Below are 44,728 nucleotides of genomic sequence, written 5' to 3'. Positions count from 1 at the left end.
GGGGGGGGGGGGGGGGGGGGGGGGGGGGGGGGGGGGGGGCACTCCTACGCTCCCGGTCATGGATGTGCAGGGTCCAGGGGAAAGCGTCGAGCGGATCCCTTGCCGCCCCATTCCCGCTCACCCGCTTGCGATCCCGCCGGTACCGGGATCCGAGGGCGCCTGGCAGGTCCGCCGGCACAAAGCCGTCCCGCTCGGGTATGTCCTGGTGAGCGGAGCTGGGCCTCGTGAATTGTGCTGGGGAGGCTGGTTGTCCGCTGTTTGCCTCATGAGCGGGTCGTTCGTCGCTCGCGTAATTCTCACACCCGAAGCGCGTCAGATGAGTTGCATTTTGTCCCGAGAGCGAACGTCGAGAATGGTTGATAGAACCGAAACCGGCCACACTCGGCCGAGGTCGGAGGCGGAGTCAGTACGTCCGGAATATATCCCGACGAGGCGCCACGGGATCTCGTCTGCGGCGGCAGCGCCCTCCTCGGATGACCGGGGGACGATGCAAGGCGAACCAGATTGGCCTTCCCTGGTGCGAGCATCGATAAGGAAGCATGCATCTCCCTCGAAGCCTGCCCAAGGCTCGGACGCCACAGTTCCGCGAACCCAAATGGCTGATCGCGCGCCCGCAGTCAGTCCGAAAGGAAACCCCACGACGCTGATGTCTTGCGCTGGCTCGAGGTCAGACACAGGCACGCTGTCTGCCATCGAGTAGGGGATAAGCGTTGGTACTTGCGGGGTGAGTCGCTGCTTATGGAGTCCGCTAAGGGGTATAGCGACGACGTCCGTGCGGCGTCCGAACCTAGGATCGACGAGCCAGAGCGACCGATCTTTCTCGTCGTAGAGGGGTATGTTCTGTGTTCGAGTGCCAATTGGCGACGAACCAGTCTCGCCTAGCGGAACCCCCGAGATAGGAAACGTTGCCTCTAAAAAGTCAGGCAGAGCCGGCAACCCGAGGTAGTTGTCAGTCAGCCGGTGCCTACCCGTCACTATGTGACCGTTCGTAACGAGGTACATGTCGTCTTCGTGACTGACTAGGAAGCCGGTACCCGCAATCACGCACTTATGCCCCCCCGTGGGGAGAGTTCGGATTGCGCTGATCTGGACTGACATGAAGGACGGCATCGCCATTTCAGAATCCTGTCAGGATCACCATGGAGTCACCACCTTTCGAGGTTTGGTCTGCGGTGACTGGGTGCGAGTCTAGAGGACTGAACAACCCACCATTGATATAAGTAGCTTAGTTACATACAGCTAGTATTGCTATATGGATACCGGCTGTAGAAGCGGTTCCGACAGAAATGTGTCTGGATACCGAGGGTGCTTACCGGACGCTAGCGCGGGCGAGATTCCGGACCTCGAGCAAGATTCATTGCAAGTCAGCGTGCGGATCGCCGAGGAGACCGATGCGCTCGTCGACGAGCGCGTGCTGATCAGCCATCGGACCGGTGCGCGTGGCGAATGTGGCGGAGGCCCGCGGAGAGCGCCTCGTTTTCGGACCGCTTGCCAGTCAGCAGATTGCGGATGAGTTCCACGAGAACTTGATCTCGAAGCGCCAGGTTGTTATCGAGCCCCGAAGTGCCGACCGCCTTTCGGAACGCCCGCTCGCACCGCATGGCACTGGAAACGCGTTGCAACTCCAGCAAAGAGAAAATCAAGTCCGGCAGGCAGAGGCCAGTCTCAAAGAAGCTCTGGCCCGCCAACGCAGTCTCGAGCAAACGCACCAACCGCGCGATGTCCTCCTCGCGGGCCTGTCAGAGCGCCTCGAAGCGACCCTCAAGGCATTTGGCTATCCCAAGGTCGAGCAACTAAGACTTCAGAAGAACCTAGTTCCAGTGGTTCGCAACCGCCGATACGACCTCGTCGGCTCTTCTGGAGCTATGACCTTGATCGCATTGGCATGGCAGCTGACCATTTTTGAGATGTCTGTCGAGACAGGCGAGGGACACCCCGGTTTTCTTCTAATCGATAGTCCGCAAAAAAATCTACGACCTGTAAGCGTCACTCGTGCGCTGAACGACGATGAATCGGCGTGGATCTTGGCCGACCACGAGAGCATTGTCGAGCGGATCTACGGTCACATGCAGAAATGGCTTGACGAACATCCGACCGCGCAAATCATTGTTGTCGACAACGAACCGCCCGAACTCGTTTCTACCGACATCGTCGTGACGTATTCCGCCGATCCCTTGAGTCCGCCATACGGACTGATCCACAACGCAGATGGCAGCAAGGGGACGGCGGCGTCGACAGCAGCCGAAAACGAAGCGACTTCGTAAATTGCAGGAACAGAGGGTGTGTCTCAAAAATCTCAGTTTTTCGAGACGTCTCACCTGCCCACCAATGGTCGGTGAGGGTCGACGCCACTCCCCCGCATCTGACCCGAAACGTCGGACCGCGCCATTGTCTCGCAATGCTGTCTCACCACTTTTCGTCGTGTCGACCTGTATCTAGGGGTTTCTGAGACATGATGGCCGGATGAGGCTTCTCGGCTACACCCGGATCAGCACCACCAACCAGGACCCGCAACTTCAGATCGATTCGCTCCTCTCTATAGGGGTCGAAAAACGGGACATCTTTTCCGACGTCACATCGGGCCGAAAGAACGCTGCCGACCGGCCCGGGATGCGGCAGCTGCTCGAGCACGCCACCGACGGAGACACCCTCGTGGTCTGGCGGATCGACCGGCTCGGCCGCTCCCTGCTCGACGTCCTCAACACTGTCTCGGGACTTCGCGATCGAGGCATCCAGGTGCGCTCCATCTCTGACGGGATCGACCCAGCCACAGCGACCGGCCGGCTCATGCTGAACATGCTCGCCACCCTCGCCGAGTACGAACGCGAGCTCATCGTTGAACGAGTCCGAGCTGGCGTCGCCGTCGCTCAAGAAGCGGGTACCCAGTTCGGCCGACCCAAGATTGACCCGGCCGTGGTCGCCGAGAAACTCGCAATTGTGGCCGCAGCTCGAGCCGAAGGAAAGACCGCCGAGAAAGCCGCCAGCCTCGTGGGGTGGAGCCGACCGACGCTCTACCGACACCAGAACGCTCATGCCGCCCGGACTGGACCCGCACCTGCGGCGACAATCCCATAACCGTCGACCGCAACAAGATTCGGCCGACGGCATTCGGCACATGGTTGCGGGACACGAGAGGCCCCGATGTAGCGCGGTCGGGAAGTCGGCCGGTGGGACGGATCAGAACCGTAGGGATACGAGACACAAAACCTCGGTCGGTTTTACTACCTTGCGCGACCGCGTCTAAGGACGCTAATACAACAGAAGGGACAGAAACTAGCCTTATCGCGTTGCTGCCTCCCCACGAGAGGGACACCACGCCAGCGGGGGCACTTATGCCTTTCTGGCCCATTTAAGTCGCGCTTTGGAGACCTCGTTGGATACTGTCTCCCCTATCTCGCCATGTTCGAAGTGGCGCCTTACTTGGGGGAAAGCCATGCGGTTCAGTCCGTCTATTCGTCGCGCGCCGAAATGGTGGGCAGTTGTTGCTCTCACTGTTTCAGCCGTGCTCATCAGCTCGAATTTTGTTTCTACTGCCGATCCTGCTCAAGCAGCTAGCGAAACAGGTACGGGAGGCCAGTTTGTCCCGAGCCAGGGTCGCGTTTTCGGTACGAAGCTCAGCGCCAACACCTGGACTTCCGTTCAGATCACCGGGAAGGGAAACATCCCTACGGACGAAGTATCTGCCGTTTCTCTCATGGCTACGGTTGCGAACCCGTCGGCGCAGGGTGTCCTTAGCGGTCGCCCGTCTGCTGATGAGGCAGCCACCCAAATGCTGATCTACGGCGGCGGGGGGCTCGGCAACACATCAAACACAGCCATTCTCGCCGTGGCCTCAGACGGCACAGTGCAGATCAAATCAGCGACCGCAGAAACCGTTTACCTCGATCTTCAAGGCTACTTCACATCCGATGATTCGGGCATTGCGCCGGGTGGTTTCGTACCGGTCGACGCGAAACGCATCCTCGACACCGCCACCGGGGTGGGAGTGACCAAAGCCAGGCTGGCGCCCGGGGACACAATCGCCTTTCAAGTAGGCGGAACTGCTTCTGTGCCAATCGACGCGTCGGCGGTCGCCATTAACATCACCGTGACAAACCGCGGAAGCAATGCGGGTTACGTAACACCCTTCCCAACGGGAGGATCTCGTCCGAACACGTCCCTGAACTACCCCGGTGGAAACGGTATTCAGACTGGCATCGGAGCCCAAGTCGCCCTGAGTGCTGACGGCCAAATGTCAATTTCCAACCCAGCCGCAGCCTCGTCCACTATCGACCTTTGGGTCGACATACAGGGATTCTTCACAGCCAGTGAAGAAGGAGGAATTTTTACTCCTGGAACAGGTCGCGTTCTCGACACCCGCGTAAGCCCGAACACGGCTATAGCAGGCGGCGACACCCTGGCAGTGCAAGTGGCCGGTGTCCGAGGCGTCCCCGTCAGCGGATCTGGTGTCAGCGCAGTCGTCCTAAGCATCACAGCGTTGCGGCCGCAACTGACGGCAGGCGGCTACGCGCGGGTTTGGGCAGACGGAGACACGGAGCCTGCAACAACCTCGATTAACTACGCCCCGAACTCCATTCGAACCAACACAATTACCGTCCCCCTAGGAGACAACGGAAAAGTTGTCATCCGAAATAAAACGACAGATGCAGTCAACTTTGTTCTCGACGTGCAGGGCTGGTACCAAGACATTCCATTGCCCAAAATCAGCTGCAACAGTCCCGCGACCGACGGTTACTGGTCACTAGCACCGATCACTACCACGACCGCATGCCAAGTCGTCGCCCCGCCAGTCTCCATGGGTGATGGGGTTCTCTCCCTCGTTGTCGACGGTGAAGACCAAGACGACGTGCTGCTCTCGGACCAGGTCACAACCACGAAAAATATAAGCATTGCCGCCGGACCTGGCGCCCATCACATCACGGCGAGTGTCCGCAGTGATTCTCTAGATCGAACGCGAGAGGCTGATTACGACTTTGGTTCCGGCGACTGGTCCAAAGCGAACATCATTCCAAGCTTGCCCAACGGAGCGAACTCAAATTCACTCACGCCAACCCTAACCATTGGCACAGACGCGGCACCTTTTGCCGAGAATGTGAAAGCCAAATTTAGCCTTTCAGGCAACCCCGATGGCAGCGCCCCCATCCTGACTACCGACTCAACCTTCGACCCCTTTGCCATTCCGAGTGGACTGCTCAATGCAGGCAGCACCTACTACTGGCACGCGGACATAAGTGGACCCAACAACACCAAAACCGCAACAGCCAACGTGAGCACCCCCTGGTGGTCGTTTACGGCAACGGTTGACCCTGATGCCGCCGCGGTATCTTCAAATTCGACAAGTTCAACCAGGGCACGTAAGCCGGTTGTTAGCACGAAGGGGATCACCGGACCCGAGTGCGGGCTTGCCACTCTCATCATCGTCAGAGGGTCCAATGAAGGAAAGGGCAGCAAGACACTGACCGCCGATGGATACGCCTACGCGAGCGGTGGCTACGGCCGGCTAGGCGTTCTCGTCACGCAATTCCTTCGTGACCCGACTTTCTACATCTACGCCGAATCGTTGAAGTATCCGGCGAACATTGCCCCATCACTGTCTTCGCTTGGCTACGCGGACAGTCTCAACTACGGGACCAGCAACCTGGTCGGCGCTTTGAAAGCTCTGGCCAAAAGGTGCCCACATTCGAACATTCTTCTTGCGGGTTACTCGCAAGGCGCCCAGGTGATCGGCCGCGTTTTGAGCAGTCCGACGTCATCCATTCTCGGAAAGTCTGTGACGGACAAGATTGCAGCCGTTGTCCTCGAGGGTGACCCGACGTACTACAGAGACGAGGCAATCGACGCTGCGGGCAGTGGAACTGGCCAGGGCCTGCTGAACATCATGCGGAAGAGGGGAAGCATGGACGGCTGGAAAGGAACCAGGGCGGGAGCTGGGCTAAGCACGACGAAGCTCTACCAATCCGTTCGTTCTTACTGTTACGCAGGTGACTATTTCTGCCAAACGAACCTCACCAGCAAGGGATCAACAATCCACGGCTCTTACGGCACACAGGCCCAAGGGAAGAGGATGCACGACTACATCGTCTCCTTCCTCTACGGGTGATTGAAAGAAGCAAATGGACGGACTCGTGAAAGACAACTCAGCACTCGACGGAAAACCGCCCGCTCCGGGAATCAGCTTTAGCAGATTCGTGGGGGCTTGCGTTCTGCAGCTTTTCGTCTCAGTGGTTTGCGCCTACGAACTCGTCACTAGTTCGTTCGCCTTTACTGGATGCGGTCCTGGATCCGGTACCGGCAAGCAATGCGACTATTCGGTAGTGGACAAAACCAATGTAATTTTTATTTCGGCTTTAATATTCTGTACTTTGTTTACGGTGGTTGGTTCATTGATTCTTCAGGTACGACGATCAAGCAAGACCTGGGTACCGCTTGCGTCTTCAGGAGTGCTTGTAGTCGTCACTGTCCTCTGCGTGGTTTGGATAAACGCGGCTGCATCGATTTAGAACAGGTCTGCACTCGCGAGACTGCAGCTCCACTTATGAATCTCGGTCCCGTCATGGGTCCGCCGAGACTGAAGCCGATTTTTTAAACATAACCTCGTCCAAGTCCGCAAGAAGGCGGCAGGAGCCTAGGGCTACTGCCGCCTTTGTCATGCCCGAAGCATGCAGAACCATGCCGAGTGTCTCGGTCACACCATTCAACAATGGGAACTGCTGATGTAGTTTTTGACTCCTCAGTCCCTAAGACAACGGTTCTGCTAACAAGATGGGTCTATCCGAGTGGCCGGCCGGGAGAGAGCGGTGTGGTGTCGCCAGCGTATGTCTGGCCATCGTTGTGGACTGTTTCTCGTCGGAGTACCTCCGCGAGGATTGCCCGTTCCACGAAATCGGACCAGTTCTTGTCTCCCTCGAGGTGGCTGGTCGCCCGGTACGCCTCCCGTGCCCGGGCACGAAGACGCCCGTCCAGGTACATCGCCACCCGATCCCTCTCGCTGGTCACAAGTGCGGTCGGTTTTGGCGCCAGCGGCCCTCGTTCGGGTGCTGCCACCTCGACAGGGAGAGCATCGGGGATCGCCTCAAAAACGTGTTCCGCGGGGGTGATGCGGTTGCGTCGTTGAAGCCGGGAGAAGTCGGGGGTCGCCCCGCGAGGCGCCAGCCCTCGGATAGACCTATCAGGGGTGTCGCTCATGCCGTGACCTCGAGAGCTTCAGCAGCGCTCATACGCGACACGATCTCCTGAGCTACAGCCTGCAGATCGTCTGCCACGGAAGACGCACTCCGGGGTGCCTGAGACTGCGCTTTAGCGTCGCCACGTCGAATCTCGTGCCATTTGGGCCCTTTTCGAACCTGCTCGTCGAGCTCGTGCACGAGAAGGCCCCGCTCCCTGGTCGCCTGGGCAGTGGCCTCACTATGCCGGACCATGGCTGTGAAGACGACCTCATGATCAGCATTGAAGAGCGCCGCGATCTGTTCCCGGGCTTCGCGCTGAACAGCCGACGCTCCCAATCCCACGGCGGTGAGCATAACACCGAGGAGATCAAGGGTCGGGTTGATGGACAAGACCGCGTCAAGCCTGGATGCAACGGCTCCAAGGCCCTTTCGACTCGACTTATCGGTCTTTACCGGGACCAAAGCCCATCTCGCCGCTGCGACCGCGGCGGTCTGCAAAGCCGGGCAGCGTGCGCGTAGGCGGAGGGATGGGTTGCATTAATGACTCTGCCTCTCAGCATCGAGACGATGCCTGAGATAGACGCTAGGGCAGATCAGCGTTCGCCACCCGCCAAGTACTCGATGAAAGGGTCGTCTCGATAGCTACTCGGCTATCGAACGGTACGTGCATCCCGCGACCACGATTGATGCCGTTCAAAGGTGGAGTTTGATTCTTCCGTCGCACAACAATGGCCGCCCGGGGGCGACCATTGTTGAGCAGGCAGCGATTCCAGCGCGAACAAGCTGGGGCTAGTGCCCGAACGCCTCCCATACGGTTACGGACGCGGCAGCGAGCATGGGCACAACTAGACGTACTTCTCGAAGGCAGGCGGCGAGTGCGGTCAAGGAGCGCGAGGGCTCCTGCGGTGCGGTGGTGGACATAGCCATCCGTTCGTTAGCCGAGCAACCTGGTGGGATTCTGCCGGAATGCCAGGTTGCGAACTGTGACTGACCTGTTGGTCAGGTGCTCTAATCCTAAGCGGCGCCACCAACACTCGACAGCGGGATCATGGTTCGGAACTACATCGTTGTAGTTCTCCACAGCGATTTTTGTATTCTCGGGCGTGTCGCAACTCCTGGATTCACCCGCTCGCACGTCAAAACCTTTGATAAATGAGGCATCGAAGGGTCCTACCACATTGGCTGATCATGCTCAACTATTTTGACAAATACAGGCTCTCTCGAAGCCCCTTCGGGGGGCACGGCTCCAGCCTCAAATCCCGCGCCACGACTGGGAAGCAGAGCTAAAACACAAGGCCAAAAAGTTCTGCTTTGGGGGCAAGCCCGTGTACTGTGAACTTGTTAGTCCGAACACTCGACCCAGGGATTCTTGCCGGAATATGGGTCGAAAACTGTGAAAAAGACTCCCGCTTTTGCGGGGGTCTTTTTTGCGTCCCCCACAAAGTTATCCACAGGTCTATTTTCCAAAAAAGTTATCCACAGGTCAATTTGCCGCCTACTCCACGCGGTGTGTCTCAAACCCGCCGCGGCAGACAGTGGTCAGCGGTGGAAAGAGGCCCCGCGGTGGGCCTGCGATGGGGATTGGCTCGTGGTGTCATTCCATACCGGAGCCGGGTTGATGTCCCCGGGCTGAGGCCAGGAAATGTTTCTGAGTCCGCCCCTTTTTTCGACCAAACCAGTGGCTCGGATATAGACAACCAGCGCAGCGTCGAGGGCCAAAGCGACAGTCTCAGAGTTTGCCGTCATTCGCGCCTTGAAGACTCCGTCGACTGACGCCGACATTCGCCTAATGTCTGATAGCGCGGTCGCTCTTGAAAGAGATGGGTGTGTGAGGCCAGATATGAAGTGCCACGAGCCGCGGACTTCGCCGAGGGGCAGCTTCACGTCAGCAGCAATGTCATCGAACATGGGGCCAAATCCTGGGACTCCACGGTGCTCCTCGATTACGAGGTCAAGCCGTTCTGCAAGCTTTCGAAGCTCGCTTTTCTGCGCACGGACTTTGGCTGAATTCTCTTTGAGGAGCCTGTTTTTCGACGAGGCTTCTTCTTTGTCGTCGAGCGAAGATGCGGGGAGAGTTGCTCGAACGGCTTGGTCGTCGTGAATAACATCGGACCACCTTGCGCCAAGAGATCGGCGCAGACGCTCCGACTGGGGGTCTGGAGCCAAGACCCAGGTGCATAGTGCCGACGCTTCCATCGCGGTGCGAAGAAGCGGGTACAAGCCGATGAAGGGAATCCGGTTGCCATTCTCGGTGTCACAGATGATTCGTGCGGTGTGGAAAGCGTCATGGGCAATCCCGAGGCAGAACGTGACCAGGTGGCTCGTGTAATGCGGGGCCAAGCTCAAATCGTCGCTGGCGAGTTCGGAGCCGGCGGGAGCTATGTCTACCTCCGAGATGGTTTTCGCGTGTGCTTCGATTGAACGAAGCAGTGTCATTTGCCAGCCAATACGCCGGTTCGCACCCTCTTCGTTCATGGGCTCACCCTAAGACGCCGGCTGACACTCACTCGGCGTCGGAGGTCAGACGTACCATCCCGCTGTGGGAGTTCAGGGGTCAGGTGAAGCGGCGGCGATGATTCTGCGCCGCCCAATCCCATCGCACCCGCTCGCAGTCCCGCCAGCACCAGGCACGTTCGGGGTGTGGCAGGTTCGCCGTGTCCGTGATGCCCCGCTCGGCTACGTCCTCAGCCGCACCGAGCACGGCGTCGTGGTCTACCACTGCTGTGCCTACGGCCGAGATGACGCCGGCGGCCGCCCGTGGCTACGCCGCACGGACAGCCTGAACAGCGCCGTCGCGTGGATGATCCAGCACGAGGACGAGCTGTCAGCCCTCACCAGCTCCTTGCACCCCGAGCCCGAGGAGTGGCCGGTGTCGGCGCGGGTCACGTCGACGTCGTGACGTGGTTCGTGCGACACCGCCCCAAGGGCGACACCACCGCCGCGGCGGCCGTGATCGAGGTGCAGGCGGCGACCCCAGCCGACGCGATCGCGCAGGCCCGCGCGACGCTCCCCGAGGGCCACGTGATGACCTCTGTCGCCCCGTACTGACCGGGCACGGCCCGTGTACTGTCGGCGTCACCGTTCTGCCCCCAGGACGGTAGGGAGCCGCCAGTGACCCCCCTCACCCGGCGGCATGTAGCCCCCGACTCGTAGCCCCCGGGCTCGTCGAGGGCTTCTCTCTGCCCGGAACCCCGCTCGAGGCGAGGTGACCTCTACTTGCGCCTCTGCCCTAAGACGACGACGGCCATCACGATGACGATGAAAAGGGCCCCGAGGATGTTGAAACAAAACGGGGTTCCGCCGTTGTGGTTTGGAACGGCGGCAGTCACTAAGGGTCAGACAGCTCACCCGCTCATAGGTGCTTTAGTCACCGATCGCTAAAGGGTGGCACTGCTCTGACGTATAGACCGAAGCAGCGGGCTCGCGCCTCGCCTAGTGCGGAGGCAAATTGCATCTTTACAAGTCTGCGCGATAAGCCGTTCCCTGTCAGGGAGTGCCTTGTCCTGATCGCCCGTCGTAGTGTCTGGGTTGTGGATAACAAAGAGGACGTTCGCGAGTTTCTAATGTCCAGGCGGGCACGGCTCACCCCTGAGCAGGCTGGTCTTGCTGCGGGTGGGCGTCGTCGCGTGGAGGGCCTTCGCCGGGGCGAAGTCGCCACGCTTGCCGGGGTCAGCGTGGAGTACTACGCCCGGTTGGAACGCGGCATGATTGCCGGCGCATCTTCCAGTGTCCTCGAGGCGGTCGCTCGAGCTTTGCAGCTCACGGACCCCGAGCGAAGCCACCTCTTTGATCTGGCGCGGGCCGCGGACGGGGACAGTCTCGCGGCCAGGCCACGTGGGCGGCGAGGCTCTCATCAGGTGCACCGCCAGAGCTTGCAACAGGTTCTGTCGGTCATCACGGACGGGATTGCCGTCGTCCGCGATCAAAGGCAGAACATCCTGGCAACCAACGCGTTGGCTCGGGCGTTCTACACGTCTGTCATCGGTGACGGGGCGGGCGTCCCTAACCTGGCCAGGTTCCAGTTCCTGGACCCCGAGTCCCACAATTTCTACCCTGACTGGGAGCTGTTCGCAGGTATGTGCGTCGCGGTCATGCGGGCAGATGCGGGAAGGGACCCCCACGACCGCGAAATGCAGGACCTCGTCGGGGAACTGTCCACGCGCAGTGACACGTTCCGTGAGTTGTGGGGCGCCCATGACGTCCGCTCGCATGGGTCCGGGACGAAGCGGTTCCACCACCCCGAGGTCGGGGAACTGATCCTCTCCTATGAAGAACTCGTCATCACGGCAGACCCAGGTCTAGTCCTCATGGTCTACACAGCCGAGCCCGGGTCCACTACCGCCGATCGGCTGCGGCTGCTCGCGTCGTGGAATGCGCCAATGCGGGCCTCCGAGACCGCCGAGGGTCAAGAGTCAGCGACGCGGTAGCTCTATCCCAGTTGCTCCGGCGAGGGCCGCTAGCAGCTGATCCTGAACCTTAGGGTCCTGCGAGGACGGGTGCGGCTGTTGCTGCTGCCCGTGGAACCAATAACCCCCGGTGACGGTCAGCCCCTGATCGGTGACGAGTCGTTCCTGCGTCTGGTGGCCGAGGTCGAAATCATCGGTCGCGCCAGCGCCTCCCATCTTTGTCGGCACCCATCCCGGGTCCACCGCGTTCGCCAGGACCGCGGGGGCCCACCGTCGGGCCACGCCCAGGGCGAGGGTTGTCACAAGCAGCTTGCTGTCGGAATAGCTGCCCGAAGGCCTCTCACCGTCCCAGTCCAGCCGGCCGAGATCGGCGTGCCCGCCACGGTGCATACCGCTGCTGAGATAGACGTGCCTCGTCGGTGTGCGGAGCAGAGCGGTGAAGAGGTAAGGGGCGACGACGTTGACGGGGATGACGGCCGCGCCGGAGTAGACGCCGGCATTGTGAATAACTGCATCCACCGCTTCGACGTCGTTCAGCCCATGGACGGCATCGAGGGCTTCCCGCCGCTTTGAGAGGTCAGCGATGATCAGGGCTGCGCCACGATCGACGAAGTCGATGAGCGTCTTGGCCCGGTCGGCGTTTCGGGCGTGGACGATGACGTCGTGGCCCTGGGCGAGGAGAGTGTCTGCGGTTGCCCGGCCGAGACCGTCGGCGGAGCCTGTCACAAGGATGCGTGCCATGACCCCATTGTGGCCACCTCGGGGGAGGGGTGCCCTCTCAGTACACGTCACAGCAGGGCATTCCTTTCCGCTCCCGTCCCGCGTTGGCTGAGTGATGAGCCCCGAACGCGGGGTTTCTAGGAGGAGAAGGAGAGCGTCATGCCGGAACAGAAAAAGCAGGTCGGTGGCGGTCGCGCCATGTTCGGCGACTTCGCCCCCAAGATGGCCGCCCTCACCGACGATGTCCTCTTTGACGACGTCTGGAACCGTCCCGAGCTGTCCGCCCGGGACCGCAGCCTCGTCACCGTCGGGGTCCTGACCGCGCAGGGCAACACCGAGCAGCTGGGCTTCCACCTCGGCCGTGCCGTCGAGAACGGCGTCACCCAGGACGAACTCATCGAAGCGATCACCCACGTGATGCTCTACTCCGGCTGGCCGCGCGGAATGGCCGCGATGGGCGTCGCCAAGAACCTCTTCACCGACGACAAGTAAGGAACCGCCCTCATGCAGATCCAGCCGCAGAAACCAACCAGCCTCAACCCCGAAGCGCAGTTCCCCGGTCAGGTGTGGGTCGACCCGATCGTGGCACCCCAGACCGACGACCAGCGAGTGACCGTGGCAAAGGTTCGGTTCGCACCCGGTGCCCGGACGGCGTGGCACCACCACGCCCGCGGCCAGTTCCTGCACGTCACCGAAGGCATCGCCCGGTTCGGCACCCGTGACGGACACGTCGTCGACGTTCACCCCGGGCAGACCATCTCGATCGCCCCCGGCGAGGAACACTTCCACGCCTCCAGCGGCGACACCTTCATGGAGCACATCGCCATCCTCGAAGCCGCCGACGATCCCGCCGAGACCACCACCTGGCTCGAGCAGATCAGCGACGACGACTACAACGGCGCCGCCTGAGCGCCGCCCCCCCAGAACAGACCCAGCAACCGCGTCACCAGCGGAACGATCGAAAGAAGTAGCGATGAAAGCCACCCTCATGTTCAAATCCGGCGACGTCCGCGTCGTCGAGGTCCCCGACCCCGTCATCGAGCACCCCACCGAAGCGCTCATCCGTGTGACCTACGCGTGCGTCTGCGGGTCGGACCTGCACCCGTACCACGACCTCGAAGAGACCCCCGAGGGTCGCCGCATGGGCCACGAAGCCATCGGCGTCGTCGAGGGGGTCGGAGACGATGTCACGACCCTCTCTGTGGGTGACACTGTCATTGTCCCGTTCGCCTGGTCGGACGGGACCTGCGCCTTCTGCCAGGACGGCATCACCACCTCCTGCATCCACGGCGGGTTCTTCGACGGTGCTCCCTCCGCCACCCAGGCCGAGAAGCTGATCGTCCCCGAAGCCGACGGTACCGCCGTCAAGATCCCCGCAGGCACTGACGAGTCGTACATGCCGTCCCTGCTGACCCTGTCGGACGTCTACCTGACCGGCTATCACGCCGCCATCCGAGGCGACGTCGGGCCGGGGAAGACCGTCACCGTCATCGGTGACGGCGCCGTCGGCCTCTCGGCCGTCCTGGCGTCGAAGCAGCTCGGCGCCGAGACCATCATCCTCATGGGCCGCCACACCGACCGCACGGACCTCGGTCGGGAATTCGGCGCCACCCATGTCGTCGCCGAGCGTGGTGATGAGGGCGTTGCCAAGGTGATGGACATCACCGGGGGCGAGGGCTCGCACGTCGTCCTCGAAGCGGTCGGGCACATGCCTGCCTACGAACAGGCCGTCGGCATCGTCCGACCCGGAGGAACCATCAGCCGCGTCGGCGTGCCCCAGTACGAGGAAGCCGCAGTCGGGATGAGTTCTCTGTTCGGGAAGAACGCCACCCTCACCGGCGGGCCCGCGACCGTCCGCGCCTACCTCGAGGCCGCCATTCCTCAGGTCCTTGACGGCACCATCGACCCCGGCCGTGTTTTCGACCGCGAGATGCCCCTCGATCAGATCGCCGACGCTTACAGGCTGATGGACGACCGCGAGGCCCTCAAAGTCCTCATCCGCCTCTAGCTACGGGACAGAAGTGACCACCTCCATACCTGCCCGGGCCCCCTCGGCTGCCACACCGGCGACCCGGGATCGGATGCCGTGGCTCTCCCTGATCTCGTTAGCGGCCATCGGATTCGTTCTGCTTTCCGCAGAGACCATGCCCGCCGGTTTGCTGCCCGTCATGGCGCACGACCTCCGTGTCAGCGAGGGGGTCATCGGACAGTTCATCAGCGTCTGGGCTCTGGGAACGGTCGTCGTCACCGTTCCTGCGATCACCTACACGCAGGGCTTCCGACGAAAGCCGCTACTACTAGGAGCGCTCTCGGGGCTTGTCTTTGCCAACGCCGTCACCGCGCTGTCGTCTGACGTCGTCATCTCGCTGGCCTCCCGGTTCGTCGGCGGTGCCTTCACTGGCATCCTGTGGGGGATGCTCGCCGCGTACGGACGCCGCATCAGCCCGCCCAACCGTGGCGGTCTGGCGTTGGCGGTCGTCGCCACGGGCGCACCGGTCGGGTTCGCCCTCGGCACCCCGCTCGGTTCCTTTGTCGGCGGCGTCCTCGACTGGCGCTGGTCATTCGCCGGACTATCCGCCCTGGGGATCATCCTCGTCGGGGTTATAACAGTCATCGTGCCTGGCCTATCAGGGCAACCCCAGGCCCACCGTCAACCTCTTGCAAGGGTGTTCCTGCTGCCGGGCATCCCGATCGTGCTCCTGGTGATCTTCGTCTGGATGCTCGGCCACAACACCATCTACACGTACATCGCACCGTTCCTCCGTGACAGCGGCAGCGGCCTGACCCCGGACCTCGTGCTCCTTGTCTACGGGGTCGCCTCTATCGGCGGTGTCATCGTGACTGCCCTTGTGATTGACCATCACCCCCGGCTGCTGCTGCAAGCAAGCATCGTTGCCTTCATCATCGCGGCCGCCGTGTTCGTCACCGAGCACGCATCCCCGGTTGCAGTGCTACTCGCGGCCGCGCTCTGGGGGTTGGCATTCGGGGGCGCGTCCCCTCAGTTACAAAGCGCACTCTCCATCGCAGGCGGTTCCCAATCGGACCTTGCCAACTCATTCCTCCCTGTGGCGTTCAACCTCGCAATCTTCGCCGCAGGCTTGGTCGGGGCTTTGCTGCTCGGTCTCTCCGGCGGGTTGATCCTCGGCCTATTCATGGCGGTCCTCGGCGCAGTCGCGCTAGCGCTCACGATCGTGGGCCGAAAAACCTTCTCGGCATGAAACTGAGCCCTTCGCCGTGCTAGCTGCACGGGAAAAAAGCTAAGCAAACAGCAAACAATGAGGCCCTCTCCGGCGCACGTTAGTGCGGCGAAGAGGGCCTCTTTGTTTGCCAGACCTTCATCGGTCTCTTACACGGAGGCCAGCCTCGGGCTTACTGCCGGCTTACATGCATTGGCGATGGTGACGTCGGCTGCTAGCCCTGCGGCGGCGAGTACAGCTGCAGGTCGTTGCCTTCAGTGTCTTTGAAGGGCAGGATCCGCCCCCACGGGTGCTCACTGATCTCGCCCTGGATGTCGGCGCCGTGGTCGTTCAGGCGAGCGAGCTCGTCTTCGATCGAGCCGTCGGGCTGGAACGAGATGACGGCGCCACCCGACGACGACACCGAGGCGTCTTCGCGGCCGTTGAGCCCGATCATGAGGCCGCCCGCGTCGAGCTCCGACCAGTCGGTGTCTTCGTTCTTCACTTCGAGTCCAAGAGTGTCGCGGTAGAACGCAACCGCTCGTTTCATATCCGTCACAGGAACCCAGACGGTTGCTACTCCATGTGCCATGTGTTCATCCCGCTTCTCTTCGGTCAGCACGTCTGACCCTCACTTAGCTCTACGCCCCTTGAGCGAGAAGTGCCGCGAGTACCGAGGTGAGATGTCTGCCTGGACGGCGCGTCGGATCCTTTGCATCTTTCGACGCAAGGTTCAGCCGTGCGTTCTTTTGCCGGTCGTTCGGGCGACGGCCCGTTCTTAGCGTTGGGGTGTGGTCGTTCCGGGCCACCCGACGAACGGAGGCATCATGGCGACGATCATCGAGAACCGCCCCAAGACCGGCACGGAAGCCCGTGCACGAGGAGGGATCGGCGGAGTCATAGCCCGGCGCCCCCTCGTCAGCTTCTTCGCCCTTGCGCTGGGCTTGAGCTGGCTGGCGTGGGTGCCGTACATCCTCTCGCCGCACGGGCTCGGGGTGTGGAACATCCACTTTGCAGAGTTCCTCGGGTCGGCTCAGTTTTCTGGCGTGCTTCCGGGAGCACTCCTCGGGCCGCTGGGCAGCGCCTTCCTGGTGACAGCGGTCGCCGACGGGCGTCCGGGCCTTCGACGCTGGGTCGGCCGGCTCTGGCGGTGGCGGGTCGGCTGGTACTGGTACACGCTGGCTCTCGTGGGCGTGCCCGCTCTGATCGTGCTGTCGGGGCTGCCGTTCTCCGGTGGCAATGTGCAGGCGCCGTCGGCTCTCGCGCTGGGCGCCCTGGTGCCGGGCCTGATCGTGCAAATTTTCTCCACTGGGCTGTCAGAAGAGCCAGGCTGGCGTGACTTCGCCCTGCCGCGCCTGCAATCGCGCTTCGGCGCCCTCGGTGCCGCGGCCGTGCTCGGACCGCTCTGGGCCCTCTGGCACATGCCCCTCTACCTCAGCGACTGGGGCGGCTGGCCGACCGCGCCCTGGACCGACCCTCTCGTCTTCATCGCGTTCACGATCACGTTCAACGTGATCATGATCTGGGTGTTCAACCGCACCGGGCAGAGCCTGCCGCTGGTGTTGCTGCTGCACGTCGGTGTGAACAACACCATCTCGACGCTCTGGGCAGACATGTATCCCGGCATCACCGCCTCGACGATGCTGATCGGCCTCGCGATCCTGTCGACGATCGGCGCGACCCTGCTGCTGGTGATCACACGGGGTCGCCTGGGATACGACCCCGCCCGCGACGACGAACCGACGGCCGCCGGGGCCCGACTCGTAGGATCGACCGATGACCTCCGATGACGCACGCCGGCGACGAACGACCGTCGCCGTTGCGAGCGGCACGGCACTCGTCTCCATCGGCCTCCTCGTCGGACTGCCCGCCCTCGACCGGGTCGACGAGGTCGGGCCGGTCGGGTCGTACCCTGCACCCCTCAGCGGGGAGTGGATCGGTTTCGCCCTCGTGCTGCTCGCCCAGGCCGCGGCGCTCCTCGCCTCGGGGCGCACTCTTCGAGCGACGCCGGTGGCGGTCGCCTTTCTCGCGGTCGCAGGATCCGCCGTCTCGCCGGGGGACTTCCACACTCTGGCGGAACTCGCCGTCATCGTCTCCGTCGCGCTCGCCGTAGTCCGGGTGCGGCTCGGCGTGCTCTGGCCCGCGCTCGCCACGACGGCAGGCCTCGTTGTCGTTGCGGAGGTGACCGGTGGGATCCTTCGGGCCGATGCGCCGCTCGCGGCGGCCCTGGGGCAGGGACTGCTGCAGGCGGCCGGGACCGTCGGACTGCCTCTGCTCGTGGCCCTCGTGATCCGCTCGCGTCGTGACGAGCGATCAGCCCGCACCGCAGAAGCGTCGGCGATCGGCCGAGAGCAGGAAGCGAGGATCGACGCGGCGGTGTCGCGGGAACGGACCGCCATGGCGCGCGAGCTGCACGACATCGCCGCGCACCACCTCTCGGGAATCGCGCTGATGGCCGCCGTGATCGACCGTCAGATCGACTCCGACCCGGAGCGGGCCCACGAGGGCGTGCGGCAGGTTCGGGAAGAGAGCACGGCCGTTCTCGACGACCTGCGCCGACTGGTCGGACTGCTGCGCGACGACGCCCCGGCCGAGCGGGCCGTCGAGACTGTCGCGGGGATCCTCGACCTTGTCGAGCGGACCGCGCTCCGCTCTGATGTGCGGCTCGAGATCCGCACCGTCGGCGATCAGACGCACGTCGCCGGCGGTGTCGGACCGCTTGCCCAACTCGCCGCGTACCGAACCGCTCAGGAGGCGCTCGCGAACGCCGCCCTGCATGCCGCGGGGGCTCTGGTCAGGGTGACCATCGACGATCTCGACTCGGCCGAGGTCACGATTCGGATCGAGAACGGACCGGCTGCTACGCCGGCCGCCTCGACCTCGTCTTTTGGGGGTAGTGGCTTGCGCGGAATGCAGGAGCGGGCCGACCTCGTCGGAGCTCAGCTTCAGGCGGGGCCGACTGACGACGGTGGATGGCTGGTCGAGCTCACGCTGACCCGTGAGGCGCCGCTTGCCGCTGAGGACGAGGGCCTGGGGGTGTCGGCATGATCCGGGTGCTCGTCGCTGACGACCAGCCGCTCGTGCGCGCCGGGATCACCGCGCTTCTCGGTGCTGAGCCCGACATCGAAGTGGTGGCCGTTGCCGCCGACGGGGGAGAGGCGCTGGAACTCGCTCGGCGCACCGCACCCGACGTCGCGTGCCTCGACATCCGCATGCCGGTGCGGAACGGGATCGAGGTCGCGCGCGAACTGTGTGGCCCGGACGCCGACCCGGTCGTGCCGGTGCTGATCCTCACGACCTTCGGTCTCGACGACTACCTGTTCGGGGCGTTGGAGGCCGGGGCATCCGGGTTCTTGCTCAAGGACGCCGACCCTGACGTGATCATCCGGGCGGTGCGCCAAGTCGCCGCCGGGAACGGCACCGTCGACCAGGCGCTCACGCGCCGGGTACTGCGCGAGTTCGTGTCGAGGCGGAGTCTGCAGCCGGTCACCGGCGATCGGGCCGACGACCTCCTGACTGTTCGTGAGCGCGAGGTCTTGATGCTTCTCGCCCAGGGCATGTCGAACGAGGAGATCGCGGCCGAGCTGGTCGTCGAGGTGTCCACGGTCAAGTCGCACCTGGCTCGCATGCTGCCGAAGCTGGGCGTGCGCTCCCGCCTTCAGGCGGTCGTGTGGGCGTACCAGAACCGGATCGTGGCGGTGCCGGGGGCGGATTAGGAGGCGGCGGCGGGTGCTGCTGGACCCGAACAAGTCGGCCTCGAGAACGACCCACACGATCGCGAGCACTACGAGAGACAGATAAAGCTAGCTGTGGTTGATCCGCATGTCGCGATGATACGTGCGCCGCAAGGCGGAGCCAGTCCCAGTTTCAGGCCCAACGCCGACCTGTAGAGCAAGCTCAACGACCAGAAATCGGCCTCTTGTCATAGTCAGTTGATCTGCATATAGTCGCATCATGAGCTCAGAGATGCGGGAACCGACGTTCGTCATTCTGTCGTCGCTCGCGAGTGGGTCTCGCCATGGTTACGGGATCATCACCGACGTAGCGGCCCTGAGTTCTGGTGCACTTCGTCTCCAGGCGGGGACGCTTTATGCCGCCCTCGATCGCCTTCGGGTCGATGGCCTCGTCGAAGTGTCGTCCGAAGACATCGTTCAAGGGCGGCTGAGGCGGTCGTTCAGTCTTACGAGTCTCGGCCGAACGCGACTGGCCGAAGCGGCTCATCGTCGACAACAAGGCGCCGAGATTGCTCTGCGCCGGCTCAATGGAGGGGTGGTTGGGGCATGAAAGAACTCGAACGGCAGTACCGAGCCAGCATGCGCTGGTACTCGGCCCGGTGGCGTCGCGTCCACGGCGAGGCTCTGCTTCAAACGCTCCTGGAAGGAGCTGAGGTCGAGGATCGTTCGCGGCCAACGAGGTCGGAGCAGCGCAATCTCGCCGCGACGGGTTTGCGCCAGCGATTTAGTGCCGTCATTCCGTACGTATTTTTCACTGTTGCGTTCATAGCGGGATGCGCTCTGCTGACAGCATGGCGAGCCGGCTTTCAGAGCACCCTCGTGGTGACTGTTCCGGGGCTGGGCTATCCCATCCTGAGTAGCTTGTGGCTCGGGGCCGCAGGCGCGGGCTTGTTTGTCATCAGTGGCGGCTTCGGCGGGCTCTTGCTTCGACGCAATCACCGAGCGTTGACCCTAGGAGTGATCAGCGATGACTAGGTGTTTCGTGCCGCAGCGAATCCGCCGCGGCGCCTCTTGCTCCTGCTCCTAGGGGAGCTTGCGCGACTCCGATTCACTCTCGATGAACGCGAGAGGAACGGTGAAGATGTACATCGTGATTGCGCCTCCACCCTTGAGTGGGAAAGTCAGAGGGAGTTGTCCACGCCACACTGAACGGCGTTTAAGGGCTTCCTTCTCGAAGTCGCGACGACTGTAGGTGTCGGGGAGCTCGAAGCGGTCGGTGCCGTAGAGGAGTGTGGCCATGGACCGAACCTACCGAGACGGCGAGATGTGGGTGGGGGAGGGGTGATTCGGGACCACCGGGATCCTGAGCTCCTGTGCGGAGTGTGTTGCGACCGAGGCCCGACCTGCGAGCATGGCCCCATGCTCGTGTGGTTCAGTGACTGGCAGCTCGCCGAGGAGCGGCTCCACATTACGGTCGGCGACGACGTCGAGTGGGAGCTCTACCCGGCCGACGCGGCGTGGGTGACTCGCCTGTTCGGTGATCGCCTCGCGGTCGAGTGGGAGTTCGACACTGATGGCGATGCGGTCGAGCAGCCGTCGCGGCGGGTTCGTGGTGCGGTGGTGGATGTTCGCCGTGTCCGGTGCGTCCTGGTCCACGACAGCGACGGTCTCGGGCCTCGTCCGGGTGCGGCGGTCATGAGCCCGGTGCTCGACACGTCGGGCTCATGGAAAGCGGACACCATGGCGCCGGTGGAGGCGGATCCTGCTCTTGCTGGTCTCGACACCGGGTGGCGGTCATACTCGAGCATTTACGGCAGCGGAGATGTCGAGTTCCCGTTCGGCTATGTCGTCACCCTCGCGGTCGACGACGAGTGAGTCTCGATGCTGCAGGATCCGGGACGGCGAGCGTCTCAGACGACATCTGACTAGGCAGCGGCGGGCGCCCAGCCGAGCTCCGGGCCCAGGTGTTCGGCGAGATCGGTGAGGATCTGCGCGTAGTCGTCGGGCTCGAGCGCGAAGGGCAGCGCGAACGCGACCTCGTCGACGGCCTGATAGGCCGGATCGGCGTGTAGCGTGTCGGCGATCTCGGCGGAGGTGCCGACGATATCGGCCGCGAAGAGCAACTTGCCCGGGCCCTGGGGCACCCCCACGCGACCCGCTCGCGATTCGGCGTACGCGGCGTAGCGGGCCCGTTGCTCCGGCGTCGCCGAGTCGGTCGGCACCACGACGAGGCCCTGCGAGACGCGGGCGGATGCGGAATGCTGATGGGCGTCTCGGTAGGCGTCGATCTGAGCGCGCTGGTTGACGGCGAAGTCGGTGCCCTGATCGGCGCGAGTCACGCTCGACGCCAGCAGGTGGAAGCCGTTCTCACCCGCCCACACCGCCGACCGGGTGCTGCCGACGCCGCACCAGAGGCGATCGACGAGGCCGGGGGAGTGGGGCTGCACGATGTCGCTGAACTCTTCGATGCCGCGTCGTTCCGGCGCCGGGTTGACGACGTCACCCCGCACCAGGTCGCGCAAGCGAAGGAGGCGATCGTAGCCGAGGTCTTCGTGGTCGGCGGTGTCGGGGTAGATCGCGTCGCGGTACAGGTCGAAGTTCATCGGGGTTCCCGCCGAGAAGCCGGGGTTCAGTCGGCCGCCCAGCAGCACGTCGACGGTGCCCAGGTCTTCGGCGAGGCGGAACGGGTTCTCTGCTCCGATCGGCGTAACTGCGGTACCGAGCTCGATGCGGCTCGTCCGCTGCGACGCGGCGGCCATGATCGCGACCGGCGACGAGATACCCGGCTGCAGATGCCGATGGCGGAGCCACGCACTGTCGAAGCCGAGATGCTCGCCGCGCTCGATCACGCGCAGGGTGTCTTCGTGGCCGGCGGCCGGAGACGCGGGGTCGAACGACCCGATCGTGAGGAAGCCGAGACGTTGGAGAGGGGAACCGTGGACGGGCATGCCCTCAGTCTCGCAGGGACGCCGAGATGCGGGACTCGGTTGCCCCCGTCCCTCCCGTTCGCAGCGCGCACACGCTCACGGCACGGCGCGCGGTGGGTTAGTCTCGGCCTGCTCCCGGCTGCACCACCGCCACGTGCACCGACCAGGCTGGGCCGGGGGTCGACGGAAGGAATCGCAATGAGCATGGAGTCCGCGGCCTGGAGCTCGCTCTACAAGATCTCGTCCGCCCGAGACGGAAAGCACGGTATTTCGCGTGCCTCTGTGCGTCGGATCCTGACGTTCTCGGTGCCCTACCGGGCCAAGCTGATCGTCTTCATCCTCCTGTCGGTCGTGGGAGCGTTCCTCGCGGTAGCGACGCCGGTGCTCGCCGGCAGGGTCGTCGACGTCATCGTCGCCAACGGCGCGATCGCCACGATCGTCTGGCTCGCGATCGGCATCGCCGGGGTGGCCCTGGCCGATGCCGGTGTGTCGCTCGTGACGCGCTGGTATTCGGCACGCATCGGGGAGGGTGTGATCCTGGATCTCCGCACGGCGGTCTTCAACCACGTGCAGAAGATGCCGATCGCGTTCTTCACCCGCACCCGGACGGGCGCCCTCGTGAGCCGCCTCAACAACGACGTGATCGGGGCGCAGCAGGCCTTCAGTGGCACGCTGTCGGGCGTGGTCACGAACGTCGTGGCGCTGATCCTCACCCTGATCGTCATGCTCAGCACCTCCTGGATCGTGACCGTCCTCGCCGTGGTCATGCTGCCGATCTTCCTGATTCCCGCGCGCCGGATGGGCAGTCGCCTCGCCGCGCTGCGCCGTGAGGCCGCCGACCACAACGCCGCCATGAGTACGCAGATGACCGAACGTTTCTCGGCCCCCGGCGCCACCCTCGTCAAGCTGTTCGGCCGGCCCGACGACGAGGCCGAGGAGTTCCGCGTGCGTGCCGCCCGCGTGCGCGACATCGGGGTGCGGGCCGCGATGCTGCAGTTCGTCTTCGTGACCGCCCTGACGCTCGTCTCCGCTCTCGCCCTCGCGCTCGTGTACGGGCTCGGCGGTTTCCTGGCTCTCCGCGGCCAGCTCAACACCGGCGACGTGGTCACCCTGGCGCTCCTCCTCACCCGCCTCTACGTTCCGTTGACCGGCCTCGCGAGCGCCCGAGTCGAGATCATGAGCGCGGTGGTCAGCTTCGAGCGCGTCTTCGAGGTGCTGGATCTCGAACCGCTCATCCAGGAAAATCCCGACGCCGCCGCCGTTCCCGACGGGCCGGTTGCCGTCGAGTTCGACGACGTCCGCTTCGCCTACCCGTCGGCGGACAAGGTGTCGCTCGCCTCCCTCGAGGAGGTCTCCACGCTCGACACCCGCGGCGGCGACGAGGTGCTGCACGGCATCTCCTTCCGGATCGAACCGGGGCAGACAGTCGCGCTCGTCGGGACGTCCGGTGCCGGAAAGTCGACCATCGCGCAGCTTCTCTCTCGCCTCTACGACGTCGACAGCGGCGCCGTGCGCCTGTCGGGAACGGATGTCCGCGACGTCAGCTTCGCGTCCATGCGGCACACCCTCGGCATGGTGACGCAGGACGGCCACCTGTTCCACGAGACCATCCTCTCCAACCTCCGCCTGGCGAGGCCGGAGGCGACCGACGACGAGGTGTGGGACGCCGTCCGACGAGCACGGCTCGAACCGCTCATCCGGTCGTTGCCCGACCAGCTCGACACCATGGTGGGGGAGCGCGGCTACCGGCTTTCCGGGGGTGAGCGTCAGCGGATGACGATCGCGAGACTCCTGCTCGCCCAGCCGCGCGTCGTCATCCTCGACGAGGCGACGGCGGCCCTGGATTCGACGTCGGAGGCCGCCGTGCAGGCGGCGCTCAGCGAGGCGCTCGAGGGACGGACCGCCATGGTGATCGCACACCGCCTCTCCACGATCCGGAGCGCGGACACGATCCTGGTGATCGAGGACGGATCGATCGTGGAGCGCGGCACGCACGAGGAACTGCTGGCCATGGGTGGGCGGTACGAAGAACTCCACCGGACCCAGTTCGCGGTGCAGAAGAACGTCGCGGCAGACGAGGAAGCGTTGAGCCCGAGCTAGTCGAGTCGCGACACCGGCGCTCGCCAAATCCGTCCCCTTTGTCGGCCTTTGCAGCGTCGCGGGGCGCACGATGGAGCAGTGTTCATCCCCACCCGATCCGCCGGCCTCGACGCGCTCGAAGAGTTCGTCCCCCGCGCGGGCTCCGACTACGCCCGCAACCGCAATCACGACCTCGGGGTGTCGAGGGACAACGTCTCAGAGCTGTCGCCCTACGTGCGCCATCGACTGGTGACCGAGCACGAGGTCGTCGCCGCCGTCCTCGAACGACACAGCCTCCGCAGCGCCGACAAGTTCGTGCAGGAGGTGTTCTGGCGCACCTACTGGAAGGGCTGGCTGGAACAGAACCCCGAGGTGTGGCGTCGCTATCGCCGCGACGTGGGGGAGTTCGCGACCGGCGATCTCCCGGAGGCCTACCGCGACGCCGTAGCCGGGCGCACCGGCATCGACGCAATGGACGTCTGGGCGCACGAGCTCATCGACACCGGCTACCTGCACAACCACACGCGGATGTGGTTCGCCAGCATCTGGATCTTCACCCTCGGCCTGCCCTGGCAGCTCGGAGCCGACTTCTTCTACCGGCACCTGCTCGACGGAGACGCGGCGTCGAACACGCTTTCATGGCGGTGGGTCGCCGGCCTGCAGACCAAGGGCAAGACCTACCTCGCATCGGCCTCCAACATCGCGCAGTACACGGAGGGGCGCTTCTCGCCTACCGGACTCGCGAGCGAGGCCCGAGCGCTCGCCGAGGATCCCCTCCCGCCCCGGGCGGCGATCGAGTCGAACGACGTCGTGGGGCAGCTCGGAGATCGCATCGGCCTGCTGCTGCACGAGGAAGACCTCGAGGCCGGCAGCCTGCTCGCGGAGCAGCCCGGGCTCGCCGATCGGCTGGTGGCGACTGCCGCCGTCGCCGACTCGGGAGAGCGATCTCCGTTCGAGGCATCGGAGGCCGTGGCGGCGTTTACGGCGACGGCGCTCGACGATGCAGCGGCCCGCACTCTCGACGCCGGCGCACGCCCGGCACGGATCCTCGCCGACACGCTCCCCTCGACCGTCCTGCGCTGGGCGGAGTCCGAACAGCTCGACACCGTGGTCGTCCCCTTCGCACCGGTCGGCCCCGTCCACGAGAGGCTCGAGAAGTTGCGCCCGATCCTCGCTTCGGAAGGGGTCGCCCTCGTCAGCGTCCGCCGTCGGTGGGACAGCCTGGCGTGGCCGCACGCGTCGCGCGGGTTCTTCCCGTTCCGAGAGCAGATTCCGACGCTGGTTCGTCAGCTGGGTGTTGCGCCCTCGCTGTGACCAGAGAGACGGCAGGATCCGCCGGCTAGGCCCGAACGCTTGAGGACGAGTCAGACGAGACACGCCGTCCAGGGCCGAGATGTATCGTCAAGATCCGCCATGCGTCCTGAAGGGACACCCTGTTATGCGCTCGTCGTCTTCGCCCGGTTTCGATCTGCGGGGTGCCGTCGAAGGTCTCCGGCAGACCTTCGCTTCCCCCTCCATGGCGGACGCGAGCCCCGACGTCCGAGAAGGCGACGGAGAAGGCGGCGACATTCGGGCGGCCATTCTCCGCGAACTCAGCGAGGAGTCGATGCACGGCTACCAGATCATCCGCGCCATCGAAGCCCGATCCGGCGGTGCGTGGAAACCGACCCCCGGTACGGTCTACCCGACTCTGCAGGTGCTCGACGATGAAGGACTGGTCTCGGCCGCGCAGGTCGGCGAACGCAAGGTCTATTCGCTGACCGACACGGGGCGCTTCGCCGCTGCTGCTGCCGACTCTGCTGCCGCTGCCTCTGCTGCTGCCGACTCTGCCAACGGCGGCTCCGCCTACGCCGCCTCCGGCTCACCGAAGGCACCGCAGCAACCGTGGGGTCAGGGTGTGCACGGAGCTCTCGCTCTCACGAAGTCCGCCGCGAAACTGGCCCAGGTGATGACGCTGGTCGCCCAGACCGGCACGCCGCGTCAGACCGAGCGGGCCGTCGCCGTCGTGGATGAGGCGCGCCGCAAGCTCTACGCGATCCTCGCCGAGGAGTAGGGCATGCCGCAGGCCAGTGGCACGCCCGCCGCGCCGCAGACCAGCCGAGCCTCCCGGAAGCGCTACCGCAAGATCGTGCGGTTCGCCTGGATCTTCCTCGCGCAGGCCTGGTGGTACGAGCTCTTCCTCCCGCGCATCGGTCTTCGGCGGTTCGCCGCGCGAGGTCGAACCGCGAGGCTGCAGTTTCTCGCCCAGCGCTTTCGCGTGCTGGCGGTCGACCTCGGCGGCCTGATGATCAAGGTCGGGCAGTTCCTCTCGGCGCGACTCGACATCCTCCCGCCGGAGGTCACGAACGAACTGCAGGGATTGCAAGACGAGGTGGCTGCGGAGCCCTTCGACAAGATCCGCGAACAGACCGTCGCCGAGCTGGGCATGCCGCTCGAGTCGGCCTACGCCTTCTTCGACCCGACTCCGATAGCCGCGGCATCCCTCGGTCAGGCGCACCGGGCGCGGCTGTCGCCAGCGCTCGCGGCCGACCTGGGATTCGAGAACGTCATCGTCAAGATCCAGCGACCCGGCATCGACGAGATCGTCGCCGTCGACCTGGCCGCCCTGCGCCGCATCGGCGGCTGGCTCTCGCACGTGAGCCTCGTGTCGAAGCGCGCCGACGCCCCCGCACTCGTCGAGGAATTTGCCGTGACGAGTCTGGAAGAGATCAACTACCTGCACGAGGCAGCGAACGCCGAGCGCTTCACCGCCGACTTCGCCGGAGACCCCGTGGTCGAGGCGCCGGTGGTGGTGTGGGAACGCAGCTCGCTGAGAGCGCTGACCCTCTCCGACGTCTCGGCGATCAAGATCACCGATGTCGAGGCCCTCAAGAGAGCGGGAATCGATCCGTCGGTTGTCGCCGACGAGTTGGCACGCGTCACCTTCCAGCAGATCTTCGTCGCCGGGTTCTTCCACGCCGACCCTCACCCGGGCAACATCTTCGTCACCCCGGTCGCCGCAGTCGCCGCAGGATCCAGCAGCGCAGGATCCGAGACGGCAAGATCCGAGACGGCAAGATCCGCGACGGCAAGATCCGACACCGGTGCCGGCGTGAAGTGGCATCTGACCTACGTCGACTTCGGCATGATGGGCGAGATCTCCGACCCGCTCCGCGCCGGCCTGCGAAACTTCATCCTCGCCGCCGTCGGACGCGACAGCCGAGCCCTGGTCGCGTCGCTGGGCGAACTCGGCGTGCTGCTGTCGACGGCTGACACCGACGAACTGGAACGGGCCATGTCGGCGCTGTTCGATCGCTTCGGCGGCTTGGGCATTGCAGAGCTCCAGACCATCGATCCGCGCGAGCTGGAGGCGTTCGGGCGGCAGTTCGGGGAGACGATCCGCGTCCTCCCGTTCCAGCTGCCGGAGAGCTTCCTGCTCCTGATCCGCACCATCTCGCTCGTCTCGGGAGTGACGAGCGCCCTCGATCGCGACTTCAACATGTGGGACGCCGTCGACCCCTTCGCTCGCACCATCCTCAGCACTAATGGCCGCGATGCTCTTCGCGATCTGCCCCAGCAGGCGCTGGCCTACGGCACCACTCTCGCTCGGCTACCGAGGAGGATGGACGAGCTCGCGACCCGGATCGAGCGCGGTCAACTCGCCGTCCGGACACCCGAGGTCGACCGCCGTCTTCGGTCGGTCGAACGCTCCGTCAACCGACTCGGCTCGGCAATCGTCTTCGCGGCCCTCCTCGTCGGCGGCGTCTTCCTGCGGTCGACCGACGAGGTGCTCGGCACAGTTCTCATGGCGACGGCGGCGGTACCTCTGCTGCATCTCGTCTTCACGCTGCGGAGGCGCTAGCTCACGGTCTCGAACACGGCACACGAGTCGTCCCCTGCCCAGGGTTTCGATCCCCGACGTTGGCGGGCGCTGTTCGTCATGCTCATGGGCCAGTTCGCCGCGCTGCTCGACGTCAGCGTCACGAACGTGGCCCTCCCGTCGATCGGACGCTCGACGGGCGCCGGGCCGGCGGAGCTCCAGTGGATCGTCAGCGGGTACATCCTCGCGTTCGGCCTCATGCCCGTCATCGGCGGACGGCTCGGCGACACCCGAGGGCGGCGCCGCATGTTCATCATCGGAGTCTCGGGCTTCGTGCTCGCCAGCGCCTGCGTGGGCCTCGCTCCCGTGCCGCTCGTGATCATCGCCGCCCGGGTCGTGCAAGGGCTCTTCGGAGGCATCATCGGGCCCCAGGTGTCCGGTTACATCCAGAACGCGTTCCCGAAATCCGAGCGCGGCCGGGCGTTCGGCGGTCTCGGGCTCTCGGTCGGCGTCGGCACAGCTCTCGGACCCGTCATCGGCGGCCTCCTGATCGCTCTCGGTGGCTCCGACTTCGGGTGGCGACTCGTGTTCTTCATCAACGTGCCGATCGGCATCGTCGCGGTGATCCTGGCGCGTCGATGGGTGCCGAAACAGGAGCCCAAAGGATCCGGGTCGGGCCGGCTCGACATCGCCGGTGCGGTGCTCCTCGGCGCAGCACTGTTCTTCGTCCTGTTCCCGATCGTCGAGGTCAACGAGGTGCACAGCGGCTGGGTGTTCGTGGTCTTCATCCCCGCGGCGGTCTTCCTCGTCCTGTTCCTCCGCCGCGAGTCGCGGCTCACGCGCGAGGCAGCGTCGCCGCTCCTGAACCTGCAGCTCTTCCGCGTTCCTACCTTCGTGACCGGGGTCGCCTTCGCTGTGGTGTTCTTCTGCAGCAACACCGGGATCCCTCTCATCCTGTCGCTCTACTATCAGAACGGCCTCGGCTTCACTGCCCTGCAATCGGGCCTCGGCGTGTCAGCGCTGGCGCTCGGCTCCGTGCTCGGGGCCCCCGTCGCGGGCCGACTCGTGCCCCGGATCGGGCGCCCGCTCGTCGTCGGCGCGGTGTCGGTGTTCTTCGCCGGCACGATCGTGATCGGTGTCGTGATCCAGGGCGAGCCCGACCTCACCGACCCGGCCACCGTGATCCTGCGTCTCGCGGTTCCTCTGTTCGTGCTCGGAATCGCCGGTGGCGCCATCGTCACCCCGAACCAGACGCTCTCCCTGATGGACGTCGATCCGCGCATGGGCGGGGCCGCGGGCGGTGTGCTGCAGACCGCTCAGCGGATCGGGTCGGCTACCGGGCAGACCGTCCTCGGCACGGTGTTCTTCGCCCTGCTCGGCTCGGCTGTCGCCTCCCGGACCGAGGGCATGCCGGCATCCGAGGTAGGTACCTTCGCCGATGCGCTCAGTCTTGCTCTGATCGTCTCGCTGGTGTTCTCCGGCGCGGCGCTCACGCTCGGGCTCGTCGACCTGCGACGCAAGGCAACACACCACCGGCCCTAGCAAGTGCTCGCTAGGGCCGGTGTCACAGCACTGTTAGTGGTTGGCGACCAGGTCAGGGCTTGAGGACGACCTTGATGCAGCCGTCGCCCTTCGTCTTGAAGAGGTCGTACATCTCGGCGGCCTGCTCGAGCGGCACGGGGTGCGTCACGAGGTCTTCGGTGCCGAGGGGATCCGCAGGATCCTCGACCAGTGGCATGAGGGTTTCCGTCCACTTCTGAACGTTGCACTGCCCCATGCGGAGGCTGATCTGCTTATCGAACAGGTTCAGGAACGGGGTCGGGTCGGCGGTGCCGCCGTAGACACCGCTGAGCGACACCGTGCCACCGCGGCGGACGACATCGAACGCGAGGTGCATGGCGCCGAGGCTGTCGATGCCCGCCTTCTGCATGACGGCCTGGCCGACAGCGTCGGGAAGAACGCCGGCCATCTTCTGGAACAGCCCCACCGCACCGTGCTCGTGGGCTTCCATTCCGACGGCGTCGAGGACGGAGTCGGGGCCCCGGTCGTCGGTCATCTTCTTGATGATCGCCGAGACGTCGTCGGTGAGATCGAGCGTCTCGACACCGTGGCGCTCGGCCATGGTGCGGCGCTCGGGAACGGGGTCGACGGCGATCACTCGGTAGCCCTTGTGGACGCCGATGCGGCTGGCGAACTGGCCGACCGGTCCGAGACCGAGAACGACGAGCGTGCCGCCGTCGGGAACTTCGGCGTACTCGACGCCCTGCCAGGCGGTCGGAAGGATGTCGCTGAGGAACAGGTACCGCTCGTCGGGCAGGGTCGCGCCGACGGTGATGAGGTTGAAGTCGGCACGCTGAATGCGAAGCTGCTCAGCCTGTCCGCCCGGGGTCTGGCCGTAGAGCTTCGAGAAGCCGTAGAGGGTGGCGCCGGAGTCGTACTCGGTGACCTGAGTGGTCTCGCACTGCGAGAACAGGCCGCGGTCGCACATGAAGCAGTGACCGCAGGCGATGACGAATGGGACGACGACGCGGTCGCCGACCTTGATGCGCGAGACCTCGGTTCCGACGGCGGTGACGACGCCCATCGTCTCGTGGCCGAGGACGTCGCCCTTGTCGAGGTAGGGGCCGAGGGCGTCGTACAGGTGCAGGTCACTGCCGCAGATTGCTGCCGAGGTGACTCGGATGACGGCGTCGGTGGGCTCGATGATGGTGGGATCGGGGACTTCTTCGACAGACACCTTGGTGACGGCCTGGTACGTGAGAGCTCTCATTCTTCAGGTCTACTCGGTCTTTGGTTGGCGGCCTCGGAGACTCGGAAAAGACGACCCCGGCCTGAGGGAGGAGTGATTGCTCTTCCTTGAGTCGGATCGTACATTCGACGCTCACGAGTGAGCCTTGTCAGGTAGGCATGAGTCTGACCGAACGATCCCGCCGCCGGAGTGCCGCGTTTCATCCCGTCCGACTATTCGGCCGACTACCGCTCGATCGCCCCCGGCAGTAACCGCAACTTCGAGATCCGTCGTGAATTCGCGGCCGAGGTCGACGCGGCGCCAATCCAGGCGACATCGATCCTCAACGGGATGTTCACCGACCTCATCGCCAGCGAGGCGCCGATGATCCTCTTCGACCGTCGACGGGTCCTCTTCTGGTCGTCCGCCGACCAGATTCTCGACTTCACGACCAAAGACGATGTCGCCCGGGTCACCGCCCTGGCAGCTCTCGACGACACGGCGCCCCGCGTCATCGAGATCGCCGGAGCCCAGGTGACGGCCCGCGACATCGCCCGCACGCTGACCGAGCTCACCGGCACGCCGTTCAAGCTGCAGTGGGCCGGCACGACCGGAACTCTGTCTGTCATGAGCAAGGTCGTCAAGCGCCTGTCCAAGAACCCCGACGAGACGTTCCCGGCCTGGCAGGGGATGCAGTACTTCGTCAGCATGTTCAGCGGCCACGCGCAGTTGCTGCACGTCGACAACGACCGCTACGGCACCCACACCTGGACGACCGTCCGCGACGTCCTCGAGGAGCACCTCGCCGGCGCCTAAGTCGTGCGCCGAGATCGCAGTTGCGGTCGGGTGCACCCGACTACAAGTGCGATCTCGGCACGGATGAGGCCAAAGGGCGCGAGCATGGTGCCGTCATGGCCCAGAATTGCCCCACGACGCACCACCAGCTATCGGAGAACGCCATGACCAGCCCCAGTGAGATCCGCTCCGCCGCCGGGAAGGTCGGCGACAGCCACGCCCTCGAAGTGCTCGCACGCGCCGGATTCGCCGCCAGCGGCCTCGTCCACCTCCTTCTCGGATACCTCGCGATCCGCGTCGCCCTGCACCAGGGCGGTAAGTCCGACCAGTCGGGCGCCCTCGCTCAGGTCGCCAAGCTCCCCGGTGGCACGATCATCCTGTGGCTGACGGTCGTCGGCCTGTTCGCGCTGGGGCTATGGCTGGTGATCCAGGCGGTGCTCGGAATCGGCTCGTCGTCGAAGAAGCGCTGGGTGCGCAGCCTGGTCTCCGCTTCGAAGGCGGCAGCCTACGTAGCCCTCGGATTGACGGCGGCACAGACCGCTCTCGGCAGCGCTACGAGCTCCACCAGCACGTCCACCAATGCCAGCGCATCGATTCTCACGCTGCCGGGTGGTCGGATCCTTCTGATCGTCGTCGGCCTGATCGCCATCGGCGTGGGCGCCTACTTCGTGGCGAAGGGATCGAGGCGGAAGTTCCTGGATGACATCGCCCTGCCGTCGGGAAGCACGGGTCGTGCCATCACCGGCCTCGGGATTCTCGGCTACGTGGCGAAAGGCGTCGCCGTCTTCGTCGTCGGAATTCTCTTCATCGTCGCTGCCGCCACGCTCGACCCGCAGAAGGCCTCCGGTCTCGACGGCGCGCTGAAGGCGCTGGCCGCTTTGCCTTTCGGGCAGGTGATTCTGATCGCCGTCGGGGTGGGGCTCATCTGCTACGGGGTGTACAGCTTCGCCCGGGCACGCTTTGCGCGTCTGTAGCCGCGCGCTGAGCGGATTCGTTTCTGCCAGGCCAGCTAGCTCGCTTAATGAGAAGACTTATCGATAAGCTCTGAGAATCATTCTTGACTAGAAAAGATTCCCATGAGATCTCCCTCCCTCACCCGCATCCAGGCGGCGACCGTCGGCCTCGCGCTGCTCGTCGGCGCGGCCGTTAGCGCGCCCCTGCCAGCCACGGCGGCCACCGCGGCCACGGCAGCCCCCACCCGAGCAACCCACACCGCAGCAGCCCACACCACCTCGGCCGGCCACGACTGGCTCGTCGCCGCCGACCCCGCGGCACACGCGGTCTACGTCGTCGACCCCGGGACGGGACGACGCACGGGCAGCCTCAAGGGCATCGAATTCGGCACGCACGCCGGCACTGTGCAGCTCGGGCACGGGCGCATCGCCTTCATGGACGAGTCGAAGCCCCAGCTCGAGGTGGTGAGCATCTCGGCCACGGGGCGTCCGTCGGTCGTGGCGAGCTATCGGATCCTGAATAAGGATGGGCGGTGGGAGCGCGCGGGCTGGCTCGCGGCTGACCCGTCACGCCGGTACATCGCCGTCGGCTCCGACTTCGACGGGTCGACGAAGCAGCAGGTCAGCGTTATCGACCTCGCGAAGAAGGGGGTCGAGACGGCGCGGATCACGACCAGTGAGGTCAAGCTGGCGACGACGGGGGAGACCGGCACCGAAGAGATGGAGACGTTCCTGGTCGGGTCGCCGCTCCGGCTCGTCGTGACCGCGGGGGGTCGGTTCGATTCGTACTCGGTGTCGAGGATCCTGAAGGGAGATTCGACCCCGCCGGTCACCGCGACGACGGCGCTCGGCGCGTATCCGCACGGCCCGATCGTCAGTGCGGACGGCCGCGTGATCGGCTCCACCCTGCACGACGGATTCGAGACGGTGCCGGTGACCAAGCGCGGCTTCGGGCGCTCGACGAGCACCCCCTACCCGCAGGTCGCGGTGCAGAGCTACCGCCCGCGCATGGCTCCCGACGGCACGACGGCGGTCGGAACGCAGGCTCAGTCGGCGCCGACATCGACGCAGCCGGCTGCCGATATCGGGGCGCTGCTGGCCTCCTCGTCGACCCGCACCTCGCGCGTCGCGACCGTCTCGCTCGGCACCGGAGTCGCCACGCGGGCGGCCGTCGCGAAGGGCTTCGCGGCCGCGGTCGTCACCCACGACGGCACCGACACGCTCACTCTCGTCAGCAGGGGCCGAGACGGGCTCTTCACCGGCGCGAAGAAGAGCGTTGTTCTGCCCACTCTCGGTCAGACCACCGACACCGGGTCGCAGGCACGCTTTCTCGCGGCGACCGACGATGGCTCGCAGCTCTTCGTGACGCGCGCCGGCACGGGAACGGTCGTCGAGATCGACCTCGTGCGCGGGGTGCCGAGGGTGCGCGGTGCCGTCGCCCTTCCTTCGGCGCTCGCCGATGGCGGCTACCTCACCACGGTGGACTCGGGGCAGGCGCCGTTCGACCTCAGCGGCCGATGAGCTGACGCCGCTCGGCCGCATCGCAGTCTCGCGGCCGATGCTTCGCACGGGCACGCTTCGCGCGACTAGCCGCGCGCGTTCGACTCCAAGCGACCGAGCAGGCGCCCACCACGGCTAAGGTGAGGCACGGCCGGCACCTAGGCCCAGCGCTCCGTGACCCGATCACCGGATGAACGCAGGCTCCTGGAGGCCCCATGACGACGCACCGACTCGTGCCAGCGGGGCCTTGGTGCGCCTGTGGCTGAGCGGCTCGACTTCTCGGATGCGGCTCTCGCTCTGGCGCAGGCGTTCGAACCGGATTCCGACCTCTGCGGCCCGTTCGTAGCGGCAATCGGTGTGACCGGTGCGGCCGTGTCGACCCTGGGCGACCCTCTCGGCTCCGAGATCATCTGCGTCACGGACGACTCGGCCGCCCAGTGGGACGAGATCCAGATCGACCTCGGCGAGGGGCCCTGCTGGGAGGCGCTCTCGACCCGCCTTCCCGTCTTCGAGCCCGACCTGCAGCACTCGTCGGAAACCTCGTGGCCTCTGGCGCGGCAGGCTCTTTACGAGACAGGGCTGGCAGCGGTGTTCGCCTTTCCGCTGGTCGTCGCCGGCATCAACGTCGGGGCCATCGACCTCTACTCGCGCGTCTCGGGGGCGATGAGCTCGCGGCAGGTGGCCGACGCGGGTCTGCTGTCGACGATCCTCGCCCGGCAGGTTCTGCGCCGTTCCCTTCGGGCACTGGAAAGCGAGGACGAGGATGCTGGAGGTGGCGGGGGCGACTACTCCCGCCGTGAAGTGCACCAGGCGACCGGAATGGTGCTCGCTCAGATGGGCATCACTCCGGTCGATGCACTCCTCGTTCTTCAGGGCCACGCCTTCGCCAGCGGCCGCCCGGTCCGCGACGTCGCCGCCGATGTCGTTGCCCGCAGACTTGACTTCACCGCCTTCGACAATTGATTCCAGGATTTGAGGAAACCGTGTCCGATTCTCGCGAGACCCTTCTCGTTCGCACCTTCGTGACCGTCGCAGACTCCCTGGTGGCCGACTACGACATCATCGACCTGCTGCAGACCCTCGTCGATCGCTGTACGGATCTCTTCGACGCATCCGCGGCCGGCATCATCCTCGGCCCAGACGACCGACACCTCGAAGTGATCGTCTCGACGGGCGAGGCGAGCCGCAGCATCGGCCTCATGCAGCTCCGGGCCGGCGAGGGGCCCTGCGTCGAAGCGGTGACGAGCGGTCGGGTGGTGTCGGTGTCGAGCAGGGCTGAGATGCACGACCGGTGGCCCACGTTCGCCGACGCGGCATCCGAGTCGGGCTACGTCTCGGTGCACGCGATCCCGCTCCGCCTCCGCGGAGAGACGATCGGATCGCTGAACCTCTTCCGCGACCTCGAGGGCGCCCTCAACGAGTCCGATGCCACCGCGGCTCAGGCCCTGGCCGATGTCGCGACGATCAGCGTCCTGCAGGAGAGGGTCATCCGCGACAGCACCCTGGTCCGCGAGCAGCTCCAGAGAGCCCTCGACAGCAGGGTCGTCATCGAGCAGGCCAAGGGTGTCATCTCGCACACCCATCAGCTCGACATGGACTCCGCCTACCGGTTGATCCGCTACCACTCCCGGTCCAGCCAGACGTCGCTGTCTGCCGTGGCCGCCGGCGTTATCGATGGCAGCGTGAAGATCGAGCTGCCGACACCGCCGCGCGGAGCGAGCACGCCGTGAGCCGGGCGGCCGGGTCGGAGCGCGCGCGACGCGGAGCCGGGATCGCGCTCGCACTGCAGGCGGTCGTGCTGGTCGTGGTGGCGGGAGCCCAGGATCCTGCGCTCCGCCCGGTCACGGCAACCCTCGGGGGCAACACGGCCCAGCTCGTCTCGCGGGTCGACGTCGGCATCGCGTTCGCCGTGGTGGTCGCCCTCCTCGCGCTCGCGAGGTTTCTGCCGCCGAGGTGGGCAGCGTGGGTCGACCCGCTGCTGACCACCCCCATCGCGGTGTTCGTGGTCGCCGAGCTCAACGGCGTGAGAGACGTCGGGGCGCTCGTCGGCATCTATGCGCTCGCGTCGGCCGGGGTGCTGTTCAGGATGGTCCATGCGGTCAGCGCCCGCGAGAGGGCCGGAGCTGAAGCAGGTGCCGGCAGTGGCACGGGGTCGCGTCGGGCGCTCGGCTACGGCGCGGCGGTCGGAATCGTGCCCTGGGGCATCGTGGCGTTCCATCAGGTTGGGGCGGGAATCGTCGGGAGCCCGGTCGGCGTCACGATCGTGCTGATCACGCTGCTGGCTCTGGCGAGTGCGATCGGGGAGTTCGTCGCCGTGTGGCGGGGGTCCGCGATCGTGGCGACGAGTGTGCGCATCGTCGGTCTGTCGGCCGTGGCGTGGGTGGTCGTCGCGGCGGTCTGAGTCGGCCGCGGTCGTCCACCGATCGGAGGTGGGCAGGGGTCGCGGTGCGCCGCGAAGTGGGGGCGCGATGCCCCTAAGTGGGTTCGTGCGCCGGCGAGACGCAGCATTTACGGTTGAGCAACTTAGCCGGGGAGGCGGGTCTTGATCGTGACGGGCAATCCAGTACACAGAGGAATCAGCGTGATTTCGTCCTCTGTCGTTTCGCGATGGCCGGTGCCCCGGGTTTCCGCTTCGGGCCGGATCGTCGATGCCGGAATGCGTCGGTTCGATCGTCTCTTCGACCTGATTGTCGGCGGGTTCGGCGTGCTCTACTCGCTGCAGACCGCCGATTCGTTCGTCGCCGATGCCCCGTCGTTGGCGGATCCGCTCGGCGGCGTCGTCATGTCGATGGTCGGCCTCGCCATCCTGGCGGGGCTCGGCCCTCTCGTCGTGCCGGCCCGCGCCAGGCTGTTCTTTCTGCTCGGTGCGGCGGTCTACGCGGGTGCGCTGCTGCTGTGGGCGGCTACGTTGACACCGCCGGTGTCGACCGATCCCATGCCCTGGTTGATCGCCCTGTCGCCGGTCGGTGCGGCGTACCTTGCGCGGGGCGCCCGCTCCCGTGTCGTGCCGATGGTGTTCGCGTTCGTCGTCAGTGCTCTAGCGAGCATCGGTCTCAGGATCCGCGGCGACGTCGCTCTCTCCGATGTCGCTGTGGACGGCCTGTTCATGGTCGGCCTCTCCCTCGTCTTGGTGTTGCTGCTCGGGACCGTCCGCCACCGGGTCGTGGCCGCCGCGAACAGGCAGCAGCTGGCGGTCGACACCTTCGCGGCGTCGCAGCTCGAAGATGCGACCGAGCACGAGCGCAACCGAACCGACGCGCTGCTCCACGACGCCGTGCTGACCACGTTCCTCTCTGCGGCTTCGGCGGGCGACCCCGAATCGGAAGACCTCGCGTCGCGAATGGCGGCGAACTCGTTGCGCGTGCTGATGCACGTCAACGCGGTCGGCCGCAACGAGCAGGTCCTGCCGTTCGGGCAGGTGCTCGCCCAGCGATGCGAGCAACTCGGCATCTGGCTGAGCCATTTCGACCAGGATCTGACCGCGGTGGAGGTCGTGATGCTGCCCCCGGAGGTCGCTCACGCTCTCGTGGGCGTGCTGGCGCACTCGCTCGCCAATAGCGTGCAGCATGCCGAGGGAGCCACTCGTCGAACCCTTCGGGGCCACCCGCTGGGATCCGACGGCATTCGACTCATCGTCGAAGACGACGGGTGCGGCTTCGACCCTGGCGCGATCGGGCTTCAGGGCGGTGGGCGCGGGAATGAGTCGGCTCGAGAGCTTCGAGCCCTGGAGGGGCGCGTCGATGTCGAGTCGGCCCCGGGAGCCGGGACCCGCATCGTCTTGAGCTGGGGTTCGGTGGCCATCGTCGGCACCGACCTCTATACCGAAGAAGAACGACGGGTGCTTCCATGATCAACGTCCCGAGGTGGCTGACTCTCGGCCTGGTCACGAGTTTCGCGCTGTTCGCGATCGTCTTCGGTCTCGTGGTCGTGGTGTCAAAGCCCGAGGTGGTGCAGCCGGCGATCGGACTCGCGCTCTTCGCGACCGCGTTCACCATGTGCGTCTTCGCGCCACAGAACGCCGCTCCGTCTCACCGCCGTGCCGGCTTCATCGCGATCGTCGGGCTCCTGCTTCCCGTTCTCGGGAGCGCCGCCCTGAACCCGTCGACGGACTCGTTCTCGAACGGCGCCTGGTACGTCAGCGGCGTCGTGTGTCTGGTCGTGGAGTTGCTGTTGCGTCACCGCCAGAGACTCGCCTGGCTGGTTCTGGCTGGGCTCGTCGTGCAGACCCTCGTCTGGGCCGGCCCGTGGGGTCTTCTGCACTTCGGAATCATCGCCACGATCTTGATGGTGGCCGTCGTCACCGTCTCGGCGTGGGCTATCGGGGTGACCGGCGCGGAGATCTCCCGGCACGTCGAATCGGAGCGCCAAGCGGCGACGTGGCGCGCCGCACAGGAGGCCTTCCACGCCGAACGCCAGGTGCGCCTCGGCACCACCGCGCTGGTCGCCGCACCGATGCTCCGGGCCATCAGCGACAAGCGCGGTCGACTCAGCGCGGAAGACAGGGCGGAGTGCCGGCTGCTCGAACAGACCATTCGAGACGAGATCCGCGGACGTCAGCTGCTGAGCCGCGAGATCCGCGAGCAGGTCATGCTCCATCGACGACGCGGGGCCGTGGTCCAGGTGAACGACGACGGCGGCCTCGACGACCTCGATCCCGTCGATCTGGAGCGTCTGCTCGGGCAGGTCGCCGCGGCGATCACAGGGCTGACCTCGGATCGGATCATCATTCGCACGGCGCCGGCCGATTCACCCACCGCGATCACCGTGGCGGCCATGTCGGTCGACCCCGTGGCCGTCGCGCTCGGCCTCGACGGCGAAGACGACCAGGTCGATCTCTGGCTCGAGCTGCCGCGGGCTGTGGCCCCCGAGTCGACCCTTCACGACGCCGTCAGCATCACGACGCCCTGATAAGCCCGAGGGTCGAAAGCAGTAGTCTCGACCTGCCATGGCCACCCCCACCCTGACCTCGCTTCGTCGCACGGCACACCGGGCGATGGAGGTCGAGTCGCGCGCCTTCTCGCAGCGGCGTCCGGTCGATCGGCGAGTGGTCTTCTTCGAGTCGTTCGACGGTAACGGCGCTCTCTGCAACCCCGAGGCGATCTTCCGAACACTGGTCAAGGATCCCGGCTTCGCCGACCTCCGCTTCGTCTGGTCTCTCCGGCCCGGGCACGATCACGACCTGGTCCTCACCGAGTTCGGAGGCGACGCCCGGGTTCGGTTCGTCGAGCCCGGCTCGGAGGCGTACGCCCGAGCCGTGTCGACGGCGGGCTACCTCGTCACGAACTCCACCTTTCCGCGCTGGTTCAGCCGTCGAGACGGCCAAGTCGTGCTGAACACCTGGCACGGGACGCCGCTGAAGAAGATGGGCTTCGACATCGACGACCAGCCCGCCCGGGTCGCCAACGTGCTGCGCACCTTCCTGCACTCCGACTATCTGCTCTCCAGCGGCGACTACATGACCAACACCCTGTATCGGCAGGCGCACCGGCTCGACGGGCTGTTCGACGGGCGGGTTCTGCAGCTCGGGCTGCCCCGGGTCGACGCCCAGTTCGCCGACACGGGGGAGCGCCAGGAGACGATCGCGGCCCTCCGGGACGCCGGCCTCGACCTCGACGGACGCCGGCTGGTGCTGTTCGCACCGACATGGAAGGGCACGTCGTTCGTGCGCCCCGACGATCCCCGGATCCTTGTCGACCAGGCCCGCGAACTGCAAGACCTGCTCGGTGACGACTACCGGGTCGCACTCAAGGCGCATCAGGTGGTGCACGACAGCGTGAGCGAGCGAGCGGGCACCGGTCTGCTCGTGCCGAACGACCTGCCGACCAACCGCGTGCTCGCGGTCACCGACCACCTCGTCACCGACTATTCGAGCGTCTTCTTCGACTTTCTGACGACGGGTCGGCCCCTGCATTTCTTCGTGCCCGATATCGGTGACTACGGCGACTATCGGGGCCTGTATCTCGAGCCGTCGACCTGGCCCGGCCGCGTCACGACCACCCTGGCCGAGCTGGCCGACTCGGTTCGGGCTCCGCTCGACGAGGCGGGTGTCGAACGACTCGCGGCGGCACGGCGACGATTCACCGGCGACGACGACGGGCGCGCAACGGCACGGGTCGTTGACGCGGTGTTCCGCGGTGTCGTCGACCCCGACCGGTCGCGAGCTCTGAACGAGTCGACCGCACGTCGCGTGCTCCTCGTCGCCGGTGGCCCGACCGATCGTTGGGATCCCGCCGTCGTCGACCGCGAGATCGCCACGATCGACCTCGACACGACCGACCTGACCGTGCTCGTCTCCGATTCGCGTAAGCGGGAGTTCATCGCGTGGCAGAAAAGCCAGGACCGAAGGATCCGTGTCGTCGTGCGGCAGGGCGGCCTCGAGGGCTCGAAGTTCTGGTCATTCGCCGCTCGCGTCACCGGCCGGCGTCCGCCGTCGCAGTGGCGCGCCGAATTGCGGCGCCTCTTCGGCCGCAGCCGTTTCGACGCGGTCGTGGTCGCCACCCGGCACCCCTTCTGGGTGGCTCTCAGCGAGACCGCCAAGGCTGACGTCCGGCCCGGCTCGGCGCGTTCTTAGGCGTTTCTCTGCCAGTTCACGGTCTAATGCTCCGGGGGCAGTGATCCCCGCGAGGAGATCCCATGAACGTGCCGTCCGTACTGAACCGCACCGCCCGCATCGGGCTGAAGGCCGCCCGGATGGAGGCGCTCGCGCGATTTCGGCGTGACACGATCCGCGACGACACCGTGCTCTACGAGGCGTTCGCGGGCACCGGCCTGCTCTGCAACCCCGAGGCGCTTTTCCGCGAGCTGCTCGATGCACCCGACTTCGCGCACCTGAAGCACGTCTGGGTGCTCGACCGAGCGCACATCGACGACGAGGCCACGCTGCGCGAATTTCGCCGCGATCCTCGCGTGCGTTTCGTCCTCCGCGAGTCGCTCGCCTACCTCCGCGCCGTGTCGACCAGCAGGTACCTGATCAACAACGCGACGTTCCCGCAGTGGTTCTCGAAACGGCCCGGTCAGGTCTACCTGAACACGTGGCACGGCACCCCGCTCAAGGCGATGGGCTTCGACATGCCGGGTGGGGCACGGCAGTCAGGCAACACCCTCCGCAACTTCGTCGCCGCCGACTACCTACTCGCCCAGAACCCGTTCATGACCGAGACGATGTACGGCTCGGCCTACAAGCTCGACGGGTTCTTCCGGGGCCGGATCCTCGAGGAGGGCTACCCCCGGGTCGACCGCCAAGAGCTCACCGAGGCAGACCGGGTGCGCGTCGTCGACGAGCTGGTCTCGGCGGGCCTCGCCATCGGCCGCCGTCGCGTCGTGCTCTACGCGCCCACCTGGAGGGGCGAGTCGTTCGGCGACCCGTCCGACGACATCGACCTGCTGCTCGCCCGGGTCACCGACCTGCAGGCGAGGCTCGGCAGCGACTTCGTCGTTCTGCTCAAGACCCACCAGATCCTCGAGCGCTTCGTCGGCGGCAACCCGCAGCTCGCACGGGTGCTCGTGCCGGGGCGCATTCCGACCAACCGACTCCTCGGCGTCGTCGACACCCTCATCACCGACTACTCGTCGATCTTCTTCGACTTCCTGGCGACCGGTCGCCGCATAGTGTTCTTCGCCCCCGACGCGTCGTCGTACGGCGCCGATCGCGGCATGTACTTCGAGGCCGACGAGCTCCCCGGCCCGGTCTGCTCCGAGATCGTCGACGTCGCCCGGGTGATCACGGCCCAGGATCCGGCGGACCCCGAGCTCCGCACCGACGTCCGTGCCGCCTGGCAGGCCCGCTTCGTGCCACGCCCCGAGCACAGCGCCGCTCGAGTGGTCGACGTCGTGTTCCGAGATCGAACCGAGGGGTATCGGATCCTCGAGCTGTCGGCGTCCGCCTCGGCCTCGAACCGCACGTCGGTGCTGGTGCACGTCGGAGACCTCGCCTCGAACGGGATCACGTCGGCGGGACTCAACCTCCTGGCCGCACTGCCGACCGACCGCTACGACGTGAGCATCGCCTACACGGTGACCAAGTCGCCGCAGCAGGTGCACAACGCCGACGCGGTGGCGGGATCGGTGCGGCACTTCCGCCGCGAAGGCGGCATGAACGGCCCGAAAGCCCAGCAGTTGCGACGCCGGCTGCTCTACCGCCGCGGAGTCGCCGACGCGCACACGGCCGATGCCGGCCAGCAGACCCTCTGGGACGACGAGTGGACGCGGTGCTTCGGATCGTCGACCTTCGACTACGTCGTCGACTTCAGCGGCTACAGCCCCTTCTGGGCGACGCTGCTGCTGCACTCGCCCGACGCACCGCGCGCGATCTGGCTGCACAACGACCTCGCCGCCGAGGTGGGGCGCGAGGTTGCGGGCAAGCGACCGCTCGCCGTCAGCCTGCCGGCCCTCTTCGGCCTCTACCCGTCGTACGACTCGCTGGTGGCCGTGTCGCCGGCGCTCGCCGCGATCAACCAGCGGAAGCTCCCGCCCTCGGCTCTCGGGTCGCGCACCATCGACTCCGCGGTCAACCTCGTCGACGCCACGAGGATCCGTCGGCTCGCCCCCGCACCCGTCTTCGAGGGCGAGCCGCTGCCCGCTGACGGCGCAGTCCCCGAGTGGGTCGAGGCCCTGGGGCGCGACGACGACTCCGTCTGGCTCGTCACCGTCGGCCGCTACACGCGCGAGAAGAATCAGAAGCGGCTGCTCGCGGCGTTCGCGGCGGTGCGCTCGTCGTCCGAGAAGGGGTCGGCGCTCCGGCTGCTGCTCGTCGGGCACGGCCCGCTCGAGGCCGAGCTCGAGGCTGAGATCGAGCGGCTCGGGCTTCGCGGCGTCGCGTTTCTCACCGGTGCCCTGCGCAATCCGTTCTCGGTGCTGCGTGCAGCCGACTGCTTCGTGCTCTCGAGCGACTACGAGGGCCAGCCCATGGTGCTGCTCGAAGCGGCGACGCTCGGTCTGCCGATGGTGTCGACCGAATTCGGGTCGATCGCCGACGCGCTGCCCGAGGGAGTCATCCACGTGGTGCCCGCCTCGGTCGACGGCCTCGCCGAGGGGATTCGTGCGTTCCTGCGCGGCGAAGTGACCTCGCAGCCGTTCGACGTCGACGCCTACAACGCGATGGCGCTCGGGCAGTTCGGTGCTGCGGTCGGCTTCGCTCGGGTCTAGGGGCTCGGCGCCGTCTAGTCGCGTTTCGCAGGTCTAGTCGCGGTATTCCGCGACTAAACCCGCGAAACCCGACTAGGAGCGCGGGCCCCGGGCCAAAGTAGACGGCAGTCGCAAGAATGGACGTCGACGAAAGGCACCCCATGAGCCGTCCCACCGCCCTGATCTCCGGGGCCAGCATCGCAGGCCCCGCACTCGCGTTCTGGCTGAATCGCTACGGCTGGCAGACCACCGTCGTCGAGCGCGCGCCTGAGTTCCGCAGCGGCGGTCAAAACATCGACATTCGCGGCGCTGCCCGGGAGGTGCTCCGCCGAGCGGGGCTCGAAGAAGCCGTCCGAGCGGGCACGACCGGCGAGGTCGGAACGCGGTTCCTCGGCAAGGGCGGAGCGGTCGTCGCCGAGTTCCCGGTCAAGGCCAGCGACACCGAGGGGGCGACGGCCGAGCTCGAGATTCTCCGTGGTGACCTGTCGCGCATTTTCATCGAGGCCTCGAAAAGCGTCGACGGTGAGCCCGGCACGACCTACCTCTACGGTGACAGGATCGCCGAGCTCGACGACACGGGGTCGGCCGTCGACGTGGTGTTCGAGAGCGGTGCCCGCGGATCCTTCGATCTGGTGGTCGCGGCCGACGGCATCGGGTCGTCGACCCGCTCGCTGGTCTTCGGCGACGCCGTCGTCGATCCGATCGGCATGGAGATGACCTATCTCACGATTCCGCGCACCGACAGCGACACCCCGTGGTGGCGCTGGTACAACGAGCCGGACGGTCGGGCCGTCACCCTGCGGCCTGACCGGCACGGAACCACACGTGCAGTGCTGTCGTCGGTGATCTACGGCGATCCGTCGTCGGCGCGCGACAAGCGTCGAACCACCGAGCAGCAGAAGCAGCACCTGCGCGAACACTTCGCTGACATCGGCTGGGAGGCCCGGCGAGTGCTCGACGCCCTCGACGACGCCGATGACATCTACTTCGAGACGCTGGGCCAGGTGAAGGCGCCGTCGTGGACGAGGGGCCGTGTGGTGCTGACGGGAGACGCGGCGTGGTGCGCCTCGCCAGTGAGCGGCATGGGCACGAGCCTGTCGATCGTCGGTGCCTACGTTCTCGCCGGCGAGCTCGCCGCGCACGTCGATCACCGCGACGCCTTCGCCGGCTACGAGCGGATCATGCGGCCGTATGTCGAGCAGGCGCAGAAGCTGCCGCCGGGGGTTCCGCAGATCGCCAATCCACGCACCAGGGCCGGGCTGGCGGTGTTCCGCGCGGGCCTGCGGGTCGCGTCGAGTGGTGTGATCTCGGCGCTCGGCGGGCGGTTCTTCCGGCCGCCGTCCGACAAGATCGAGCTGCCCGACTACGCGCACCTCGAGGCTCGGGCGCGCTAGTCGAGCAGATGAGGTTCTGCGTCGCACGCCGGACAGCGGAAAAGCCCGCCGCACCCGAGGGTGAGGCGGGCCCTATCGGGCGCCCGGAGGAATCCGGTCTCCGGGCTGATCCCCCGCCGATGCGCCAGCGGGAGACTCCTGGCCGCCGAATGAAGGGGCGGGCTGGCAACTGACGAAGAGCCCGCCGCGGGGATGCGGCGGGCTCTACGTGGGAGGGGGTGTTACTCGGTGATCTGGGCGCTGATGGTGGCGACTCCGACGAGGAGGTCGGCCTTGACGGCGTCGGTC

At 65.8% G+C, this 44,728-nt stretch carries 39 protein-coding genes and 1 pseudogene; 31 read left to right on the top strand and 9 right to left on the bottom strand.

The features are described from left to right. Positions 1-312 precede the first annotated feature (312 nt). Positions 313-1,098, bottom strand: coding sequence for a trypsin-like peptidase domain-containing protein (locus tag ASF54_RS17050; RefSeq protein WP_442855793.1), 786 nt, complete (start codon positions 1,096-1,098; stop codon positions 313-315). Positions 1,099-1,433: 335 nt separating this feature from the next. Between ASF54_RS17050 and ASF54_RS16510 the strand changes: the two genes are divergently transcribed. From ASF54_RS16510 to ASF54_RS16505, 3 genes are all read left to right on the top strand, one after another. Then, positions 1,434-2,264 carry a hypothetical protein gene (locus ASF54_RS16510; RefSeq protein WP_162237138.1) on the top strand — a complete coding sequence of 277 codons (831 nt, stop codon included), beginning with the start codon at positions 1,434-1,436 and terminating at the stop codon, positions 2,262-2,264. A gap of 199 nt (positions 2,265-2,463) precedes the next feature. Further along, positions 2,464-3,075, top strand: coding sequence for a recombinase family protein (locus ASF54_RS13575; RefSeq protein ID WP_055964203.1), 612 nt, complete (start codon positions 2,464-2,466; stop codon positions 3,073-3,075). A 298-nt stretch (positions 3,076-3,373) separates the two neighbouring features. Beyond that, the gene (locus ASF54_RS16505) at positions 3,374-6,100 is read left to right on the top strand and encodes a cutinase family protein (RefSeq protein ID WP_162237137.1); all 2,727 of its coding nucleotides are present in this window, start codon (positions 3,374-3,376) and stop codon (positions 6,098-6,100) included. A gap of 668 nt (positions 6,101-6,768) precedes the next feature. On the opposite strand, the gene ASF54_RS17045 is transcribed toward ASF54_RS16505, so the two are convergent. The 3 genes from ASF54_RS17045 to ASF54_RS16500 form a co-directional block, all read right to left on the bottom strand. Next, entirely contained in the window at positions 6,769-6,969 is a 201-nt protein-coding gene (locus tag ASF54_RS17045; protein WP_442855792.1) for a ParB family protein, read from the bottom strand. A 212-nt stretch (positions 6,970-7,181) separates the two neighbouring features. Continuing rightward, entirely contained in the window at positions 7,182-7,556 is a 375-nt protein-coding gene (locus ASF54_RS13565) for a hypothetical protein (RefSeq protein WP_157510198.1), read from the bottom strand. 1,149 nt (positions 7,557-8,705) lie between these two features. Next, on the bottom strand, positions 8,706-9,641 hold the full coding sequence (locus ASF54_RS16500) for a hypothetical protein (protein WP_157510197.1): 936 nt from the start codon (positions 9,639-9,641) through the stop codon (positions 8,706-8,708). 163 nt (positions 9,642-9,804) lie between these two features. Between ASF54_RS16500 and ASF54_RS13560 the strand changes: the two genes are divergently transcribed. From ASF54_RS13560 to ASF54_RS13550, 3 genes are all read left to right on the top strand, one after another. Next, the gene (locus ASF54_RS13560; RefSeq protein ID WP_055964195.1) at positions 9,805-10,065 is read left to right on the top strand and encodes a hypothetical protein; all 261 of its coding nucleotides are present in this window, start codon (positions 9,805-9,807) and stop codon (positions 10,063-10,065) included. Next, positions 10,062-10,214 (top strand): hypothetical protein, encoded by a 153-nt coding sequence (locus ASF54_RS13555; protein ID WP_157510196.1) that lies wholly within the window; start codon positions 10,062-10,064, stop codon positions 10,212-10,214. The genes ASF54_RS13560 and ASF54_RS13555 overlap by 4 nt, the downstream gene beginning before the upstream one ends. A 482-nt stretch (positions 10,215-10,696) precedes the next feature. Further along, the gene (locus ASF54_RS13550; RefSeq protein ID WP_055964189.1) at positions 10,697-11,593 is read left to right on the top strand and encodes a helix-turn-helix transcriptional regulator; all 897 of its coding nucleotides are present in this window, start codon (positions 10,697-10,699) and stop codon (positions 11,591-11,593) included. Here the strand turns inward: ASF54_RS13550 and ASF54_RS13545 are convergent. Then, a complete protein-coding gene (locus ASF54_RS13545; protein ID WP_055964186.1) occupies positions 11,579-12,313 on the bottom strand; it encodes an SDR family NAD(P)-dependent oxidoreductase in 735 nt (244 codons plus the stop codon). The genes ASF54_RS13550 and ASF54_RS13545 overlap by 15 nt on opposite strands. Before the next feature lie 138 nt (positions 12,314-12,451). On the opposite strand from ASF54_RS13545, the gene ASF54_RS13540 reads away from it, so the two are divergent. The 4 genes from ASF54_RS13540 to ASF54_RS13525 all read left to right on the top strand — a co-directional run bounded on the left by ASF54_RS13540 (position 12,452) and on the right by ASF54_RS13525 (position 15,510). Then, positions 12,452-12,784, top strand: a complete 333-nt coding sequence (locus ASF54_RS13540; RefSeq protein WP_055964183.1) for a carboxymuconolactone decarboxylase family protein — start codon at positions 12,452-12,454, stop codon at positions 12,782-12,784. Positions 12,785-12,796: 12 nt separating this feature from the next. Continuing rightward, the gene (locus ASF54_RS13535; RefSeq protein WP_055964181.1) at positions 12,797-13,201 is read left to right on the top strand and encodes a (R)-mandelonitrile lyase; all 405 of its coding nucleotides are present in this window, start codon (positions 12,797-12,799) and stop codon (positions 13,199-13,201) included. 64 nt (positions 13,202-13,265) lie between these two features. Beyond that, positions 13,266-14,300: a zinc-binding dehydrogenase gene (locus ASF54_RS13530; protein WP_084816295.1), complete on the top strand. Its 1,035-nt coding sequence runs from the start codon at positions 13,266-13,268 to the stop codon at positions 14,298-14,300. 73 nt (positions 14,301-14,373) lie between these two features. Continuing rightward, positions 14,374-15,510: an MFS transporter gene (locus ASF54_RS13525; protein WP_084816294.1), complete on the top strand. Its 1,137-nt coding sequence runs from the start codon at positions 14,374-14,376 to the stop codon at positions 15,508-15,510. Positions 15,511-15,703: 193 nt separating this feature from the next. Here the strand turns inward: ASF54_RS13525 and ASF54_RS13520 are convergent, their stop codons facing one another. Next, positions 15,704-16,060 (bottom strand): VOC family protein, encoded by a 357-nt coding sequence (locus ASF54_RS13520; RefSeq protein ID WP_055964175.1) that lies wholly within the window; start codon positions 16,058-16,060, stop codon positions 15,704-15,706. 199 nt (positions 16,061-16,259) lie between these two features. On the opposite strand from ASF54_RS13520, the gene ASF54_RS13515 reads away from it, so the two are divergent. The 4 genes from ASF54_RS13515 to ASF54_RS16155 all read left to right on the top strand — a co-directional run bounded on the left by ASF54_RS13515 (position 16,260) and on the right by ASF54_RS16155 (position 19,752). Next, complete coding sequence (locus ASF54_RS13515; RefSeq protein ID WP_235481081.1) at positions 16,260-17,258, top strand: type II CAAX endopeptidase family protein; 999 nt, start codon at positions 16,260-16,262, stop codon at positions 17,256-17,258. Next, complete coding sequence (locus ASF54_RS13510) at positions 17,245-18,516, top strand: sensor histidine kinase (protein WP_055964172.1); 1,272 nt, start codon at positions 17,245-17,247, stop codon at positions 18,514-18,516. The genes ASF54_RS13515 and ASF54_RS13510 overlap by 14 nt, the downstream gene beginning before the upstream one ends. Next, complete coding sequence (locus ASF54_RS13505; RefSeq protein ID WP_055964168.1) at positions 18,513-19,184, top strand: response regulator; 672 nt, start codon at positions 18,513-18,515, stop codon at positions 19,182-19,184. The genes ASF54_RS13510 and ASF54_RS13505 overlap by 4 nt, the downstream gene beginning before the upstream one ends. 238 nt (positions 19,185-19,422) lie before the next feature. Further along, entirely contained in the window at positions 19,423-19,752 is a 330-nt protein-coding gene (locus ASF54_RS16155; protein ID WP_157510195.1) for a PadR family transcriptional regulator, read from the top strand. Between the two features lie 473 nt (positions 19,753-20,225). On the opposite strand, the gene ASF54_RS13495 is transcribed toward ASF54_RS16155, so the two are convergent. Continuing rightward, a complete protein-coding gene (locus ASF54_RS13495) occupies positions 20,226-20,441 on the bottom strand; it encodes a hypothetical protein (RefSeq protein ID WP_055964162.1) in 216 nt (71 codons plus the stop codon). A gap of 120 nt (positions 20,442-20,561) precedes the next feature. Here ASF54_RS13495 and ASF54_RS13490 point away from each other — a divergent pair, with 120 nt between their 5' ends. Next, positions 20,562-21,017, top strand: a complete 456-nt coding sequence (locus ASF54_RS13490) for a DUF6578 domain-containing protein (protein ID WP_055964160.1) — start codon at positions 20,562-20,564, stop codon at positions 21,015-21,017. Between the two features lie 50 nt (positions 21,018-21,067). Here ASF54_RS13490 and ASF54_RS13485 read toward each other — a convergent pair whose 3' ends face one another. Then, a complete protein-coding gene (locus tag ASF54_RS13485) occupies positions 21,068-22,090 on the bottom strand; it encodes an LLM class flavin-dependent oxidoreductase (RefSeq protein ID WP_055964157.1) in 1,023 nt (340 codons plus the stop codon). Positions 22,091-22,267: 177 nt separating this feature from the next. Between ASF54_RS13485 and ASF54_RS13480 the strand changes: the two genes are divergently transcribed. The 5 genes from ASF54_RS13480 to ASF54_RS13460 all read left to right on the top strand — a co-directional run bounded on the left by ASF54_RS13480 (position 22,268) and on the right by ASF54_RS13460 (position 29,489). After that, positions 22,268-24,169, top strand: a complete 1,902-nt coding sequence (locus ASF54_RS13480; RefSeq protein WP_055964154.1) for an ABC transporter ATP-binding protein — start codon at positions 22,268-22,270, stop codon at positions 24,167-24,169. Positions 24,170-24,247: 78 nt separating this feature from the next. Continuing rightward, the gene (locus ASF54_RS13475) at positions 24,248-25,462 is read left to right on the top strand and encodes an FAD-binding domain-containing protein (protein WP_055964151.1); all 1,215 of its coding nucleotides are present in this window, start codon (positions 24,248-24,250) and stop codon (positions 25,460-25,462) included. A 124-nt stretch (positions 25,463-25,586) separates the two neighbouring features. Then, the gene (locus ASF54_RS13470; RefSeq protein WP_235481078.1) at positions 25,587-26,201 is read left to right on the top strand and encodes a PadR family transcriptional regulator; all 615 of its coding nucleotides are present in this window, start codon (positions 25,587-25,589) and stop codon (positions 26,199-26,201) included. Positions 26,202-26,204: 3 nt separating this feature from the next. Further along, positions 26,205-27,989 carry an ABC1 kinase family protein gene (locus ASF54_RS13465; RefSeq protein WP_055964148.1) on the top strand — a complete coding sequence of 595 codons (1,785 nt, stop codon included), beginning with the start codon at positions 26,205-26,207 and terminating at the stop codon, positions 27,987-27,989. Between the two features lie 84 nt (positions 27,990-28,073). Beyond that, complete coding sequence (locus tag ASF54_RS13460; protein ID WP_235481077.1) at positions 28,074-29,489, top strand: MFS transporter; 1,416 nt, start codon at positions 28,074-28,076, stop codon at positions 29,487-29,489. Between the two features lie 52 nt (positions 29,490-29,541). Here the strand turns inward: ASF54_RS13460 and ASF54_RS13455 are convergent, their stop codons facing one another. After that, positions 29,542-30,717 (bottom strand): alcohol dehydrogenase catalytic domain-containing protein, encoded by a 1,176-nt coding sequence (locus ASF54_RS13455; protein WP_055964143.1) that lies wholly within the window; start codon positions 30,715-30,717, stop codon positions 29,542-29,544. A 159-nt stretch (positions 30,718-30,876) separates the two neighbouring features. Between ASF54_RS13455 and ASF54_RS13450 the strand changes: the two are divergent. The 11 genes and pseudogenes from ASF54_RS13450 to ASF54_RS13400 all read left to right on the top strand — a co-directional run. After that, positions 30,877-31,491 (top strand): annotated as a pseudogene (locus ASF54_RS13450) (NmrA family protein); the annotation flags it as partial. Positions 31,492-31,634: 143 nt separating this feature from the next. Then, positions 31,635-32,444, top strand: a complete 810-nt coding sequence (locus tag ASF54_RS13445) for a DUF1206 domain-containing protein (protein WP_084816291.1) — start codon at positions 31,635-31,637, stop codon at positions 32,442-32,444. Between the two features lie 102 nt (positions 32,445-32,546). Then, on the top strand, positions 32,547-33,944 hold the full coding sequence (locus ASF54_RS13440) for a hypothetical protein (protein WP_055964140.1): 1,398 nt from the start codon (positions 32,547-32,549) through the stop codon (positions 33,942-33,944). A gap of 237 nt (positions 33,945-34,181) precedes the next feature. Next, positions 34,182-34,886 carry a GAF and ANTAR domain-containing protein gene (locus tag ASF54_RS13435; RefSeq protein WP_055964137.1) on the top strand — a complete coding sequence of 235 codons (705 nt, stop codon included), beginning with the start codon at positions 34,182-34,184 and terminating at the stop codon, positions 34,884-34,886. Between the two features lie 20 nt (positions 34,887-34,906). Continuing rightward, positions 34,907-35,653, top strand: coding sequence for a GAF and ANTAR domain-containing protein (locus ASF54_RS13430; RefSeq protein ID WP_055964134.1), 747 nt, complete (start codon positions 34,907-34,909; stop codon positions 35,651-35,653). After that, complete coding sequence (locus ASF54_RS13425) at positions 35,650-36,324, top strand: hypothetical protein (RefSeq protein WP_055964131.1); 675 nt, start codon at positions 35,650-35,652, stop codon at positions 36,322-36,324. The genes ASF54_RS13430 and ASF54_RS13425 overlap by 4 nt, the downstream gene beginning before the upstream one ends. 213 nt (positions 36,325-36,537) lie before the next feature. Continuing rightward, positions 36,538-37,773, top strand: coding sequence for a sensor histidine kinase (locus tag ASF54_RS13420; RefSeq protein WP_157510193.1), 1,236 nt, complete (start codon positions 36,538-36,540; stop codon positions 37,771-37,773). Then, on the top strand, positions 37,770-38,831 hold the full coding sequence (locus ASF54_RS13415; RefSeq protein WP_055964125.1) for a hypothetical protein: 1,062 nt from the start codon (positions 37,770-37,772) through the stop codon (positions 38,829-38,831). Before ASF54_RS13420 ends, ASF54_RS13415 begins: the two co-directional genes overlap by 4 nt. 37 nt (positions 38,832-38,868) lie before the next feature. Next, positions 38,869-40,494 (top strand): CDP-glycerol glycerophosphotransferase family protein, encoded by a 1,626-nt coding sequence (locus ASF54_RS13410; protein WP_055964122.1) that lies wholly within the window; start codon positions 38,869-38,871, stop codon positions 40,492-40,494. A 62-nt stretch (positions 40,495-40,556) separates the two neighbouring features. Beyond that, on the top strand, positions 40,557-43,067 hold the full coding sequence (locus ASF54_RS13405) for a glycosyltransferase (RefSeq protein ID WP_055964116.1): 2,511 nt from the start codon (positions 40,557-40,559) through the stop codon (positions 43,065-43,067). Positions 43,068-43,207: 140 nt separating this feature from the next. Then, on the top strand, positions 43,208-44,440 hold the full coding sequence (locus tag ASF54_RS13400) for an FAD-dependent monooxygenase (protein ID WP_055964113.1): 1,233 nt from the start codon (positions 43,208-43,210) through the stop codon (positions 44,438-44,440). Positions 44,441-44,728: the final 288 nt, after the last annotated feature.

It is taken from the genome of Frondihabitans sp. Leaf304, assembly GCF_001423105.1.
Classification (GTDB): domain Bacteria; phylum Actinomycetota; class Actinomycetes; order Actinomycetales; family Microbacteriaceae; genus Frondihabitans.
The sequence above is the reverse complement of the archived record's forward strand: the minus strand, read 5'-3'. Positions and strand labels throughout refer to the sequence as shown.

Bases quoted from the DNA above. Each gene is read 5' to 3' on its own strand.
- ASF54_RS13545 (WP_055964186.1), bottom strand. From the start codon at position 12,313: ATGGCACGCATCCTTGTGACAGGCTCCGCCGACGGTCTCGGCCGGGCA.
- ASF54_RS13400 (WP_055964113.1), top strand. From the start codon at position 43,208: ATGAGCCGTCCCACCGCCCTGATCTCCGGGGCCAGCATCGCAGGCCCC.
- ASF54_RS13405 (WP_055964116.1), top strand. From the start codon at position 40,557: ATGAACGTGCCGTCCGTACTGAACCGCACCGCCCGCATCGGGCTGAAG.
- ASF54_RS13495 (WP_055964162.1), bottom strand. From the start codon at position 20,441: ATGGCCACACTCCTCTACGGCACCGACCGCTTCGAGCTCCCCGACACC.
- ASF54_RS13485 (WP_055964157.1), bottom strand. From the start codon at position 22,090: ATGCCCGTCCACGGTTCCCCTCTCCAACGTCTCGGCTTCCTCACGATC.
- ASF54_RS13415 (WP_055964125.1), top strand. From the start codon at position 37,770: ATGATCAACGTCCCGAGGTGGCTGACTCTCGGCCTGGTCACGAGTTTC.
- ASF54_RS13455 (WP_055964143.1), bottom strand. From the start codon at position 30,717: ATGAGAGCTCTCACGTACCAGGCCGTCACCAAGGTGTCTGTCGAAGAA.
- ASF54_RS13520 (WP_055964175.1), bottom strand. From the start codon at position 16,060: ATGGCACATGGAGTAGCAACCGTCTGGGTTCCTGTGACGGATATGAAA.
- ASF54_RS17050 (WP_442855793.1), bottom strand. From the start codon at position 1,098: ATGTCAGTCCAGATCAGCGCAATCCGAACTCTCCCCACGGGGGGGCAT.
- ASF54_RS13575 (WP_055964203.1), top strand. From the start codon at position 2,464: ATGAGGCTTCTCGGCTACACCCGGATCAGCACCACCAACCAGGACCCG.
- ASF54_RS16500 (WP_157510197.1), bottom strand. From the start codon at position 9,641: ATGAACGAAGAGGGTGCGAACCGGCGTATTGGCTGGCAAATGACACTG.
- ASF54_RS13465 (WP_055964148.1), top strand. From the start codon at position 26,205: ATGCCGCAGGCCAGTGGCACGCCCGCCGCGCCGCAGACCAGCCGAGCC.
- ASF54_RS13505 (WP_055964168.1), top strand. From the start codon at position 18,513: ATGATCCGGGTGCTCGTCGCTGACGACCAGCCGCTCGTGCGCGCCGGG.
- ASF54_RS17045 (WP_442855792.1), bottom strand. From the start codon at position 6,969: ATGTACCTGGACGGGCGTCTTCGTGCCCGGGCACGGGAGGCGTACCGG.
- ASF54_RS13480 (WP_055964154.1), top strand. From the start codon at position 22,268: ATGAGCATGGAGTCCGCGGCCTGGAGCTCGCTCTACAAGATCTCGTCC.
- ASF54_RS13470 (WP_235481078.1), top strand. From the start codon at position 25,587: ATGCGCTCGTCGTCTTCGCCCGGTTTCGATCTGCGGGGTGCCGTCGAA.
- ASF54_RS13440 (WP_055964140.1), top strand. From the start codon at position 32,547: ATGAGATCTCCCTCCCTCACCCGCATCCAGGCGGCGACCGTCGGCCTC.
- ASF54_RS13490 (WP_055964160.1), top strand. From the start codon at position 20,562: ATGCTCGTGTGGTTCAGTGACTGGCAGCTCGCCGAGGAGCGGCTCCAC.
- ASF54_RS13535 (WP_055964181.1), top strand. From the start codon at position 12,797: ATGCAGATCCAGCCGCAGAAACCAACCAGCCTCAACCCCGAAGCGCAG.
- ASF54_RS13510 (WP_055964172.1), top strand. From the start codon at position 17,245: ATGACCTCCGATGACGCACGCCGGCGACGAACGACCGTCGCCGTTGCG.
- ASF54_RS13525 (WP_084816294.1), top strand. From the start codon at position 14,374: ATGCCGTGGCTCTCCCTGATCTCGTTAGCGGCCATCGGATTCGTTCTG.
- ASF54_RS16155 (WP_157510195.1), top strand. From the start codon at position 19,423: ATGAGCTCAGAGATGCGGGAACCGACGTTCGTCATTCTGTCGTCGCTC.
- ASF54_RS13410 (WP_055964122.1), top strand. From the start codon at position 38,869: ATGGCCACCCCCACCCTGACCTCGCTTCGTCGCACGGCACACCGGGCG.
- ASF54_RS13540 (WP_055964183.1), top strand. From the start codon at position 12,452: ATGCCGGAACAGAAAAAGCAGGTCGGTGGCGGTCGCGCCATGTTCGGC.
- ASF54_RS13460 (WP_235481077.1), top strand. From the start codon at position 28,074: ATGGGCCAGTTCGCCGCGCTGCTCGACGTCAGCGTCACGAACGTGGCC.
- ASF54_RS13445 (WP_084816291.1), top strand. From the start codon at position 31,635: ATGACCAGCCCCAGTGAGATCCGCTCCGCCGCCGGGAAGGTCGGCGAC.
- ASF54_RS13530 (WP_084816295.1), top strand. From the start codon at position 13,266: ATGAAAGCCACCCTCATGTTCAAATCCGGCGACGTCCGCGTCGTCGAG.